The organism is Vibrio sp. 10N.261.52.C11, assembly GCF_041471405.1.
GTDB classification, from domain to species: Bacteria; Pseudomonadota; Gammaproteobacteria; order Enterobacterales; family Vibrionaceae; genus Vibrio; species Vibrio crassostreae_C.
Genome location: NZ_JBFROI010000028.1, coordinates 57,672 through 115,342 on the forward strand (window position 1 = coordinate 57,672; position 57,671 = coordinate 115,342).

The following is a 57,671-nucleotide window of genomic DNA, read 5'->3' on the forward strand; positions in this document are numbered from 1 at the left end:
GACGGTTACGAGCTCACACTGTACGTAATTGGCGTGAATTCCTCCTTGTTTAAGGGCGTAAAAAAAGTGCGTTGCAAGCGATGGGATTCTACTTTTTGTGATTATTAGGCGTACAAAAAAGCCCACGCTAGGTGGGCTCCATTATTCAAAGTATCGTGATGTTGGTTCAGGGATTAACTGGTCAGTAGTTTCTGAAGTTTATCTCTTAGCATCTCAATATGGGTTCTTTCTGGCGTCTGTTCTTTACAGTGTTCCAGTATGAATTCGATTGAGCTCAGTACCGTTCGCCAGCGAGGGGTTTTCGGTAGGGTTTCTACGCGTAGGTATTTGTCTAGCGTTCGAGTTTGCAGCGTACTGCGGTCTAAGTAGACGCGCCACAAGCCACTCTTCTCGGCGAAAGCGAACTTGGTTTCACCAGTCACCGATTCCCAGTAGATGATGGCATTCGTCATCGCATCGACCAGTACCTCGCGCATTAACTCTTGCTTGTTTTTACCTTCACCGGTTGCCTTGTCAGCAAGACGAGTAAATTCTCCGCCAAGCTCCTTCAACTGTTGCAACTTATCTTTGTCGCCTTCAAAGGCATAACTAGAGAGAGCTTCAACCGCCGTTTCAAGGTTATTGATTCGGTTTGAGTTAACACCACCACCTACATTGAAGATATACATGGTGTCGAGCCCTGAGCCTTCAGGCAGCTTAAGGATGTCACTTGGTATGCGCTGACGTGTATCGTCTATATAGATATCAATATCACCGCAGTAGTGGGCTTGTTCTACCTTAAGGTATTTAGGCGCAATGATCTCGTCGGCCATTGAGCGTTTAAGTTGTTCTTGTCCGCGTCTGAATAGCTTCGCCGCAGCTTCGTTAGCAAAGCGAATACGTTGGTCGTCACGAATACAGATGATGGCTTCAGGTGCCGATTCTAGTTGCTCTAATAAGCGGCCTTGAGTTTCTAACAAGTTAGCCTCAACCATCGCTCTATGTTTGAGCTCGAGTTGCAGTTGGTCGTTTTCAAGGCGTCTTTGTTCAGCTTTGCTTGCTGATAGATGTGCTGTAATTCGAGCCGCTAGTTCTTGTTTGTTGAACGGTTTAGACAAGTAGTCATTGGCGCCAGCTTCGAAACCTCGAACACGGTCTTCTGCTTGGTTGAGTGCCGTTAGCATGATGATTGGCAACTGAGCATGATCGTATTGCTTACGCAGTGCTTCACAAACCTGATAGCCGCTCATTCCTGGCATCATGATGTCGAGTAGAAGCAGCTCTGGCTTCTCTTTCTCAATCAGTTCAATGGTTTCAGGGCCATCACATGCAGTACGTACTCGATAACCTTCTAACTTCAAGAAGCTGTCTAATACTCGCAGGTTAACCGGCTCATCATCGGCGATAACCAATAACGGGCCATCTGGGTTTTCACTGATAACACTATTTTCTTGTTGGCTGTTATCAATTAAATCAGGCGCTTGGAAGTGCGAGTAGTGACCTGATTCGTTGTAACTGTCTAACTCATCTTGAGTAGCTAGGGGCAGGGTAAAGCTAAACGTAGTGCCGAGCATTGGTTGGCTACTAACGTACAGTGAACCGCCCATTAGCTCGATCAACTGACGACTGATCGATAATCCAAGCCCTGCACCTTGGCGGTAGTTACTCGCATCTTGGCCTGCTTGAATCAATGGCTCAAAGATGTGCTCAAGGTACTCGGCCGGTATACCTTGGCCAGTATCGACAACTTGTACACGAATGTTGTCATCGATAACGCTGGCAGAGATAACAATTTTACCTTCTGAGGTGTACTTGATGGCATTGCCGACCAAGTTATACATCACTTGCTCAAGTCGTTGAGGATCCGATGAAACCAGACCTAAATCACTTGGGACTTGGTTAATAATACGGATTGGCTTATTGCCCAATAGGTGATGAGACAACTCTAGGACCAAGCTGGTGGCTGCCGACAAATCAACGGCTGATTTCTTAATATCTAAGCTGCCATAGCGCATCTTGTGATAATCAAGCAGATCATCAACCAAGGTCGCCAATCTCTGACCGCTATTGATGATGATATCCAACTGATATTTCTGATTAGCAGGAATAGGGCCGTTAGCTCCAGATATCAACGCTTCAGCGATACCCACCATGCCATGCAGTGGTGTTCTCAATTCATGTGAAGTAGTCGCTAAGAACTCATCTTTGAGTTTATTTGCCAGTTGTAACTCTTCGTTTTGCTTTTGAATGGTCTTAAGGTTGTCCTCAAGCTCATCGTTTTGGCTTTTGATGAGCTGCATTTTTTCACGAATAGATCGCTGCATTCTTTCGAAGCTCACCGCGAGTCGGCCTATCTCATCTTTGCGCTCGGTATTGATCATGGTTTCATCGAGATCACCCGCCGATACTTTTTCGGCAGCCCACGTCAGTTTAAGCAGTGGGGATGTGATGAAGTTAGACAGATAGTGCGATGCAACGACTACCAGAATGATCGCCGTTAGCATCACGATCACGAAGATCTTTTCTAACTGATGAATACGGGCAAACGCCTCTTTCTCTGGCAGCTCTACGACAAGAGCCCATGTTGCGTATTTCAGTTCAATTGGCGTATATGCCGCGATGATCGCTTGATCTAGGGTGTTGTCGAAGGTGCCAACCGCTGTTTCGCCAGCCAATGCTTTATCGACAACATCAAGGCTCAAGTTGATAGATTCTTGTGAATGAGCAAGGCTACGCGGCAGGTGATCATCACCTACAAGCAGCGTTTGAATATTCGAACTCTTGTTGAGATCCGCAATCAACTTAGTAATGCCGTTGATTGGTAGCCTAAACATCGCGTAACTGTGTAGGTAGCCTTGTTGAACGATAGGTGCGCCTAGCCATGCGGTCTGTTTGCCATTCTCGTCTTTAAAGTCAGAAACGATAACCGGCGTGTAATCTTCGTTAGATTTGCGTCGGTCGGTTACGTCTTTGGCTAGTCGTTGAAAGGTAATACCTAGGTTGGAGTCCTTGTATTTTCCTGTCAGCAGATTGGTGCCGTAATCGTCATTTTTAAAGACGGAATAAGCGACGTTACCGTTGATATCAACTAAGAGAATATCGTCAAAATCAGAGCGTTTAAGCAGTTCTAGGTAAGCATTATGGTAGCGCTTGTGGAGCAGGCGATAACGCTCGCTGCCAATAAAGCTGCTGGATTCAGGGAGGATCGACGTTTTGATTTGATCGCCAGAGCCTTGAATATAGCGCTGCTGTGCATTACTGCGTGCCTCGTCAATATCTAACCCCAATCGTTGAAATGCATTGATCAAACCATAAAATCGCCCGCCACTGGCATTGGCCAATTCTGAGCGAACAAAGCCCATCACTTGGGATTCTTGAGCTTGTAGGTAATCGACAATTTGCTGCTGCTTAGTATCACGAACCGAAACAAGGTGTGAGGTGCTTTGTTCCTGGAGATCCTGACTGTGCGATTGGAGGAAAAATATCGCGATAAGTGTCACAGGGGTAATACTGAGGACAAGAAATGCCAGCATTAGGGTATTTTGAAGGCGCTTAAACTTCTGCTTACGATAGAATCTAAACATAAATTGGGTACTACTTTCCTTTGATGTACTGCTAAAAGGGGCGAAAACAAGTACAGAGAATAGAATTAACGGGTTCCAATTTAACGAAATTAACGAGTTTTTTTACTTTGACAAGTAAGTGGTATTTAAAGCGTGTGCAAAAGCTCATTTTTATAGAGTTTTGACAAAAATATGAACAGACAGCGCAGATAATGACCCTGCGCTGTGCTAGAGAGGTTATTTGTTTGCGTGATAGATCGCGAATTTAGTGGTCTTATTTAGAGTCGCGCATTTTCCAAACGCTTGTTCAATAATTGGAATGTATTTTAAGAAACTATTCGCAACAATAATCATCTCACCAGAACGCTTCAAATGCTTAGGAGCCTGAGAAAGTAAGGTCTCAGTCGCGCTGTAGCTAGTGTCTAAACCTGAATGGAATGGTGGGTTACTGATGATGAACTGATAGTCTTCTGCAGTATCAGAATAGACATCGGATGCGAAGACTTTACCCGTTAAACCATTCGCTTCTAGCGTTGCTTGGCTTGATGCCACGGCAAATGCACTGATGTCGCACATTTCTAGCTCGATATCTGGGTTACGAGATGCCATCACCGCGCCCAATACGCCTGCACCACAGCCAAAATCCAGTACCTTGCCTTTTAGTTTTGGCAGAGTATCCAACAGAAGTTGGCTACCGACATCGAATTGACCGTGACTGAAGACGCCAGGAAGGCTTTTTACCGTAAGTGATTGCTCACCAATGTTAACCGTGTAGGTCTTAAACCAGTCTTGCAGGTTGAACGCTTGTGGTTGCTCGAAGCATTGACCCCAGTAGAAAGAGCAACGACGCGCTGAATCGTATTTAACAACTTTGCCGTAAGGAGCAAACATCTTCTCGATGCTTTTCACGCCTGAACGGTTTTCACCAACCACGACGATCTCGGTATCTTTGCCTAGCTTGGCAAATAGCATCGCCAACAAAAATTCCGCTTCCGCTTTGGCTTTTGGCCAGTACAACATCACTAAGTCGGCTTTAGTCTCTTCGGTAAACTCCGCACCATAAAAACGTTGGATGGTGTTGTAGCCTTCTAATTGACGGTAGTAGCTGTAATTAGAAGTAAACACAGAGACAGATTCACAATGCTTCGCTAACTCAACAGGGAACAAGTCTTCTGCCTCACCGGCAACTAAAACATGTTTGCCTTCAAAGTAGGCGAGTTGGCGTTGAGCAATCTGGCTTGGTGCAATATAAGCTGACATAGGACACTCTGTTGAATCGTTAGCAAAAAATGAGGGCGGATTTTCGCATAATCCGCCCAAAGCTTGAAGTGTTTAATACGGGTTCGCCAATCAAGTTGACGTCAAGTTCGTTAACTCTTGTCTTGCTGGTTTAAAAAGTCCTTAAACTCTTCATCGTAGATGTTGAATAGGACAATGGTAATCGCAAAAATCAATGGTCCGTAGATAAGACCAATTAGGCCAAACAGTTGAATACCACCCAATAGTGAGAAGAAGATCATCAGGGTATTCATGCCTGCACTGCCTTGCATTAGCAGCGGACGCAGAAGGTTATCAATTGAACCAACAATCGCTACACAGTAAACCGTTAGGAAAATCGCCCACGTGGTATCACCAGTTAGGAACAAGTAGGTTGCTGCTGGAATCCAGATTAATGCGGTACCCACAACTGGGATGAAAGAGGCAAAGCCCATCATAGTACCCCAGAATAGACCTGGGAAACCGGCAATCCACATACCTAAACCGCCGGCAAAACCTTGCGCGATTGCGGTTAAGAATGAGCCCATTACTGCTGATTTAGATACTTGTTCTATCTCTGTTAGAAGTTTGTCTTCTTGGCTACGAGACAGCGGCAGAATATGACGAACCACACTGATGATTTTGTCATGATCTCTTAATAAGAAGAACAAAACGAACAGCATCAAGAAGAAATCCATCAAGAAATTGGTTGCGTCACCTAAGATTTTGGCACTGATACCAACTAGCTTAGAACCAAAGCTTGTCGCAAACTCACCGACTTTTTGTGCGATGGCTTGGGGCTCAATATTGTCGAAAGGCAGGTAGTTATTCACAAATGACAGCGCTTTGACCACTAACGGATGAGCAAACAGAGTCTGAATGCCGCCGTGTGTTACCCATTGGTAGGTATTCTGAGAGAACAGAGAACCTTGCTGAACAATTGCTGCGAATACTGCCAATAAAGGGATAACAATAATGAAGGTCAGTATGATACAAGACAGCAGAGAGACGATGTTTTCTTTATTCGGGAGCTTTTTTTCAAGCCACTCATGGATTGGGAACATCAATAGTGAAATGATAAAGGCCATCACGATAGAGTTAACGTATGGCTCGATAAGCAAGTAACAAGCATAAGCCGCCGCGAGTAGGGCAATGATGATCACCCAGTGGCTGGAATTGATTTTGAGTTTTTCTGACACGGTAATGGTCTCTATATTTGCGTTCTGAGTTTATAATGGCTGCAAAACAGAGAGTTAGCAATGAGGAGTTTTGATAATGGGATGCTGTAATAAAGATAAGAAATGCCAAGACGAAGAACAGCAAACAAAAAAAGAGATCCCTTGGTTCAGAATGTTCCTTGGTACCTTGATGTTGTTGGTTTTCCTTTTCTGGGAACGTTAATGCTTTTGGTTCAGCTTTAGCCTTAGTCGACGGCTAAATAAGCTGTCATATTTGTGGCTGGTGAGCGCGATATATAAAAAAGGGCTGCATTTAATGCAGCCCTAAATTCAATCGGTTAGCGACTTATAAAGTGCTTTCGATTATTTGCTTTCAGCAGCAATGATCGCAAGAGAGCGGTCAGCAGCTTCTAGTGTTGCATCAAGTTCTTTTGAACCATGAGCAAGAGAAGTAAAGCTTGCTTCGAATGCTGAAGGTGCAAGGTAAACACCGTGATCTAACATTAGGTGGAAGAAGCGCTTGAAGCGTTCTACATCACACTTAGTTACATCTTCGTAGCACGTCACAGTTTCTTGGTCAGTGAAGAAGAAACCAAACATACCGCCAACTTGATGAACTAGCATCGGGATGCCGTGCTTGTCAGCAAGTTGCTTGAAGCCTTTTGCCAACTGCTTAGTTTTTGAAGCTAGACGCTTTTCGTTGCCTTCTTCTCGTAGAAGGTTCAAACATGCGTAGCCAGCAGCCATTGCAACAGGGTTACCTGAAAGCGTACCCGCTTGGTAAACAGGGCCAGTTGGTGCGATGTATTGCATCACGTCTTTACGACCACCGAAAGCACCGACAGGCATGCCGCCGCCAATCACTTTACCAAGACACGTTAGGTCTGGCTTGATGTTGTAGTAAGCCTGAGCACAACCTTCAGCAACGCGGAAACCTGTCATTACTTCATCAAAGATTAGCAATGCACCTTCTTGATCACAGATTTCACGTAGACCTTCGTGGAAGCCTTCTACAGGAGGGATACAGTTCATGTTACCCGCTACTGGCTCAACGATGATACAAGCGATCTCGCCTTTGTTTGCTGCGAAGATTTCACGTACTGAATCTAGATTGTTGAAGGTTGCTGTTAGCGTTAGTTTCGCAAAATCAGCCGGTACGCCTGGAGAGCTTGGTTGACCTAAAGTCAGTGCGCCAGAACCAGCTTTTACAAGTAGGCTGTCTGCGTGGCCGTGGTAGCAGCCTTCAAACTTAAGAATTTTGTCACGACCAGTGAAGCCACGAGCTAGACGAATCGCGCTCATTGTTGCTTCTGTACCTGAGCTCACCATACGTAGCTGTTCCATTGATGGAACCATCTCAGATACAAGTTCAGCCATTTTGATTTCAGTTTCGGTTGGAGCACCGAAGCTAAGGCCGCGTTGAGCTGCTGCAATCACAGCATCACGAATAACAGCGTGGTTGTGACCAAGGATCATTGGCCCCCAAGAGCCAACGTAATCGATATACGCTTTACCATCAGCATCAAAAATAAGTGGGCCATCAGCGCGTTCAACGAAGATTGGAGAACCACCTACGCCATTGAATGCACGAACTGGAGAGTTTACGCCACCAGGAATAGTTTGCTGTGCTTTTTCGTACAGCTCTGCTGATTTGGTCATTGATATATCCTCTTTTGACTGTCGGACCAATTGGCACGCATTGTACCTATCCCTAATCCAACTAGGAATGCTTTCGCCCAGATAATCACCCGAATCTGGTTGTTTTGTGTGGTTACACGTTTTAATTGTTAGATATTGGTGAGTTTACAGCAGTAAAAGGACCGATCCTGTGGTGAATACTTGAACGTTTCAGTCAGGTATTAGATAATCACCGGAATATAAGAAAATACTCAACAACTATGGTCTCGAATTAGATTTGTATCATGTTGTTTTTGACACAGGTAAGAGAGGTTGTCGTGAGCGAAGTAAATATCCCATTGTCTTTTTCTGATGCAGCAGCTACCCGCGTACAAACGCTAATTGCTGAAGAAGAAAACCCAGAACTAAAACTGCGTGTATACATTACAGGTGGTGGTTGTAGCGGTTTCCAATACGGCTTCACATTTGATGAAAAAGTAAATGATGGCGACACTACAATTGTAAACAGCGGTGTAACGCTGGTTGTTGATCCAATGAGCCTACAATACCTAATGGGCGGCATGGTTGATTACACTGAAGGCCTAGAAGGCGCACGCTTCTTTGTGAACAACCCGAACGCTACAACAACATGTGGTTGTGGCGCATCATTCAGCGTATAGCATGAGTTGAAAATAGCTTGAGCTCAAAGCTGTATTAGATACATTTCAAACGCCGAACTTATGTTCGGCGTTTTTGTTTTTACTTAGTAACTTATTACTTTTCAAAGCATTCCTCTCATTTTTAGTACACGGCATATTTTTTAAACTGTCGATAGCGTCCAACTTCGTTGAGGATTGGTCTGTTAAGGTTACCTTTGTGCATAAGGAAGTTGCACATCACGCTATTAAGCCAACTAGCGCGCCTGAATGACATCGGACAAAAGGATTTGTTATGCCCACTCTATTTTCTAACTCACCACTTTTTCAGAAATTGAAGCAGCCGTGGCTGGTTTCTCTGACTCTAGTCGTGTTGTTGTCGATCTGGCTTGGTTTAGGCGTAGGGCAAGCAGAAGAGTCGCCTGAGAAAAAAGCAACAGAAATTCCGCTGGCTAAGGTTTCCTTTCAAACCTTCACCTCATCACCGACCTTTAAAACGATTGATCTCTATGGAAGAACGGCGCCCGATAGGCATGCTCGTCTAGGTGCAGAAGTCGCGGGTAAGATTGTCAGATTGAATGTTGTTAAGGGGGGGATGGTTAAAGCAGGACAAGCCATTGCCCAGATAGATAAGGGTGATTTAGAGATTCAACTAGAGCGAGCATCTGCGTTATATCGCTTGAAGCAGAAAGAGTTCAAAGCGGCGCAGTCACTGAAGAAAAGAGGACTGCAAGGTGAAATCGCCTACACCACAGCTGAGGCTTCATTAACAGAAGCAAAAGCCATGATGCGCAATGCGGAATTGGCGTTAAAGAATACTGTGATTACTTCACCTTTCTCGGGTGTGGTTCAAGATTTAATGGTCGAGCTCGGTGATTTTGTTGGTGTTGGCGATCCCGTTGCTAGTGTGATTGACCTCGACCCTCTGGTGATTGAAGCGGATGTCAGTGAGCGTCATATTCAGCATCTGTTAGTCAATCAAGAGGCATTGGTTCGTCTACTTGGCAGAGATGAAGTGGAAGGGCGATTGCGTTATGTGTCTCGAATCTCTTCAGCTTCTACTAATACCTTCCCAATCGAAATTGAAATCGATAACTCTGATGGCTTACTGCCTGCAGGTGTCAGCGCTGAAGTGAAGCTCAACCTCGAAACAAGGGATGCTATCAAAGTCACACCTGCGATGTTGGCTTTGGATGAGGCGGGTAACCTTGGGGTCAAAACGTTGGTTTCAGTCGATGACTCACCAGTTGTGAAATTTGTCGGTATTCAACTAGTGAAGGCAGAGCAAGATGGTGTGTGGCTCACAGGTTTAGGTCAACGGGTCGATATCATCACCGTCGGACAAGGGTTTGTACGTGATGGTGATTCGGTGATTGCGGTTGAGCAAGGTGCTGAACTCTCAAATACAGTAGCTGAGCAGGAGATAACTGATGTATTCAATTATTGATGCAGCCTTGTCTCGTGCTCGCACCATGCTTTCTCTGTTGGCGCTGATCTTGGTCGCAGGTGTTATTACTTATATCACGATACCTAAGGAGTCGAGCCCCGATATCACCATCCCGATTATCTATGTTTCAGTTGGGCATCAAGGGATCTCACCAACCGATGCCGAGCGTCTGTTAGTTCGACCTATAGAACAAGAGCTTAGATCCATTGAAGGCGTAAAAGAGATGACAGCAACCGCAGCAGAAGGGCATGCCTCTGTTGTGTTGGAGTTTAATGTTGGCGTCGATCTCACCAAAGCAATGGCCGATGTGCGTGACGCGGTTGATCTGGCTAAACCAAAACTACCAGAAGACAGTGACGAACCGACCGTAAATGAGGTGACGCTGGCTTCTGAGCAACCTGTTTTGTCTGTTGTGCTATTCGGTACCGTTCCTGAGCGCACCATAGTGCAAATTGCCCGAGAGCTTGGAGACAAATTAGAAAGCTATCGCCAAATCCTTGAAGTCGATATTGCGGGCGATCGCGCTGACATCGTCGAGATCATTGTCGATCCGTTATTGATGGAGAGCTACAGCTTAGATCAAGCGGATATCTATAATCTGATCGCTCTGAACAATCGAGTGGTGGCCGCAGGTTTTGTTGATACTGGCTACGGACGTTTTTCTGTCAAAGTCCCTTCGGTATTTAACTCCTTAAAAGACGTGCTTGAGTTGCCTATTAAAGTGGATGGCAAGCAGGTGGTCACTTTTGGCGATGTCGCTACGGTTCGTCGAGCGTTTCGAGATCCTGAAAGTTTTGCTCGTTTAGATGGCAAATCTGCGGTGGTGTTGGATATCAAGAAGCGTGCAGGTGAGAACATCATCGAAACCGTTGAGCTAGTCAAAGCGGTAATGGCTGGTGCTCAGCAGCAAGCGGAATGGCCAAATAACCTGTTGGTCAAATACACCTGGGATGAATCTAAAGATGTGAAGATCATGCTTAATGATCTGCAAAACAATATCTTATCCGCCATTATTCTGGTGGTGATCGTTATCATCGCGATTCTTGGTGTGCGTACCGCTTTGTTAGTGGGTATTTCCATTCCAGGCTCATTCCTAACCGGGTTATTGGTTCTTTCGGTGTTTGGCTTAACCGTCAACATCGTAGTGCTGTTCTCTCTGATTATGGCGGTGGGGATGCTAGTAGACGGTGCGATTGTGGTGACCGAATTTGCAGACAGGCGAATGCAAGAGGGTGAAGGGCGCAAAGCCGCTTACCGAGATGCAGCGAAACGGATGGCGTGGCCGATAACCGCATCGACTGCCACAACCTTAGCCGCATTTGCTCCGTTACTGTTTTGGCCTGATGTGACGGGCGAATTTATGAAGTTCTTACCACTAACTCTGATCGCGACTTTAACTGCATCATTGATCATGGCGTTGTTGTTTGTGCCCGTGCTGGGCGGTTTGATTGGCAAACCTCAATACGTATCGTCTAAAAGCCAAGCTCGAATGGTCGCACTGCATAATGGTGACTTTTCACAGGCTACTGGTTTAACCAAGGCTTACTACCACACGCTTTCTTTAGCGATTAAACACCCCTTTAAGATTTTGTTCAGTGCGGCACTGCTCGCGGTTGCAGTTGGTTTTACTTATTCAAAAGCGGGTCTAGGTGCAGAGTTCTTCCCAGAAGTTGATCCGCCATTCTTTAATGTCAAAGTTCGCTCGCATGGGGATCTGTCTATCCAAGAAAAGGATGACATCATGCGTGATATTGAACTGATGATGCTCAATCATGATGAGTTCGATACCGTTTACACGCGTACTGGTGGTGACGACCAGATTGGTTTGATCTCAATTACGCCTGTTGACTGGCAATATCGACGCAGCGTTAAGGCGATTATTGATGAGTTGAAGGTACAAACCGATCAATACGCTGGTGTTGAGATTGAATATAAGTTCCCTGATGCTGGGCCTCCGGTTGAAAATGACTTAGTGATTGAGCTGTCGGCAAGAACTCCAGAGCAGCTCAATCAGGCTGCAAAAATTGTGAGAGGTTGGGCTGATGGAAATAAAGCACTGACCAATATCAGCGATACTGCGAGTAAAGATGGCATCGATTGGAAGGTGGATATTCGCCGCGACGATGCTGCGCGCTTTGCAGCTGATGCGACCTTAGTGGGTAATACCGTTCAATTCGTGACTAATGGTCTCAAGATTGGTGATTATCTGCCCGATGACTCTTCAGAAGAGGTCGATATCTTGGTGCGCTACCCTAATGATAAGCGTGATATCGGGCGCTTCGACCAGCTTAGGGTGAAAACGCCAGCAGGTTTAGTACCTATTACTAATTTCGCTCAGATCGTTCCCGACCATAAGCAAGACACCATTAAACGCCTTGATGGCAAGCGTGTGGTGAACATCATGGCGGATATGGAAGAAGGGTATAACCTTGCTCTCGAACTACCAAAGATCGAACAAGCATTGAGTGAGCTAGGGCTGCCGAGTAGCGTGGAATTTCGCATCCGTGGTCAAAACGAAGAACAAGAAAACTCGTCAGCCTTTTTACAAAGTGCTTTCTTGGTTGCTTTGGCGGTAATGGCTTTGATTCTGATTACTCAGTTCAATAGCTTCTATCAAGCGTTTTTGATTCTTAGTGCGGTGCTGTTCTCAACGGTTGGCGTGTTCGTTGGCTTACTGATCTTCCAACGTCCGTTTGGCATTGTGATGTCGGGAATTGGGGTAATAGCGCTCGCCGGCATAGTCGTGAACAACAACATCGTGTTGATTGATACTTATAATCAGCTCATCAAAAGAGGCTTGGACAAGCGAGATGCGATTCTAAGAACCGGTGTTCAGCGTTTAAGGCCAGTAATGCTCACGACGGTTACGACTATCTTAGGTTTAATGCCGATGGTGTTAGAGATGAACATCGACCTGATTAATCAAAAGATAGAGTTTGGCGCGCCAAGTACACAATGGTGGTCACAGCTTGCGACCGCTATTGCTGGTGGTTTGGCGTTTGCCACGGTGCTGACTTTAGTATTAACCCCTTGTTTGTTAATGCTTGGACGGAACAACAAACCTGAAAAACAGTAGCTAGTTGTGGTATGTGAGCATAAAAAAGAGCGCCTTGATGGGCGCTCTTTGCATTTTTCTATTTTGCAGTGAAGCTACAAACGCCTAGTTAGTCGCTAGTAACTGACCGTATCGCTCAAGGTTTCTTAATCGAATCTCTGAGTTGGCAATAAAGGTTGCTTTTGCTTTACCAGTTAACGACTTGGATTGAGGCAATTTCACGGTACGCGCATTTTTATGTACGCCATTAACCAAGAATTCATAATGTAAGTGCGGGCCAGTCACACGGCCTGTACCGCCCAAAGTACCAATGGTTTGGCCTTGTTTTACGCGCTGACCGGTTTTCACCATACGTCGCTTCATGTGCAGGTACTTGGTGATGTAGGTGTTGCTGTGGCGGATGAACACGTAGTTACCATTGAATTGGTTGTAACCTGACTTCTGAACAATACCGTCACCGGCTGCCCAGATAGGCGTGCCAACAGGGGCTGCGTAGTCAGTACCGCGGTGAGCTCGAATCTTACCGGTTACTGGGTGTCTCCTGGTAGGGTTAAAGTTCGATGTTACGCGACGAAAATCAATTGGTGAGCGCAAGAACGCCTTCTTCATCGCACGACCATTTTCATCGAAGTAGTTGCCGCTTTTATCATCCAATACCGCGGTAAATGAATCGCCTTGGTTTTTGAATACGGCTGCCATGATCTTACCGCGACCAACTACTTCACCTTCAACCACTTTCTCTTGGTATAAGATTTTGAAGCTGTCGTTCTTACGAATATCTAACGCAAAGTCGATATCCCAACCGAAGATGCCGGCCAGTTCCATAATTTGGTTTGCGGTTAAACCTGCGCTGACGCCAGCGTTCCAGAAGTTAGAGGTGATGTTGGCTTCGGCATAATTGTATTGGTATACCACTTCTTTTTTGTCGAAACTTGATGAGAACGAATCGCCAGATTTAGTGATCTTGAAGCTTTCAAACGCACTAAGTTGTCGTTTTAACTGAATAAGGTCGTTGTTTTCATCAAAGCCGAACTGCAAGACATCACTAGGTCTTAGGTTAGACAGCTGCTTCTTAATATCATTATTGGTATTGAGTAGCGTGATCAGCAGACGGTATGAGAGGCCAATACGTTCAAATAAAACAGAGGTGCTTTCGCCAGAGCGAACGGTGTATTTCTCCCAATTGAGCACTGCCGTCGGTGGAGCGTCACTTGAGCTAATAAGTGCAGAGGCATTGATAGTCAGTGGGTAATGTTTTCCCACAACTAAAGCGCCCGAATCGTCACGCAAACTGTTGACGTCGGGGAGTAAGAAAATCGCGACGAAAATTATGGCACTAAAAAATGCGATAAAAGCCCGGTGCAAAATAGGAAGGCGTGCAAAAATAGACAACATGTTCCGGTTCGTTCTGTAAATATTATGAAAATCGACGACGGAATAGTGTAACTGGTTTCAAAATACATCGCTATTCAAGTAAGATGTCTAATTAATGTATTTTTGCCAAATCTGTGGGAGTGAACAAGAATGGCGAGTATTGAAGCTGCACTAGCCGAGATCAAACGTGGCGTAGAAGAACTGATTCCAGAAGACGAACTGATTGCTAAATTAAAAGAAGGTCGTCCTTTACGCATTAAGCTGGGTGCCGATCCAACAGCTCCAGATATCCACCTAGGCCATACGGTTATCTTTAACAAGCTTCGTGCTTTCCAAGAGCTTGGTCATGAAGTGACATTCCTTATCGGTGATTTCACTGCAATGGTTGGTGACCCATCAGGTAAAAACTCAACACGTCCACCGCTAAGCCGCGAAGACGTATTGAAGAATGCTGAAACTTACAAAGAGCAAGTATTCAAGATTCTAGATCCTGCGAAGACGCAAATTCGTTTCAACTCTGAATGGCTATCTGAGCTTGGCGCTGAAGGCATGATTCGTCTTGCTTCTAACCAAACTGTTGCTCGTATGCTTGAGCGTGATGACTTCAAAAAGCGTTACGCTGGTGGTCAACCGATCGCAATCCACGAATTCATGTACCCACTTCTACAAGGTCACGACTCTGTTGCACTAGAGAGCGACGTTGAGCTTGGCGGTACTGACCAGAAGTTTAACCTTCTAATGGGTCGTGAACTGCAAAAAGCAGCAGGTCAAAAACCACAAGCGGTACTGATGATGCCACTACTTGTTGGTCTAGACGGCGTTAAGAAGATGTCTAAGTCTGCGCATAACTACATCGGTATTAGCGAAGCACCAAGCGAGATGTTTGGTAAGATCATGTCTATCTCTGACGATCTAATGTGGAGCTACTACGAGCTGCTGTCTTTCCGTCCTCTTGAAGAAGTTGCGGAACTGAAAGCTGGCGTTGATGCAGGTAAGAACCCGCGTGACGTTAAAGTGCTTCTTGCTAAAGAGATCATCGCTCGTTTCCACAGTGAAGCAGATGCTGAAGCCGCTGAGCAAGAGTTCGTTAACCGTTTTGCTAAGAACCAAGTTCCTGATGAAATGCCGGAGTTTGAATTCGAAGCAGGCCTGCCAATTGCGAACGTTCTAAAAGAAGCGGGTCTTGTAAACTCGACTTCTGATGCGATGCGTATGATCAAGCAAGGCGCTGCTAAGCTTGAAGGCGAGAAGATTGAAGACAGCAAATTCGTGCCTGAAGCAGGTACTGCCGTTTACCAAGTAGGTAAGCGTAAGTTTGCTCGTATTACTATTAAGTAATAATGCACATCAATAATTGAACCAAAGGCATCCACGGATGCCTTTTTTATTGACTTAAAGTTGACGAAACTTTGAAACGCCTATTGCTACACTATGCGCGCTGTCAAATTGACAGTAATTCTGGAGATTTTTATGAACAATACCGACCATCCTCCTAGTTTGAATGGAGAAGAATAACCTGTCTCGGTATTGATCTATTGTCCTGCCGTTCAGGTAGGGTATCTTTGTTTTCCCCCGCATTCTTTTCCACACACTAGATTCTAACAAGTAGACACATCAGTAGCTTTCAGCTCTTGGTGCGCTTAGCTGTACGCTCTTGGTGTATTAGCTATAGGCTATTTGTTTTGATGGTCGTTACCTTTGCCAATCGGGAGATTCGCCATGACGGTAATGAACAACACTTTTTTATCTATTGAAGCTCTGTACTCAGAGCAAGACATCCAAGCTGTATCGAATGCATTTCAACAGTACGGACGTGAACAACAAATTAATCTTTTGAATCGAATGCCGCTCGAAGATGCGGTGCTAGTGCTGGGGCAATGCTCTTTGAGTACGATTCAGACTTTACTTAGTGAGCTAGAAGAGCAGGGCTTTGAGAAGCGCTCTCGACATCTAGCTCACCAACTAGGGCTGATCTACTCTGAGGTAGAACCTCAACAGGGTTACCTTTCGACTGGCGTCATGAGCCACGTCAGGCAGCGTATCGGTTGGATTATTGCGTTAGCACTCTTGGGAATCGTCTCAGGGCTTATCATTGCTCAGTATGAAGACATTCTCAGTCAGTTGGTACTTTTGGCAATCTACATGCCGGTAATTGCTGCTGCTGGTGGTAACACCGGAACACAAGCAGCGACTTTGGTGATCCGAGCCTTAGCCACAGGTGAGTTGAAAAAACGCCAATGGGCTAACGTTCTATGGAAAGAGTTTAGAGTTGCTATTTGTTTAGCTTTAGCGATTGCTGTAGTGATGATTGGACGTATTTTGCTCTTTAGTGAAAACCAAGCGACAGGTGGTTATGATATCAACATGATTGCGTTAGCTATTGCGGTAGCGCTGTTTATTCAGGTGACCATATCAACCGTGCTGGGTGGCGGATTGCCGATAGTTGCTAGGCTATTTAAGCTTGATCCAGCGGTGTTAGTGAGCCCAGTGCTTGCTTCCATAGTTGATATCTCAGGAATGTGGATCTACTTCACTGTGGTTAACTCATTCCTCGGTATCGCTTAGCTCCTATAAAAATAGGCACCTATAAAAATAGCTAAATACATCTGAGAAACAAAAATGGCGCTGAAGATTTAAGGTCTTCAGCGCCATTTTTATTGTTTGAGTAGAAGTTTACACAAAGCTAAGCATTACTTAGATTTGCTTTGTGTTTGACTGAACTCGACCACATCTTTGTAGAAAGCACGCTCAAACTGGGTGATAGGTGCTTCCACTGGTTTGTCTGGATCTTGTTCTTCAGGGAAGTAATCACGAACAAACTGCACAAACAGAGAGTTTGGTTTTCCCGCTTTATCTAATCCGTATCCCGCCATGTTGTAACTGCCGTATAGAGAACCACTCTTGGCTGTGATGTTGCCCTGAATCGGTGCTTTTCTCATGCTTGGACGGTACTTGAGCGTTCCATTTACACCTGATGTAGGCATAGCCTCAATTAGGTTGAGCTGTTGATCGTTTTCCCAGATATAACGAAGCACTTGAGTCATGGTCTGTGACCTCATTCGGTTATTTCTAGATAGCCCTGAACCATCGACGAGCTGCGCTTTACTGAGGTCAATATTAGCCTTGGTCAGCAATATCTGCTTTATCGCTTCAGTACCGTTATTGAAACTGCCTGGTTGAACATAAAATGTGGCTCCTAGCGTTTTAGTTAGATTATCTGCGATAAGGTTATCCGACTTCTTGAGCATGATATCGAGCAGTTCAGGAAGCTTTTCTGAATGGTGGCTCGCGACTAACGTGGTTTTGTTTGCTTGCGCTTTTTTACCAACAATTACATCGCCTTGAACTTGGATTTTCAGTTCTTCAAGAAGCGATGTCACGACTTGATAGGTATAAAGCTCGGGGTTTTGAATCGCAAACTTGAGTGGTAGTGGCTTCTTACGCTCGACTAAGCAACCAGAGAGCTTGTAAGCGTTGTCTGGAGTGGTAATGAGCTCTAAGTCGCATTGTGTCGCCTTCTGCCCTGATCGAGTTACGGTGGCTGCGGTGGTTGTCACGTCTATCGGATAGTGAGCAGGAATATAGACACGAGTGCTGCCGTTATCTTTTGTATAAATAGAGGCTTGTGCGCAGTTGCTGTCTAAGGTCATCGCACTCGAAGGTGCGCTGTAACAAACCCCTAGAATGTCCCAAGGCCAACCCACCGCTCGCTGATAGCCCGTAAAAGTCGAGTTATCTAGGTATAAGTTGCCCTTGATGGTTCTGGATTGAGATTTTGCGTATTGACCCAAAAGGCTTTTAAGCTGTTCTCGTTGTAGGGTCGGGTCGCCACTAAATGAAATGATTGAGTCATTCCCAGAACGGGCAATGCTGGTCGTGTAGTGAAAGTCATCCCCTAACTCCAACTTAGCCGCTAAAGCTGTCACCAGCTTTAAAGTACTGGCGGGCGGGTAGAAGCCATCACTGTTGGAATTCATTTTGTTTGAATCGCCTCTCAGGGATTCCAAAATTACACTTGTGCTACTGCCATCAGGCAATTTATCTAGAGGGGGGTAAGAGAAAGCGTTAACTGAGAAAGCGCTAATGGAAAAACTACATACAAGTAGTGTGGATAGAAGGCGCATAGAAGATTTCTTGGATGGCAGATGTTTTCAGTATACAGATATAAAAAAAGCCCGCTAGATAGCGGGCGTTTTGATTCTCAATTAACTAATTAATCAATTAGATAATCAGAATTAGAAGTCGTAACGTAGACCGATAGCTAGCTCGTCTTCAGCATCTGCTTTAGATGCTTTACCTGTAGTTAACTTCGTAGTATCACCAAACTGATCGCCTTCAGAGATTAGGTTGAAGTTGTACGAGATGTACGTGCGGAAGTTCGGCTTGAAGTAGTAAGTAGCATCGATTGCAACATTATCCGCAGCAGTTTCGCTGTCGAACTCAGCGTTGTTGTACGTTAGAGTGAACGCAGCTTTATCTAGCGTGTACGCAGTTGCGAATTCGTAACCTGTGTAGTCGCCGTCTTTTTTCGCTAGTTCACCATCTGTGAATGTACCAGCAAAGTATAGAGCTTCAGTACGGAAAGATGCCGCTAGCATGTACTCGTTTTGCTCGTCTTGGTCAGCGTAACCTGCACCTAGCTTAAAGCCAGAGTCGCCGATTGCGTAGATACCAGATAGAGAGTAGCCGTCTGCTTCGTTGTCAACGAACTCACCAGCAGCGTTTTCTGAACGGTCAGCAAAACGGTAGCTTGCTTTAACCGCTAGGTCTTGGAACTCACCTTTGTAAGAAAGCATGTTGTCAGTACGGTCAGCAGCTGCAATTTTATATGCCGCTGAGTTACCGTGGTAAGACATGATATCGGTAAAGTCTGTGATAACACCTAGCGCACCGTCGTTCTTACCGTAAGTTACTTCACCAAATGTACCGCCGATACCAGCGTAAGTGTAACGGTGGTCAATAGAGTCGCTGTTAGTTGCGCTGCTATCGTTAGCTTCGTATTCGCCTTCGTAGAAACCAACACCGTATAGGCCGTCTTGGATTTCAACTTTACCTAGGAAGTTAAGACGTACACGTGTTTTGTCTTCAGCTTTGCCATCTTTTAGAGATAGACGAGCTTCCGCACGACCACCGATTTCTAGAGAAGTGCCGTTTGAGCTGTATACAGAAGTGCCGTCGATACCACCAGCTTGTTTGCCGTCCGCTGCTACTGCGTTAGTAGCAAGAGCTGCAGCCGATACAGCAAGCGCGATCATAGTCTTGTTCATGTTATTAATTCCTAATTACTGTCCATAGAAGTTTTATCAAGGATTTGAACCCTTTTGTGTATTGCCTGTATTAATCAGGCTTCATAATCATGATTAGAACAGAAGTCTGAAAAATGCCAGTGCAATCCATGGGTTACTTTTTACCTCTAAAGTTCCATAGTCAGTTAGTAAAATGATATAAAACTAAAAAATGAACACTGTTTTATTATATCTCTTGTTGTTTAAGTGTATGTTTTAAAGTGTTTTTTATAAAAGTGTGATCTGTGTTTATTTTGTTTGTTTTTTGTTTTTTTAGGTATTTAACTCTCTACTTATTGATGGGGGGGTTATTATTCATTTTTGTGATGTCTGTAATTTAGACCTAGATAAAGCTTTTATAACGCAAAGTGGAATAAAGGTGATTTAGCCATAAAGTTTGTTTACACTAAGCCAAATCGTTTTGTTTCTATCACCCAATAAATGCGTTGGGTGTATTTATGTTGGCCAAAGAAAGCTTTGGCATAGAGGTAAAAAATGGAAAAGGTTCCAATGACAGTACGTGGCGCTCAGCAGCTACGTGACGAATTAGATCGCCTACTTAAGCTACGCCCTGTTATCTCAGCAGCTATTGGTGAAGCACGTGAACTAGGTGACCTGAAAGAGAATGCTGAATACCACGCCGCTCGTGAAGAGCAGGGTATTTGTGAAGCTCAGATCCGTGATATTGAATATAAGCTATCACTGGCTCAGATCATCGATGTAACGCAAATGGATAATACGGGCAAGATTATCTTTGGTACGACAGTGACACTGATTGATGTGGATACCGATGATGAGTTCCGCTACCAAATCGTTTCAGAAGACGAAGCAGACATCAAAACGGGTCGCATTTCTGTGAAATCGCCAATTGCTCGCGGTCTTATCGGTAAAATGGAAGGCGACGAAGTCATGATCTCTACCCCTGGTGGTGACAAAGACTTCGAAATCGACAAAGTAGAATATATCTAATTGAATTTTCTTTGTTTCTGATAAGTAAAAAGGTCGCTAAATGCGACCTTTTTCGTTTCTCACGCTACACTAAAAGATAAGCGCTGTGGCTTCCTATTAGTGAAGTTAGCTTATATCAAACTCGCTTATTTACGTGGAATCTCGATTTTACGTGCTTCTGACTGGCGGAACAGTACTAGAACTTTACCGATAGTCTGTACTTTCTCAGCTTTAGTTTCACGTACAATTGCATCGATAATCAGTTGCTTAGTCTCACGGTCTTCTGATGCAACTTTAATCTTGATCAGTTCGTGGTGGTCTAGAGCTAATTCGATTTCCGCTAGAACAGCTTCAGTAAGTCCATTTGCGCCCATTAGCACAACAGGTTTTAAACTGTGAGCTAGGCCCTTTAGATGCTGCTTTTGTTTGGTACTTAGGTTCATTACGCGGCCAATTTTCTTTACTATTAGGGTTGAAAAAACCTATTTTAACGCCATCTAAAGCTGAAGACTATAATTTATTCAGCAATTAGTACTTTCCTCCAATTTAGGTATCCAATGAGCAAACAGAAACACTCGGCCAGTTCAGGCCGTTGGTTGAAGGAACACTTCGACGACAAGTACGCAAATGAAGCAAGAAAGAAAGGCTATCGTTCACGTGCTTATTTCAAAATGGAAGAGATTCAAACGAAAGATAAATTGCTGTCTCCTGGGATGACCATTGTGGATTTGGGTGCAGCACCTGGCGGTTGGTCTCAATATGCTGCTAAGATTGTTGGAGACAACGGACAAATCATTGCGTGTGACTTGTTACCAATGGATCCGATTGCTGGTGTTAGCTTTTTACAAGGCGATTTCCGCGAAGAAGCTGTGCTAGATGCCTTGTTGGAACGTATACAACCAAACATGGTTGATGTCGTGATGTCAGATATGGCACCTAATATAGCAGGCAACAATTCTGTGGATCAGCCAAGAGCTATGTATTTAGTTGAATTAGCTTTGGATATGTGTCGACAAGTTCTAGCTACCAATGGTAGTTTTGTTGTAAAAGTATTCCAAGGCGAAGGGTTTGACCAATACGTTAAGGACGTCCGTGAGATGTTTAAAACAGTAAAAGTTAGAAAACCCGACTCTTCTCGAGCTCGATCTCGTGAAGTGTTTATCGTAGCCACTGGTTACAAAGGTTAACGATTCTCTTCCAAGAGTGAGAGTTAACAACATGGCTACAGGTTACAAACTGTAGTACCCTACCTTTAATTACAATTAGTTATCGAGAGGCTTACACCTTGAGTGACATGGCAAAAAATTTAATTCTGTGGCTTGTTATCGCGGTAGTGTTGATGTCGGTATTCCAGAGCTTCGGCCCTGGGGAAAGTAACGGCAGAGCAGTAGATTACACCACGTTTGTACAGGAAGTTGGCCAAGGCCAGATTCAAGACGCACAGTTCAATAACAGCGAAATCACTTTCACACGTCGTGGTGGTGGTTCTAAGTATGTAACTTACATGCCTGTTTATGATCAAAAGCTACTTGATGACTTAATTAATCAAAACGTAAAAGTTCAGGGTACACCACCTGAAGAGCAGAGCCTGCTTGGCACTATCTTCATCTCATGGTTCCCAATGATCTTACTGATTGGTGTATGGATTTTCTTCATGCGTCAAATGCAAGGCGGCGGCGGCGGTAAAGGCGCGATGTCTTTCGGTAAGAGTAAAGCTCGAATGATGAGCGAAGAACAAATCAAAACCATGTTTGCTGATGTTGCTGGTTGTGACGAAGCAAAAGAAGACGTGAAAGAGCTTGTGGACTACCTTCGTGACCCAAGCCGCTTCCAAAAGCTAGGTGGTAAGATCCCGACAGGTATCCTGTTGGTTGGTCCTCCTGGTACGGGGAAAACATTGCTTGCAAAAGCGATTGCCGGTGAAGCGAAAGTACCGTTCTTTACTATCTCTGGTTCTGACTTCGTTGAAATGTTTGTTGGTGTTGGTGCATCTCGTGTGCGTGACATGTTCGAACAAGCGAAGAAAGCGGCACCTTGTATCATCTTTATCGATGAAATTGATGCTGTAGGTCGTCAACGTGGCGCTGGTGTTGGTGGTGGTCACGATGAACGTGAACAAACACTGAACCAAATGTTGGTTGAGATGGATGGTTTCGAAGGTAACGAAGGTATTATCGTTATCGCTGCGACTAACCGTCCAGACGTACTAGACCCTGCATTACTTCGTCCTGGTCGTTTTGACCGTCAAGTTGTGGTTGGTCTACCGGATGTACGTGGTCGTGAACAGATTCTTAAAGTACACATGCGTAAAGTGCCACTATCAGGTGATGTTGAACCGTCGCTGATCGCTCGTGGTACTCCAGGCTTCTCTGGTGCAGATCTTGCGAACCTTGTGAACGAAGCGGCGCTATTTGCTGCTCGTGGTAACAAGCGCAATGTATCTATGGTTGAGTTTGAACTTGCGAAAGACAAAATTATGATGGGTGCAGAGCGCCGTTCAATGGTTATGTCTGAAGAAGTGAAAGAGTCAACGGCTTACCACGAAGCGGGTCACGCAATTGTTGGTCGTTTGGTACCTGAACACGATCCAGTGTACAAGGTGTCAATCATTCCACGTGGTCGTGCGCTTGGTGTAACTATGTACCTACCTGAGCAAGACCGCGTAAGCATGTCTCGCCAACATCTAGAATCAATGATCTCTAGTTTGTACGGTGGTCGTCTTGCTGAAGAACTTATTTACGGTAAAGACAAAGTGTCAACTGGTGCGTCTAACGATATCGAACGTGCAACTGATATTGCTCGTAAGATGGTTACGCAGTGGGGCTTCTCTGAGAAATTGGGTCCTCTTCTTTACGCAGAAGAAGAAGGTGAAGTTTTCCTAGGTCGCGGCATGAGCCAAGCTAAGCACGTTTCTGATGACACGACTAAGCTTATCGATGAAGAGATTCGTATCCTTATCGACCGTAACTACGATAGAGCTAAGAAGATTCTTGAAGATAACATGGATATCATGCATTCGATGAAAGACGCTCTAATGAAGTTTGAAACGATTGATGCAGGTCAAATTGATGACTTGATGGAGCGTAAGCAAGAGATTCGTGATCCAGCTGGTTGGGGTGATCAGGTAAAAGCTGAACCTACAAAGGAAGAAGCAAAACCTGAAGCTAAGGCAGAAGAAGCTAAAGCGGAACCTAAAGCTGAAGAGTCAAAAGTTGAAGAAGTTAAATCTGAATCAGATGATGCTCAAAACAAAGATTCTTAATCGCTAAACTATCAATTAAAACCCTGAGTACGCTCAGGGTTTTTCTGTTTATAGCCTATGGTGTTTTTCCCTTTAAGACCGGCCTTCCATGATATTAAAAGCAAAGAATAAAACTCTCGTGTTAGATCGCCCACATGTGATGGGCATCCTCAATGTCACCCCTGACTCTTTCTCTGACGGTGGGAAATTTAACTCACTTGATAATGCCTTACAGCAAGCTGAACGCATGGTTCAAGCGGGCGTTAGCATTATCGATATTGGTGGTGAGTCAACTCGACCTGGCGCTCCTGATGTTTCGTTAGAAGAGGAGCTTGCCCGTGTCATTCCTGCTATTAAAGCCATTCGTGCCAAGTTTGATGTGTGGATCTCGATAGATACCAGTAAAGCGGAAGTGATGCGCCAAGCTGTTGAAGCGGGCGCTGATTTGATCAATGATGTGCGCGCTTTGCAAGAGCCTGGAGCATTACAAGTCGCCGCTGATGCTAATGTTCCGATTTGTCTGATGCACATGAAAGGTCAGCCGAGAACCATGCAAGCTAACCCAAGTTATGATGATGTTCTTCAGGATGTAGAAGCATTCTTGCAAGAAAGGGTAGAAGCGTGTGAGGCGGTGGGTATTTCAAAAGATCAGCTGATCCTTGACCCTGGCTTTGGCTTTGGGAAAACCATCGAACACAATTATCACCTACTAGCGCATCTTGAAAAGTTTCATTCGTTAGGCTTACCTGTTTTAGCGGGGATGTCGAGAAAATCGATGATCTTTAAATTGCTAGACAAGGTTCCGGCCGACTGCATGGTCGCAAGCGTCACTTGCGCGACGATTGCCGCGATGAAAGGCGCACAAATTATTCGCGTTCATGATGTCGAGGAGACACTGGAAGCGATGAAAATAATCGAAGTGATGAACAACAATCACTAAATATAATTAAGGAAAATCACTATGTCTGATAAAAGACGTTATTTCGGCACAGATGGTGTGCGTGGCAAAGTAGGCCAGTACCCGATTACACCTGATTTTGTTCTGAAGCTTGGCTGGGCTGCGGGTCGTGTTCTTGCGAAGCAAGGCACAAAGAAAGTCATCATTGGTAAAGATACTCGTATCTCTGGTTACATGCTTGAGTCAGCGCTAGAAGCTGGCCTTGCTGCTGCTGGTCTTCAGGCTACGTTTACTGGCCCAATGCCAACACCTGCTGTGGCTTACCTAACTCAAACCTTCCGCGCTGAAGCCGGTATTGTTATCTCTGCATCACACAACCCATACTACGATAACGGTATCAAGTTCTTCTCTTCTGAGGGAACAAAACTGCCGGACGATATCGAGTTGGCAATTGAAGCAGAGTTGGATAAAGACATCGAATGTGTTGATTCTTCAGAGCTAGGTAAAGCAGTACGTTTGAACGATGCGGCTGGCCGTTACATCGAGTTCTGTAAAAGTACGTTCCCACATAAAATGACATTAGCTGGCATGAAGATCGTTATCGATTGTGCACATGGTGCGACTTACCACATTGCGCCTGCTGTATTTAAAGAACTGGGTGCTGAGGTCGTTGCGATTGGTGTTGATCCAAACGGTACTAACATCAACCACGAAGTCGGTGCGACGGATGTACGTGCTCTGCAAGCAAAAGTGCTTGAAGAAAAAGCGGCATTAGGTCTTGGCTTTGATGGTGATGGTGACCGTATCATCATGGTTGACGAGCTAGGCAACAAAGTTGATGGCGACCAAATCGCTTACATTATTGCTCGTGATGCACTGCGTCGCGGTGAGTTGAAAGGCGGCGTTGTTGGTACACTAATGACCAACCTGGGTATGGAAAACGGCCTTAAGCAGTTAGGTATTCCGTTTGTACGTGCTGCTGTTGGTGACCGTTACGTAATGGAACAGCTTCTTGCTAAAGGCTGGAAGATCGGCGCTGAAAACTCGGGGCACGTTATCCTACTAGATAAAGTGACGACGGGTGATGCTATCGTTGCTGCTCTGCAAGTTTTGGCTTCAGTTGTTGATAGCGAAATGACACTGAATGAGTTGTCTCAGGGCATGACGTTGTACCCTCAAGTTCTAGAAAACGTTCGTTTCAGCGGAGATTCAAACCCACTAGAAGCCGAAGCGGTAAAAGCAGCGGTTGTTGAAGTAGAAGCAGAGCTTGGCGAGAAAGGCCGTGTACTATTACGCAAGTCTGGTACCGAGCCACTACTGCGTGTCATGGTTGAAGGCGAAGATGCAGAGCTTGTTCAAGCATCAGCGCTTAAGATTGCAGATGCAGTAAAAGCAAACTGCTAATTTAACCTTTTACTTAGCTGGCGCAGCGAATAGCGCTTGTGATTAGAAGTGGTTGACTTATATCACGGTCAAAAGATATAACGGTCAAAAGAGACATAAATGAGTTTTGTGTCGCTTTTGACCTTTTTTTGACCATTCACTTGGTAAAGGCTTATTTTTTAGCAAATTCTCCTTGTCAGCCATCGTCGCATTCGCTAGTATTGCTCGGCCTTCAGTTAGGAGGTCGCTAGCCTTGTTCTTAAAAATAGTTTTTTGAACGGCGCTGGCTCAACAATTAGGAACATAGGTGGAAAAATGTTTACAGTTCTACTTGTGATTTACCTGTTGGCAGCGCTTGGTGTAATTGGCCTAGTGTTGATTCAACAAGGTAAAGGCGCAGATATGGGAGCCTCTTTCGGTGCTGGCGCTTCAAACACTGTGTTTGGTGCTGGTGGCTCAGGAAATTTCCTTACCCGAATGACTGCAATTTTTGCAACTACATTTTTTATCCTTAGCTTAGTGCTTGGTAATATGTCTACACATAAAACTGAGTCACAATGGATTGACCCGACCCAAGGTCAGGTGATTCAACAAGCTGATGATGCAGTGAGTGAAGTTCCGGCGCAAGGCGACGAAATTCCACAATAATCTGTAAAGATTTGATGCCGAGATGGTGAAATTGGTAGACACGCTAGCATGAGGTGCTAGTGCCTTAGGGTGTGAGGGTTCGAGTCCCTCTCTCGGCACCATGTTTACAAACTTGTAAAACATCTTGTTGGGCGTATAATGCTCGCAAGTCGGACGCGGGATGGAGCAGTTTGGTAGCTCGTCGGGCTCATAACCCGAAGGTCGTCGGTTCAAATCCGGCTCCCGCAACCAATTTCAATGCTATTATATAGCTTGTATTGGTAGCAAGTTTGCACAGTGTGAACCTCACTGTGAGTTAGGTGCGATATCGAATGTGATGGCACTTAACATATAAGGGTCCAGCAACAAAAACCCCGGCTTATACGGGGTTTTTTGTTATCTAAGCATTTGTAAATGTATTTAGATAATGTTTGCTTGGAATTTAAATTGGGCTTTGAGCCCTTTTTTTGTTTCTGGAGTGGTTAAATGACTGGTTTAGAAAGACAACTTACTGAAATGCTTGACGCTCCAGTAGCAGCATCAGGTTATGAGTTAGTTGGATTAGAATTTATTCGTGCTGGTGAGCACTCAACGCTACGTATTTACATCGATTCACCAAACGGTATCAATGTAGATGATTGCGCTGAAGTTAGCCACCAAGTAAGTGCCGTAATGGACGTTGAAGATCCAATTTCAGTGGCTTATAACCTTGAAGTGTCTTCACCAGGTTTAGAGAGACCACTGTTCAAAGCAGAGCATTACCAACAATTTATTGGTCACGAGGTAAGCATCGTTTTGAAAATGGCTGTCGGCAACCGTCGTAAATGGAAAGGTGATATCCAATCTATCGAAGGCGAGACAGTGAAAGTATTGGTTGAAGGACAAGAAGAAGAATTCGTCCTGAGCAATATTGCGAAAGCTAACCTGATCCCTAAATTTTAGTTCTCCTAGAGAGAAGAGCTTAAGAGGCTAGATTAATGAACAAAGAAATTTTGGCGGTAGTAGAAGCTGTTTCAAATGAGAAAGCAGTTCCTCGTGAGCGTATTTTTGAAGCGCTTGAAATCGCGCTTGCAACGGCAACAAAAAAGAAAAGCGAACTAGAAATTGAAGTTCGTGTTGAAATTGACCGTAAAACGGGTGATTTCGAAACTTTCCGTCGTTGGGAAGCTGTTGAGGAAGTTGAATTCCCAACAAAAGAAATCTCTATTGAAGCTGCAAAGTACGATGACCCAGAGATCGAACTTGGCGGTTTCATTGAAGATGATATCGAATCAGTAACGTTTGACCGTATTACGACTCAAACGGCTAAGCAAGTTATCGTACAGAAAGTACGTGAAGCTGAACGCGCTCAAATCGTTGAGCAGTTCATCGATAACGAAGGCGAGCTAGTAACTGGCGCAGTTAAGAAAGTTAACCGTGACACTATTATTCTAGACCTAGGTAACAACGCTGAAGCGGTAATCCTTCGTGATGACCAACTTCCTCGTGAAAACTTCCGTCCAGGTGACCGTGTTCGTGGTCTTCTTTACGCAGTTAAACCAGAAGCTCGTGGTTTCCAGCTTTTCGTTACTCGTTCGAAGCCAGAAATGCTAGCTGAACTATTCCGTGTTGAAGTGCCTGAGATTGGTGAAGAGCTAATTGAACTTAAAGGTGCTGCACGTGACGCTGGTTCTCGTGCTAAAATCGCTGTGAAAACAAACGACAAACGTATTGACCCAGTTGGTGCGTGTGTTGGTATGCGTGGCGCACGTGTACAAGCTGTTTCTAACGATCTTGGTGGTGAACGTATCGATATCGTTCTTTGGGATGATAACCCGGCTCAATTCGTAATCAACGCAATGGCTCCTGCTGATGTTGCTTCAATCATCGTTGATGAAGACGCACACTCTATGGATATCGCTGTTGAAGCGGATAACCTAGCACAAGCGATTGGCCGTAGCGGTCAAAACGTACGTCTAGCGTCTCAACTTACTGGTTGGGAACTGAACGTAATGACTGTTGCTGATCTTGAGAAGAAGCACCAAGAAGAAGCAGTTGCTTCTATTGAAAACTTCATGAAGCACCTAGACATTGAAGAAGACTTTGCTCAAATGCTTGTTGAAGAAGGCTTCTCTACGCTTGAAGAAGTAGCATACGTTCCTGTGAACGAGCTTCTTGAAGTAGACGGTCTAGACGAAGGTATCGTTGAAGAACTACGTAACCGCGCAAAAGACGCACTGACTACTCTAGCGCTAGCGAAAGAAGAAACTTTCGACGGTGTTGAGCCTGCTGAAGACTTACTTGCACTTGAAGGTCTTGAGCGTGAAATGGCTTACAAGCTAGCAGCAAAAGGCGTTGCGACACTGGAAGACCTAGCTGACCAAGGCGTTGATGAACTAGAAGGCATCGAAGACCTAACTGCAGAGCGTGCAGGCGAGCTAATTATGGCTGCGCGTAACATCTGTTGGTTCGGCGACGAAGAATAATTCAGCAAGGAGAGAAAGCGGTATGACACAATTAACAGTTAAAGCACTGAGTGAAGAGATTGGTACGCCAGTTGACCGCTTAATTGAACAACTTGCTGATGCAGGCATGAAGAAAGCAGGGTCGGATCAAGTGACTGATTCAGAGAAGCAAACATTGCTAACGCACCTTAAAAAGGAGCACGGCGATACTTCAGGCGAAACAGAACCGACTCGTTTAACTCTTCAACGCAAGACCCGCAGCACGCTAAGTGTTGCCGCTGGAGGCGGTAAGAGTAAGGATGTTCAAGTAGAGGTACGTAAAAAGCGTACTTACGTGAAGCGCAGCACTATTGAAGATGAAGCGAAACGTGAAGCTGAGGAAGTAGCTAATCGTGAAGCGGAAGAGAAAGCACAACGCGATGCTGAAGAGCAAGCGAAACGTGATGCTGCAGAGAAAGCACAGCGCGAAGCCGAAGAAAAAGTAACACGTGAAGCGGATGCAAAACGTGAAGCTGAAGAGAAGGCTCAACGCGCACAAGCTGAAAAGGCTAAAAAAGACATGAATTCAAAAAATGCAGACGCTAACGCACAAGCGAAAAAAGAAGCGGATGAACTTAAAGCTCGTCAAGAGCTAGAAGCAACTCGTAAAGCAGAAGCTGAAGCAGCTAAGCTTGTTGAAGAAGCTCGTAAGTTAGCAGAAGAGAACCAAGAACGTTGGTCTGAAGAAGAGAAGAAGAAGAAAGAGCAAGAGAAATCTGCGGATTACCATGTGACTACTTCTACTTACGCTCGTGAAGCTGAAGATGCGGCAGATAAGAAAGATGAGAAAGCACCTCGTCGTCGCAAGAAGAAAGCAGCTCCTGCTAACCAACCTGCAAACAACCGTGGTGGTCGTAACCAACGTGGTCGTGGCGGTAAAGGTAAGCTTGCTAAACCAACTTCAATGCAGCAAGGCTTCGATAAGTCAGCAACTGTTGCTAAATCTGACGTTGCTATCGGCGAAACTATCGTTGTTTCTGAACTGGCTAGCAAAATGTCAGTTAAAGCAACTGAAGTTATCAAAGTAATGATGAAGATGGGCGCTATGGCGACTATCAACCAAGTGATCGACCAAGAAACAGCACAACTTGTTGCTGAAGAAATGGGTCACAAGGTAATCCTACGTAAAGAAAACGAACTTGAAGAAGCAGTACTAGCTGACCGTGATAGCGATGCTATCGCTGAAGGTCGTGCTCCTGTTGTTACTATCATGGGTCACGTTGACCACGGTAAAACTTCAACACTTGATTACATTCGTAAAGCACACGTTGCTTCTGGCGAAGCTGGCGGTATCACGCAGCACATTGGTGCTTACCACGTAGATACTGACAACGGTATGATCACTTTCCTTGATACTCCTGGACACGCGGCGTTTACAGCTATGCGTGCTCGTGGTGCTCAAGCGACAGATATCGTTGTACTTGTAGTTGCAGCAGACGATGGCGTAATGCCACAAACAATCGAAGCAATCCAGCACGCGAAAGCGGCAGGCGTTCCTCTGATTGTTGCTGTGAACAAGATCGATAAAGAGGGTGCAAACCCAGACAACGTTAAGAATGAGCTAGCTCAATACGACGTTATCCCTGAAGAATGGGGTGGTGAGAACATCTTCGTTCACATCTCTGCTAAACAGGGTACAAACATCGATGGTCTTCTAGAAGCTATCCTTCTTCAGTCTGAAGTTCTTGAACTTACAGCGGTTAAAGAAGGCATGGCGTCTGGTGTTGTTGTTGAATCTCGTCTTGATAAAGGTCGTGGTCCAGTTGCAACAGTACTAGTACAGTCTGGTACTCTAAACAAAGGCGATATCGTTCTTTGTGGTCAAGAGTACGGCCGTGTTCGTGCAATGCGTGATGAAAACGGTAAAGACATCGAAACTGCAGGTCCATCTATTCCTGTAGAAATTCTAGGTCTTTCTGGTGTTCCTTCGTCAGGCGATGAAGCGACTGTTGTACGTGATGAGCGTAAAGCACGTGAAGTTGCGAACTACCGTCAAGGTAAATTCCGTGATGTTAAACTAGCTCGCCAACAAAAAGCGAAACTAGAGAACATGTTCGCGAACATGACGGCTGGCGAAGTTGCTGAGCTTAACGTGGTACTTAAAGCTGACGTTCAAGGTTCTGTAGAAGCGATTGCTGACTCTCTACTGAAACTGTCAACTGACGAAGTGAAAGTGAACATCGTAGGTTCTGGTGTTGGTGGTATTACTGAAACTGATGCAACGCTTGCTGCAGCTTCTAACGCTATCATCCTTGGTTTCAACGTTCGTGCTGACGCAACTGCGCGTAACACGGTTCAGAACGAAAACCTAGATCTACGTTACTACTCAATCATTTACCAACTAATTGACGAAGTTAAACAGGCGATGGGCGGTATGCTTGCTCCTGAATTCCGTCAAGAGATCATTGGTCTTGCACAAGTTCGTGACGTATTTAAGTCGCCTAAACTTGGTGCAATCGCTGGTTGTATCGTGACTGAAGGTACGATTAAGCGTAGCAACCCAATCCGCGTACTTCGTGAAAACGTTGTTATCTACGAAGGTGAACTAGAGTCACTTCGTCGCTTTAAAGATGACGTACAAGAAGTTAAGAACGGTTACGAGTGTGGTGTCGGCGTTAAGAACTACAACGACGTTCGCGTTGGTGACCAGATCGAAGTATTCGAAATCGTTGAGGTTAAACGTACTCTAGACTAATCAGTCTGTACGACTCGACATATTGACTAAGGTTACTAACATTACTAGTAAAGGTAATAAGTAATCGGTTGTTGAATACACCATGGGGGGCTGGTAATTACCAAGCCCCCCATCTTTCTAAGTGAGAAAAGAAAATGTCAAAAGAATTTAGCCGCACACAACGTGTGTCTCAGCAGCTTCAAAAAGAGCTTGCTCTTATCCTACAACGTGAAGTTCGTGACTCACGTATTGGTATGGTAACTATCTCAGACGTAGAAGTGTCTCGTGACCTTGCTTACGCAAAAGTGTTCGTGACTTTCCTGTGTGTTGGTGAGCAAACTCCTGAATCATGCCTTAAAGCTCTTAAAGAGCATGAAGTGCCAGTTCGTATGGCTCTTGGTAAGCGTATTCGCCACCGTCTAACGCCTGAAGTTCGTTTTACTTACGACAACACACTAGTAGAAGGCATGCGTATGTCTAACCTAGTAAGTGAAGTTCTGAACGATGATAAGCGTAAGCAAGAAGAAGCTGGCCGCACTGACGAAGCTCAGTCTGAGGGCGAAGAGTAATGGCTCGCCGTCGTAAAGGTCGCCCTATCAACGGGGTAATTCTATTAGATAAGCCGACTGGCATTTCGTCTAATGATGCACTGCAAAAAGTAAAGCGTATTTACTTTGCAGAGAAGGCAGGGCACACCGGTGCTCTGGATCCTCTTGCGACTGGCATGCTGCCAATTTGTCTTGGTGAAGCAACGAAGTTCTCTCAGTTTCTTCTAGATTCTGATAAGCGCTACGTTGTTATCGCTAAGCTTGGTGAGCGTACCAATACCTCTGACTCTGATGGTGAAGTGGTAGAGACACGTGATGTTAACGTGACTCAAGAACAGCTTGAACGTTGCATTGCGAGCTTCAAGGGTGAAACCGATCAGATACCATCAATGTTTTCGGCATTGAAGTATCAAGGTAAGCCTTTGTACGAATACGCACGTGCAGGTATCGAGGTTCCTCGTGAGTCTCGTAAGATCACTGTGTACTCTATTGAACTGCTTCGCTTTGAAGGTGATGAAGTTGAAATGGAAGTGCATTGTTCGAAAGGCACATACATCCGCACAATTACCGACGACCTTGGTGAAATGCTAGGTTGTGGTGCTCACGTGACCATGCTTCGTCGTACAGGTGTCGCAAAGTACCCATACGAGCGTATGGTGACTTTGGAGCAGTTAAACGAGATCCTAGAGCAAGCACAGGCGCAAGAAATTGCACCGAAAGAGCTGCTTGATCCACTGCTGATGCCAATGGACACTGCCGTTGAAGACTTACCAGAAGTAAACCTGAACGCGGAACTGACTGACCTAGTTCAGCACGGTATGCCAGTTCAGGTTGCTGGTGCGCCAACTGAAGGCACGGTTCGTATGACAAGTGGCGAAGAGAAGCTGTTTGTCGGCGTAGCTCAGATTGCTGAAGATGGCCGAGTTGCACCGAAGCGTTTGGTTGTTTTCAGAGATGAAGAGCCACAAGCGTAGCGCTTACATCGGATCTTAGCGCTGAGTCGTGAAAAGTGAGCAAATAAGATAGAAAGCGAACGCCTAATTTAGGTGGTTCGCTTTTTTCGTTTTTAATGGGTTCGATTGTTATTGCACCAACTGACAAACTTCCCTATAATCCTCGGCTCGCGTAGCGGCTGAATCAGAGATTGGCTGCTACAAATATAAACTTACTCTTATCAGGAGAGAATTATGTCTCTGAATGCAGAAACTAAAGCAGCAATCGTTGCAGAATACGCACAATCTGAAGGCGACACAGGTTCACCAGAAGTACAAGTAGCACTACTTACTGCTTCTATCAACCACCTACAAGGTCACTTCAAAGCGCACAAACACGATCACCACAGCCGTCGTGGTCTACTACGTATGGTTTCTAGCCGTCGTAAGCTTCTTGATTACTTGAAAGGCAAAAACCTTGCTCGTTACCAAGACCTAATCAAGCGTCTAGGCCTACGTCGCTAATAGCGATGTCTGCAAAGACAGTTTGAAGAAAAGGAGCATTTATGCTCCTTTTTTTGTGCCTGTAAGAAAATGCTAGGCTGGATGCTCAGAATATCATCTGGCTTTTTCTGATAGGAAATATATCTCCTAATAAAAATAGTTTATACTACGCCCGCCTATAGCGTTTTCAGCGTTTGGCAATCAACCTCTCAAGAGATTACAGTCACAGATGTCGGCCAATAGGTCGCGACTATTCAAAGGCGGATTTGGTCTTAATTCGGCGTATGAACACATACAAAGAGTCACCATCCTAAGTCCCTTTTCACTAGTCGCGATTGGTAATGTCTTGAGTCATTATTCACTTAATCTAAAGTCTGACTTTAGAGCTAAGGATATACAATGTTTGAAAAACCAGTTGTAAAATCGTTCCAGTACGGTAACCACACCGTTACTCTAGAAACGGGCGTAATTGCACGTCAAGCTACTGCTGCTGTAATGGCGACTATGGACGATACTTCAGTATTCGTTTCTGTTGTTGCTAAGAAAGAAGCAGTTGCAGGTCAAGACTTCTTCCCACTAACAGTAAACTACCAAGAGCGTACATACGCTGCGGGTAAAATCCCTGGTGGTTTCTTCAAGCGTGAAGGTCGTCCATCTGAAGGCGAAACACTAACAGCTCGTCTGATTGACCGTCCAATTCGTCCACTTTTCCCAAGTGCGTTTAAAAACGAAGTTCAAGTTATCGCTACGGTTGTTTCTATCAACCCTGACGTAAACCCAGACATGATCACTATGATCGCAACATCTGCTGCGCTTGCTATCTCTGGTGCTCCATTCAATGGTCCTATCGGTGCTGCACGTGTTGGTCACATCGACGGCGAACTTGTTCTTAACCCATCAAATACTGAGCTTGAAAACTCTAAACTAGACCTAGTTGTGTCTGGTACAGAAGGCGCAGTACTTATGGTTGAATCTGAAGCAGATAACCTATCTGAAGAAGAAATGCTTTCAGCTGTTGTTTACGGTCACGACCAACAACAAGTTGTAATCAAAGCAATCAACGAGTTTGCTGCTGAAGTTGCAACTCCATCTTGGAACTGGGAAGCACCAGCAGTTAACACTGAGCTTAAAGCTCAAGTTGCTGAACTTGCTGAAACTCGTCTATCTGACGCGTACCAGATCACTGAGAAAATGGCTCGTTACGAGCAAGTTGGCGTAATCAAGAACGACGTTGTTGAAGCTCTAATTGCACAAGACGAAAACCTAGATGAGCGCGAAATCCGCGGCATGCTTGGTTCTCTAGAGAAAAACGTAGTACGTAGCCGCATCATCGCTGGCAACCCACGTATCGATGGCCGTGAAAAAGACATGGTTCGTGCGCTAGACGTACGTACTGGTGTTCTTCCACGTACACACGGTTCTTCTCTATTCACTCGTGGTGAAACTCAAGCACTTGTTACTGCAACGCTTGGCACACAACGTGATGCTCAAATCATCGACAGCCTGATGGGTGAGAAGAAAGACAACTTCCTTCTACACTACAACTTCCCTCCATACTGTGTAGGTGAAACTGGTTTCGTTGGTTCTCCTAAGCGTCGTGAAATTGGTCACGGTAAGCTTGCTAAACGTGGTATCCAAGCAGTAATGCCTTCTGTTGAAGAATTCCCATACACAGTTCGTGTTGTATCGGAAATCACAGAATCTAACGGTTCTTCTTCAATGGCTTCTGTATGTGGTACATCTCTAGCTCTTATGGATGCTGGTGTTCCAATCAAAGCTTCTGTTGCGGGTATCGCAATGGGTCTTGTTAAAGAAGGCGACGATTTCGTTGTTCTTTCTGACATCCTTGGCGACGAAGATCACCTAGGTGACATGGACTTTAAAGTAGCAGGTACTAACGCTGGTATCACTGCACTTCAAATGGACATCAAGATCGAAGGTATCACTAAAGAGATCATGCAAATTGCACTTAACCAAGCGCAAGGTGCACGTAAGCACATCCTTTCTGTAATGGATGAAGCTATCTCTGGTGCTCGTGAAGATATCTCTGAATTCGCTCCACGTATCCACACAATGAAAATCAGCTCTGATAAGATCAAAGATGTTATCGGTAAAGGCGGCGCAGTTATCCGTGCTCTTTGTGAAGAAACTGGTACTACAATCGAAATCGAAGACGATGGCACAATCAAGATTGCTGCTACTGAAGGCGCAGCTGCTAAAGAAGCTATCCGTCGTATCGAAGAGATCACAGCTGAAGTTGAAGTTGGCCGCATTTACCAAGGTAAAGTTGCTCGTCTAGCTGACTTCGGTGCATTCGTTACTATCCTTCCAGGTAAAGATGGTCTAGTACACATCTCTCAAATCGCTGACAAGCGCGTTGAGAAAGTGTCTGACTACCTAACTGAAGGTCAAGAAGTTCCTGTTAAGGTTCTTGAAATTGACCGTCAAGGCCGTGTACGTCTAAGCATGAAAGAAGCAGTTGAAACGCCAGCTGAAGGCGAAGCACCTGCTGCTGAGTAATTCTCAGTGTGTCGATGGTGATATCGCTTTTTAGTGATTTCTAACCTATCGTCAACAAAGCATGTTATAAAGGGGAGCATATCGCTCCCCTTTTTTATTGCGGTCATAACAGGAGTAATTATTTGTGAAATGGTTTCAAACCGCGAGTATGTGTTTACTGCTTGTACTAACAGGTTGTGCGACAACATCAGATAACACCTCAAGTTGGGTTTATCCACCGATGGCTGTGCCACTGCAACCAAGCGTTCAGCAAGAAGTTCAAATTGCACGTCTTAGTCAGTTATTACAGCGCCCAGATTTGAACGATGAAGTTCGAGCTAAGATGCTGTTTGAACGTGGTAACTACTACGACAGTGTTGGCCTGCGTGATCTCGCGCGTCTCGACTTCAACCAATCTCTTTCATTGAACCCTGCTCAACCTGATATCTTCAATCTTTTGGGTGTTTACTTTACGCAGGTAGGGGAGTTTGATGCGGCTTATGAATCTTTTGATTCTACGTTAGAGCTTGATCCTGCAAACTCTTACGCAGAAAGGAACCGCTCTATCGCGCTTTACTATGGCGAGCGTTACGACTTAGCCAATGAAGAGATGATGAAGCACTATGCCGACGATCCTAGCGATCCGTTTCGCGCTCTGTGGTTGTACATCATTCAGCATGAGCTGACGCCAGAGCAGGCTAAGCTTGATTTGCAAAAACGTTACGAGAGCCGTGATGAGCAGTGGGGTTGGGTATTAGTCGCGATTATGCTTGATGACATTACTGAAGAGCAGGCTTTCAAGGCGATCTTAACCGGTACTCGTGACAACACGTTACTTGCGCAGCGTCTAACAGAGACGTACTTCTACCTTGCTAAGCGTTACCATATGAATGGTGATTACGCGAATGCTATCTCTTTGTACAAGTTAGCGGTTTCTTTTAACGTGTATGAATACGTAGAACATCGTTACTCTTTCTTAGAGTTAAGCCGTATCTTCACCACACTTAAAGCTGAGCACTTAGCGCAAGTTAAGCTGGCTGAGGCCGAAGAAGAAGCCAACGCTAAGTAAGCAACACATTTTGATTCCGAAAAGCCGCTGTCTGTCAGCGGTTTTTTTATGCTCCTTTTTTATGATCTTCATCTCGTTTTGATTGCTTTTTATTTAAATAACACTAAAATAGTTAGCCTTGCTAACTAAATGCTATTCTTTGATTAGGTGAGTATGCTGAACCAGAATTTAGAAAAGATTGAGCGCTTCGCCTCTAAGATATGGCGCACTCAGGTAAATGAAGATCCTATTTGCCAATTGAGCTTCAATGAATATGACTATTTGAAGGTCATTCAAGCCTCTCCTGAACCGATCCGATTGACAGATCTGGCGATTGAAATGCAAGTAACCAAGCCTTCAGCAACTACTATGGTTCAAAGGTTAGAGAGAAAAGGTCTCGTTGAGCGTAAAGCTTCGCTCGAAGATGCGAGGTCTAAGTTGGTCGTACTGACCAGCAAAGCGGAAGTCGGCTTGGAAGAAGAAAGTAAGATCTATCAGGTCATGGCACAGATACTGGAAAGCCGTTTGTCTGAGCAAGAATCTCAGCAGTTAAACCTATTATTAAATAAAGCTTTAAAGTAAATAATTTAGATATTTAGTTAGCCTTGTTAACTAATTTTTCGAGTCATATCTTGTTGATATGCGACTCACAAATGAAAGTAGAGTAAGAAATGAGTAACTCAATTAGTCGTCAATTTTGGCGATACACAATCCCTACCGTGGCGGCCATGTTGGTTAATGGCCTGTACCAAGTGGTGGATGGCATCTTCATTGGCCGCTATGTGGGGGCTGATGGACTTGCAGGTATCAATGTTGCGTGGCCTGTGATTGGTTCGATTCTTGGTATTGGTATGTTGGTGGGTGTGGGCACAGGTGCGCTTGTCTCGATTCGCCAAGGTGAAAAAGATACTCAAGGCGCTAAGCAGATCTTAGCAACGGGCTTAACCTTGTTGTTAGCGATAACGCCTATTGTCTCTGCATTGCTGTTCTTGTTTGCTGATAACTTCTTGCTTTGGCAGGGCGCTGAAGGGCGAGTGTATGAACTTGGTCTGCAGTACTTACACATTCTGATTGGTGCTAGTGTCTTCACGCTAGGTTCGATCGCGATGCCGTTTCTACTGCGTAACGATGACAGTCCGAACTTAGCGACGATACTGATGATCGTTGGTGCGGTGATTAATATCGTGCTCGATTACCTGTTTATCGCTCTCTATGGCTGGGAGTTGATGGGTGCAGCATTAGCAACAGCGATTGCCCAGTTTGTAGTAACGGCTCTCGGCTTGGCTTACTTCTTCTCGCGTCGAGCAAACCTACGTTTACGTTGGAATGAGTTGAGATTGAAGCTGGATGTGATTCCACAAATCTTCGCCATTGGTACATCAAGCTTCTTTATGTACGCTTATGGTTCGATGATGGTGGCGTTGCACAATGCGTTGTTCTCTCAATATGGCGACCAGTTGATGATCGGTGCTTACGCGATTTTGGGCTACATCGTGACGGTTTATTATCTCACGGCTGAAGGTATCGCCAACGGCATGCAACCATTGGTGAGCTACAACCATGGTGCGCGTAACCAAGCAAACATCCGCAAGCTACTTAAGATTGCGATGATGAGTTCGGTATTGATTGGTGTGGCGTTCGTGCTGCTTCTCAATGCGTTCCCACGTGAGTTTGTATCAGTATTTAACTCAGACGAACCTCAGTTGGTTGAGTACACCGTGTTGGGTATTCGCCTTCACATGTTTGCACTGGCGCTGGATGGCTTCTTGGTAGTCGCAGCTGCTTACTATCAAGCGGTGAACAAGGGCAGCAAGGCGATGTTTGTGACTATAGGTAATATGCTTATCCAACTACCGTTCTTGTACATTATGCCTAAGTTGTATGGTGTGCCGGGGATCTGGATTGCGTACCCACTGTCTAACATCGCGCTAAGTGTGGTGGTGATGGTGATGCTCTACAAAGATATAAAGAAGCTCGATGCCTCACCGATGGAAACAGCGACGGCATAGGCCGTGTTTCTTAAGTCGCATTAAAAAGGTCTAGCGAACGCTAGACCTTTTTTGTATCTGTTGCTGGTTAGTCCAATGCGAGGAACTAGATGTTCTTAACGTCTAAACCTGCAAGCTGATGCCAGTAACCATTACATTGGCGGCTTTCAATCTTCATCGGTTTTTGACCTTGCTCGTTCGCTCTGAAGTTATTGATTTCAGAGAAGGTATCGATGCCGAGTGGGCTTAAACGAACCACATCAACCAAGTCGTGCATATTTGGCAAATCGTTGACTAGGTTGTAGCAGTAGCCTGATTGCGTCTGAATACCGTTAAGGTTGAAGACTGATTGGCCCTCTTGGCTTTCTACTTGTAGCCCTGTTGGGTACTTGATACAGCAGGTTTCGCAATCGTCTTTAGCTTTGTTTTCAGCGCGAGCGGTAAAGCAGCGTGCTGAGTAAGCAAGCGGCAGGTAGCCGTGGCTAAACACTTCAACTTCGAACTTGTTACGAATATTTAGCTCTTCGCACTGGGTCATTACGTTGCTTAGCCATTCGCGAGAAAGCTCAACCGGCATACACCAACGCGTCATACCTTGTTTCAAGAACAGGTTCAGGGTGCGTGCGTTGTAGGTGTTTACTGCCGGGCCAACCACGAAAGGTACTTTGCTTTCGCTGGCCAGTTGAATAGCAGACACATCATTGGCTTCGATCGCAAAGTCACCGTTATCGATGTACTTCTTCATGATGTTGACTTCGCTTGGTGCTTCTAGCAATGCCATGGTGGAAAGTACGACTTGCTTACCTGAAGCCGACAGCTCTTTAGCAATGTCCATCCAGTGTTTCGCTTTCATCTCACGACGCTTTGAACACACCGCTTCACCTAGGTAGATGATATCGGCTGAGCTTGATTTCGCTTGCTCATAGAAGCTTTCAACGTCTTGTTTTGGCCAAAAATAAAGTAGAGGGCCTAATGCGTATTTCATTGAGTTCTCCATTTGGCTCTATTGCCATTTACGGTGATAAGCGCCAAGCGTGGTTTGTGTACCTTCAGATACATTCGCCAGTGTCGCATTCCAAGCTTGTTCCACTTGGTATTGTTCTGGGTTCACTAAGTAGCGATCGATAGCTGCACGCCACGTACGAGTGACTTGTTCAACATAAGCCGGGCTGCGTTGGCGACCTTCAATCTTCACTGAGGCAACGTTCGCCGCGAAAAGCTCAGGCAACATGGATAGCGTGTTGAGGCTGGTTGGCTCTTCAAGTGCGTGATAGCGCTTACGTTCACCATCGATATCTGCTTCAAAGCGGCCTTTACACAGCGTTGGGTAACCTGCGTTTTCACCTGCTTCATATTTATCGATAAGGATTTCGTTCAAGCGAGATTCGAGGCCAGTTTCTGTTTCTTGCCAGCGAACGTATTTCGCCGGAGAACAAGCACCAACAGTATTTGGTGATTCGCCTGTCATGTATGAAGAGAGGTAGCAACGGCCTTCTGCCATGATGCACAAGCTACCAAAAGCGAATACTTCAAGGTCAACGTCAGAAGTGATGTTACGAGAAAGCTGTTTGACCTGATGAATCGACAACACACGCGGTAGTACGACACGCTTAACGTTGAAGTTTTTATGGTAGAAGTCGATAGCCGCCGCATTGGTCGCAGATGCTTGCACTGATAGGTGCAGTTCGAGATCTGGATACTTATTTGCTGCGTACTCAAGCACCGCGATGTCTGCGATGATCAGCGCATCAACACCCAGAGCAGCGGCGTTGTCTACGGCATTAGTCCAACGGTCGAAGCCATTTGGGTGAGCAAACGTATTTAGGGCAACATGAATTTTCTTGTTGTGGTCATGCACATACTGCACAGCACGATCGAGCTTTTTACCCGCAAAGTTTAGGCCTGCAAAGTGTCGGGCATTGGTATCGTCTTTGAATCCGATATAGACAGCATCCGCACCACAATCAATAGCGGTTTTCAAAGCAGGTAAGTTACCCGCTGGGCATAAGAGTTCCATTTGCTCACTACCAGTAGAATTAAGTTGAAGCGAGCATTTTATGAAGAATTGTGAATGACGGAATTGATGTAAGGCAGGTTTAGATGGATAAATCTGCTTTTACTCCGTTTGAGGTACTGACGAGTGACCGTTTTACATGTTGGCTTGGTTTAAATATGAGGTACTTGATTAGTTCTTATGACGGCGGTTTTGGGCAAACAACTCTTCGACATCTTGTTTTGGTTGCGGACGGTAGAAGTGGAAGCCTTGAATCGAACTACAGTTGAGGTTCGATAGCAGAGTTGCTTGCTCACTGGTTTCGACACCTTCAGCAACCACGGTCAAATCGAGAGATTTACCTAGGTTGATGATGTTTTCAATTACGGTGATTTGCTTTGGTAGGGTATCGATATCAGAGATGAAAGCACGGTCTATCTTAAGCTCATCAATTGGGAAGCGAGCAAGGTAAGACAGTGAAGAGTAACCTGTACCAAAATCATCAATGGAGAGAGCAAAGCCAAGTTTCTTGATGGCGTTAAGCATTTGGAGTGTGTGTTCACTATCACTCATCACCGCACTTTCCGTTAGCTCGAACGTAATCGCACTTGGATCAAGCTCGGTCGAACGCAGTAGCTTTTCCATGTAATCAATCAGTTTCGGGTTACCAAACTGTTCTGGTGAAAGGTTGATAGCCACTCGACCTGGAAGGATACCTTGCATCTTCCAGCGCTTAACCGTAGCAAATACTTCACGCATTACCACTCGGCCAAGTTGTTCAATAAGCCCTGCTCGTTCCGCCACAGGAATGAACGCGGCCGGACTGATATAACCTTCGACAGGATGCTTCCAACGTACCAGAGCTTCAGCGCCGTTGATGGTGAAATCACGGGCATTCACTTTCGGTTGATACCAAACCTCAAGTCCATTTTGTTGCAGTGCTTTTTGGAGCTCTATCTCAAGCCACAGTCGCATACGCGCTTCTTTATTCATCTGTTCGTTGAACTTGATCAGACGATTACGACCACGATCTTTCGCTTCATACATTGCTGTGTCTGCATTTTGCAGCAAGATACGAGCATCAGTACCATCTTGAGGAAAGCTCACACTACCAATAGAGCAGGCTAAGCGCTTGCTAAAGTGGTGAAGATCGAAGGGTTGATTGATCAGGGAAATGATCTTTTCAGCGAGCATTTCAGGTGTTCGCTGATGTTCAGGTTCTGGAAGGATAATACCAAACTCATCCCCGCCTAAATGTCCAATCACGGCCTTACGAGGCAGTAAGCGTTTAAGACGCGAAGCGACCTCTTTAATCACCTTGTCACCGATGTGATGACCAAGTGAGTCATTGATATTTTTAAAGTTATCAATGTCTAAGTAGAGCATCACCACCGGCGTATCGTTGTGAATGAACTGCTCAAGACGCTTAGTAAACCCAACTCGATTGTAGAGTTTGGTCAGTGCATCTATGTAGGCATCTTCACTGTTTGCTGGTGTGTATTGTTTTGCGGTTTCTTGTGCGTCTTGAATAAGCACCAGCTGAGTGTTGCTTCCAAGAACGGTGGTGGAGTCGATGTTGAGCTGGACCTTACGTTCAAAGCCGCATCGCGCACCCGTTAAGCAAACCAAACCAGACTCAGAAATAATAGAGCTGAGGTTATTATTGAAGACTGTTTTGGTTTGTTCATCGATAAATAGGCGTCCCAGCTGTTCGCCAATTAACTCTGTGGTTGAGTTAAAGCCAAGCAGGCGCGCTGCCGCTGGGTTGGATGACAAGATATAGTCACTTTCAACGAGCAGTAATCCGTCAGGGAGTAGTTGAGATAGTTTGTGGAATTTGGCTTCGGATTCTTCTAAAGAACGGACAAGTACTTGGTTTTCTGATGTGTCGAAGGCGTGAAAGACGATGTAGTCGGTTTTGTTGCCATTGGTAAGCGGAGATAGGCTGAAATGAAGGCTGGTATCGAGGTCTGTTTCGTTGAGGGTGACTTCGGCCTCAATCGTTTCGCCACTGAATGCACGCTCATAGTAAGGCTTGAGATGTTGGTAGAACTGTTCGCCCAATGTTTGGCGATCATTCATGCCTGCAAGCTCTGTTTGACTCAAACCAGCAATATCGCAGTAACGCTCATTCACCATAAAATAGTTATGTTGAGCATCAAGTACTGCAAAAAAGAACGGACTATTTGCAGTTAGCTGGGTAAACCAATGTTGTAGTTGTTGGGGAGGCATCAAAGTACTACCAATTCTCCAAGAGCTTGAATATTCACTATCGATAAATATTTATTACTTTTTGTGTGGCTATCGATATTTACCTGTGAGTGCAGCGATCCGCTGTAATTCTCATTACCTGAGTTACTATAACTGTGATTTTCAGGATATTAAAGGTCGAGTATCAAACAGAAGTTAATTTGATACATAACAGTAACTGAGATCTCAACATCATCTATGATGCATTCCATATTATTGACAAAGTTACGGATAAGTCACGTGATAAACAAGATTCGCACTCAACTAGTTCAAAATGCCGCATCAATTTTGCGATCTCCAGTCCAGTTATTGCCTAAAACAGTACAAAAAAGAGCCTTATTGGAGGCGCTTAAGAATGTATTCAAGGAAGCTTTAGAGGACGGTGACTTTGAGTTTTTAGAAGACAAATGGCTGAAAGTCTCAATAAAAGACATGGGGTTAAGTTGGTGTATTAGCTACAAAAATGAGCAACTGGTTGTAGCTGATAAAGAGGTGGTTGAAGATGTAAGCTTTAGCGGCAATCTTAACGATCTTGTGTTGATTGCGGGGCGTAAAGAAGACCCAGATACGCTTTTCTTCCAACGTAGACTGTCTATTGAAGGCGATACCGAGCTCGGTTTAGAAGTTAAAAACTTGATGGATAGCGTAGATTTGGACTTATTGCCGACTCCTATGAAAACTTTGTTAAATCAATTAGCTGATTTTGTGCAGAAGGGAGTACAATCCCCAGATACACAAAGTGAGGTAATGAATGCTTATTCGAACTGAAGCACCGGCAGATATACTTGTCATTGATCGTTTATTGAAATCTGTTTTTGAAACAGATGCAGAAGCTAACTTGGTTATGAGCTTGCGTGAGAATAGCCATTTAACGCTATCGCTGGTGGCTTGTTCTGATGAAGGCGAGGTGGTTGGTCACCTGATGTTTAGCCCAATTACCCTTAAAGGTGACGATCACAACTGGCAGGGGCTTGCACCACTTGCTGTGAAAGAAGAGTTCCGCAACCAAGGCATTGCTAAATCACTGGTTGAAGATGCTTTCTCTACTTTGGTTGATTTTGGTTACCCAGCCTGTGTCGTGCTTGGTGATCCTGCCTATTACGGTCGCTTTGGTTTCAAGGCTGCGAGTGAATTTGGTTTGAGCTGCACTTGGGATGTACCTGAAGGAGCTTTCCAAGCTATCGAGTTAGTTGAAGGTGCGCTTGCAGGGCATTCTGGTGAGATTGCTTACAGTCCTGAGTTCAACGACTTATAAGCTGATTTATCACGCAACAAGATACAAACTGATTTAGTCTAAATAAAGGAGCTTGATGCTCCTTTATTTTTTGTTAGTATCAGCCCTGCTCTAATAAGCGCTCTTTCAATAGAGGCAGCTTTCACAAAACTAGTTCTAACAAACTTCTGGTTTCAATAAACTTTGGCTCCAATAAACTTTGGCTCCAATAAACTTAAGGTTACTACAGCTAGATATGTCACAAACACACGCGCAATACCTACATGAGATGGGCATTAGCCAATGGGAACTAAGTCACCCAGAGCATTTAGCAGGTTATGAATCTGAATTGACTCCGCTCTCGAGCGATTGCAAGTTACTGTTGGTTTCGCCTGAAAAACCTCAGGAAGATCTCGCCGTGATGTTTGAGCGAGTACTCAAAAGTATCAAGCTCGACTTATCTCAGGCTTTACACCTTCAACCGCAACACTTGTCTACTGTGGATTTAGGTTCGGTTGAGTGGATATGGTTTGCTGGTTGTGAGTCGGCTCAAGAGCTGAAGGCTAAAACACTTCAATCGCCATTACTGTCTGACATTAACGGTAACAACCAACACCGCCGCGACTTATGGCAACAAATTTGTGCTTATGACTAATCAATTTTTACCGACTTCACAACAACACCTAGACGCCATTTGGAAGATAGAGCAGGCCGCGCATTCTCACCCTTGGTCTGAAAATATGATCCGAGATCTTGATAGCCGAGGCGCTTGTCATCATGTCCTTGAAGTTGATGGACAAGTGGTGGGCTATTTCTTCGCGCAAAACATCGTTGGCGAAGTCACATTGCTTAATATCGCGGTAGACCCAAGCCAGCAAGGCAAAGGGTATGGAAAAGCGTTAACGGAACATTTCCTTGATATGTGTGAGCAAGCTGACGCGGAAAGTGCTTGGCTGGAAGTTCGCGAAAGTAATGTGAACGCGTTTAATCTTTACGAAAAGGCAGGCTTCAACGAAGTTGATCGCCGTCGTAATTACTATCCAACTAAACAAGGCAACGAAGATGCCATCATTATGAGCTATCTTTTTATGTCTTTTAGCTAGTCATGTTACGTCTTTTCGCTAACTAGATAGCTAATCACAAAATTAGCCAAAAAATAGGGTGTAAACTGACCCTTTAGAAAGTGATACGCTTTCTGTATAATCCGCACACAGAATTCAAGGGCAAGTATTATCTACTTGCCCTTTTTACGCTTTAGATCAGCAAAGGGCGACTATGTCTTTCCAACAAGAAGTGAGCAAACGTAGAACGTTTGCGATTATCTCTCACCCGGATGCGGGTAAAACCACGATTACTGAAAAAGTTCTTTTATTCGGAAACGCGATTCAAAAAGCGGGTACCGTAAAAGGCCGTGGCTCTAACCAGCACGCTAAATCTGACTGGATGGAGATGGAAAAAGAACGTGGTATCTCGGTAACTACGTCGGTAATGCAATTCCCATACAATGATTGCCTAGTAAACCTACTCGATACTCCAGGACACGAAGATTTCTCGGAAGATACGTACCGTACGCTAACAGCGGTTGATTCTTGTTTGATGGTTATCGATGCTGCTAAAGGTGTCGAAGACCGTACTCGTAAGCTGATGGAAGTAACACGTCTTCGTGATACTCCAATCGTAACGTTTATGAACAAACTTGACCGTGATGTTCGTGACCCGATGGAAGTGCTTGATGAAGTGGAAAGCGAGCTAGGTATGGCCTGTGCTCCAATCTCATGGCCAATCGGTTGTGGTAAAGAGTTTAAAGGTGTTTACCATATTCACCGTGACGAAACGATCTTGTACGAATCTGGCCACGGTCATGAGATTCAAGAAGTTCGCATCATTAAAGGTTTGGACAACCCTGAGCTAGATGAAGCGGTAGGTGCTGATCTTGCGGAAAGCGTACGTGAAGAACTAGAGCTTGTTATTGGTGCTTGTCCGGAGTTTGATCACGAACTGTTCCTTGCTGGTGAGCTAACGCCGGTTTACTTCGGTACTGCATTGGGTAACTTTGGTGTGGACCACATGCTTGATGGTCTAACGAAGTGGGCTCCTGCACCTCAAACGCGCCAAGCGAATGAGCGTGATGTAGAAGCGACAGAAGAGAAATTCTCTGGTTTCGTCTTCAAGATCCAAGCAAACATGGACCCTAAACACCGTGACCGTATCGCATTCATGCGTATCGTTTCGGGTACTTACAACCAAGGTATGAAGATGAACCATGTTCGTACAGGCAAGAGTGTAAGTATCTCTGATGCGGTAACCTTTATGGCGGGTGACCGTGCACGTGCTGAAAAAGCATACGCGGGTGATATTATCGGTCTACATAACCACGGTACTATCCAGATTGGTGATACCTTTACTCAAGGTGAGAGCCTTAAGTTCGCTGGTATTCCTAACTTCGCACCTGAGCTATTCCGTCGTATCCGTCTACGCGATCCACTGAAGCAGAAGCAACTTCTAAAAGGATTAGTTCAGCTTTCAGAAGAGGGCGCAGTACAAGTATTCCGTCCTATGCAGAACAACGATCTGATCGTTGGTGCGGTTGGTGTACTTCAGTTCGACGTGGTTGTAGCGCGCTTGAAAGCGGAATACAACGTAGAAGCTATCTACGAAGGTGTTAACGTTGCAACAGCTCGCTGGGTTGAGTGTGACGACGCTAAGAAACTGGAAGAGTTCAAACGTAAGAACCAATCTAACCTAGCGCTAGATGGCGGTGACAACCTGTCTTACATCGCACCAACTATGGTGAACTTGAACCTAGCTTCTGAACGTTTCCCTGAAGTTCAATTCCGAGCGACGCGCGAGCACTAATTTCTCCGCGATCTATTAGAGTTAAACAAAAACGTCTATTGTTCTGCAATAGGCGTTTTTTAATGCGTTTTATTTGAGGTTTAAAGGCTGAGGTTAGAGGCAGTTATGTTGGGTTGGATAAAAACTTGGGTTAAAAGATACGATAAGTGGTGTGAAGAGCTTGGGTTAACGCCTGAGAACAAGCGCAGTTGTGTTGCTTATCGCCGTGATCCTCAAGGGAAACAAACAGAGAGTAGGGAAGATGACACAGCAAATAAGTGACTTTCCGCTGTTTGATACTCATTGCCACGCGGATTTTGAGGCGTTTGAGCAAGGTTTTACACCTGATCAAACTATTGATGGCTATCTTAAAGAAGCGAAACAAGCGCAAGTCGAGAAGTTAATCATCCCTTCTATCGGCCAACGTAACTGGAGGAAGCTCGATGAAATCGCTCAATCTCACCCCAATATTTACTATGCATTAGGCTTCCATCCTTACTTTTTAGAACCGGCCAATGACGAACAATTTTCGGAACTTCGCCAATTACTCGCTTCAAAAAACAGCCAATGTGTCGCGATAGGTGAGTGCGGGCTCGACTTTTTTGTGGACGTTGAACGAGAGAAACAAGAGCGCTTTTTCATCCAACAAATGGAGCTTGCGAAGGAGTTTGACCTGCCTTTAATCATCCATGAGAGGAAGTCTTACAACCGACTTATCGAGCTAATAAAGCAGCATAAGTTCACCTTAGGTGGTGTGATTCACGGTTTTTCTGGGAGTGAACAGCAAGCTTTGGCGTGGATCAAGCTCGGTTTCTATATTGGCGTCGGTGGAACGATAACTTACCCAAGAGCGCAAAAAACACGCACAACCATCGCAAAATTGCCCCTTGAATGTCTGGTATTGGAAACGGATGCTCCGGACATGCCCATGTATGGAAACCAAGGAAATGTTAATCATTCCAAATATTTAGTTACGATCTTAAATGAACTTTTTTTGCTTAGAAAAGAGCCAAAGCAATCGATTGCAGCGCAAATTTGGCAAAATAGCCATCGCGCATTCGGTATATGTGAATAAAATCGAAGGTTTTTGTTTATCGTTTGCGTAAATTGCACTGAGCTTGTGATTTGGGTCACATTTGCGTGTGAATGGTACATGAATCTTCTACGAAAGTGTGAGGACGGCATTACTTTATTAGTGGTCGCATGAGTATAATTGCCTCCGCTTTATAGCCCCATTTTGTAACACGCCAATAAATAACTAATAAGGAAGTCATAAACTATGAGCCTGTTTATGAGCCTAGTCGGAATGGTTGCACTGATCGCAATCGCAGTACTACTATCTGACAACCGCAAAGCTATTAATCTAAGAACAGTGGGTGGCGCTTTCGCTATCCAATTCGCACTTGGTGCATTCGTACTTTACATCCCTTGGGGTCGTGATCTACTTGCAGGTTTCTCTGCTGGTGTAGCAAACGTGATCGACTACGGTAAAGACGGTACTGGTTTCCTATTCGGCAGCCTAGTTAACTTTTCAGTTGACGGTATCGGTTTCATCTTTGCTTTCCAAGTACTACCAACTCTGATTTTCTTCTCTGCACTTATCTCTGTACTTTACTACATTGGTGTTATGCAAATTGTAATCAAAGTTCTTGGTGGTGGTCTTCAGAAAGCTCTAGGTACTTCTCGCGCCGAGTCTATGTCTGCAGCAGCAAACATCTTCGTTGGTCAAACTGAAGCACCTCTAGTTGTTCGTCCATTTGTTCCTAAAATGACTAACTCTGAACTATTCGCAGTAATGTGTGGTGGTTTGGCTTCTGTAGCTGGTGGTGTACTAGCAGGTTACGCATCTATGGGTGTACCTCTAGAGTACCTAGTTGCAGCATCATTCATGGCAGCACCTGGTGGTCTACTATTCGCTAAAATCATCAAGCCTGAAACAGATACGCCAGACGACAACATCGCTGACGAAATGGACGGTGGCGATGACAAACCAGCTAACGTTATCGACGCAGCAGCAGGTGGCGCATCAGTTGGTCTACAACTAGCACTTAACGTTGGTGCAATGCTACTAGCATTCATCGGTCTAATTGCTCTAATCAACGGTATCCTAGGTGGCATCGGTGGTTGGTTCGGTATGGAAAACCTAACTCTAGAACTTCTTCTAGGTTGGATCTTCGCACCGCTAGCATTCATCATTGGTGTTCCATGGGAAGAAGCAACTATCGCTGGTTCTTTCATTGGTCAGAAGACAGTTGTTAACGAATTCGTTGCATACCTAAACTTCGTACCATACGTTGGTGAAAACGCTCAAGTTGTTGCAGCAACTGGTCAAGTGATGTCTGAGAAGACTCAAGCTATCATCGCATTCGCACTATGTGGTTTCGCAAACCTTTCTTCAATTGCGATTCTTCTAGGTGGTCTAGGTGGTATTGCACCAAGCCGTCGCCACGACATCGCACGTATGGGTGTTAAAGCGGTAATTGCTGGTACTCTATCTAACCTGATGGCAGCAACAATTGCTGGCTTCTTCCTGTCTTTCTAATTAGTTAGAAATCGATATATAGACGCCATAATAATATCGCCCCGTAGCAAGAAATTGCTGCGGGGCTTTTTTGTTTTTAGGTCTAGTGATTCTTTGAGATGAGCATAAGCATCAGCTTGAAGTCGATAATGGGTCTAGAATGTTTTTTTGAGATACAAACCGTTTGCGTTCTAAGGAGCACTACAATTTATTGATGGATACCTATAATGTATAAGCTAAAGGGATAGGATGTCTCTGTTGGCAAGAAAGTAACCTCGAAATCAACTCGAACGTTATTCTTCTGGGATTAAGCCAAAATTAGCGATACGCTATAGATGTTAGACACAACATGACTGATTTGTTGTGCCATAGACCAAACTGGTACTGTGCGGTGACAAGGATTGCAATTGGTAGCGAAAGTTATCAAGTCTTCAGGGAACCAAGTCCGTTCATTTGTGGCTACTGAGCATTACTAAAATATCCATCTATACTGGATGGAGGGCGAAGTAGTTAACTATTTGAATATATTGATCGGAGATAGAAATGAGCGATTTAAAAGCAGCAGCTCTACGTGCACTTAAACTTATGGACCTAACTACGCTAAATGACGATGACACTACAGAAAAAGTAGTGGCGCTTTGTCATGACGCGAAGACTGCAGTAGGCAACACCGCTGCAATCTGTATTTACCCTCGCTTTATCCCAGCAGCTAAGAAAGCGTTGCGTGAGCAAGGTACTCCAGAAGTACGCATTGCGACTGTAACTAACTTCCCTCATGGTAATGACGACATCGAAATTGCTGTTGCAGAAACAAAAGCAGCGGTAGCGTACGGCGCAGACGAAGTTGACGTAGTATTCCCATACCGTGCTCTTATTGCTGGCAACGAAGAAGTTGGCTTTGAGCTAGTTAAACAGTGTAAAGCAGCTTGTGGTGACATCACGCTTAAAGTGATCATCGAAACAGGTGAACTGAAAGAAGAAGCACTGATCAAGAAAGCTTCTCAAATCTGTATCGAAGCAGGTGCAGACTTCATCAAAACTTCAACAGGTAAAGTGCCAGTAAACGCGACTCCAGAGTACGCGCGCATGATGCTTGAAGTTATTCGTGACATGGGCGTTGCTAAAACAGTTGGTTTCAAACCAGCTGGTGGCGTACGTACTGCTGAAGATGCAGCACTATACCTAGCAATGGCTGATGAGCTATTAGGCGCTGAGTGGGCAGACAACATGCACTACCGTTTTGGTGCTTCAAGCCTACTAACTAACCTTCTTAATACATTAGAAGTGACAGACCAGACTGCTGATCCAGCAGCATACTAATATCCCAATCGGGTGTAACAAGATTTAGTCTGTTTGATGGAGTGGCGTTAAGTCACTCCACATTACCTCTTTCCCTACAAACCATACTCACTAGAGTTTGGGAGGCACTAATGTATCTACCTCAAGAAATTATTCGCAGAAAACGTGACGGTGAAGTCCTAACAGCTGAAGAGATTAACTTCTTCATTCAAGGCGTAGCTAAGAACACGGTTTCTGAAGGCCAAATTGCAGCATTCGCAATGGCTATCTTCTTTAATGAAATGACAATGCCAGAGCGTATCGCACTAACGTGTGCAATGCGTGACTCAGGCATGGTGATTGACTGGAGCCACATGAACTTTGATGGCCCAATCGTTGATAAACACTCTACTGGTGGTGTTGGTGACGTAACTTCTCTGATGCTTGGCCCTATGGTGGCAGCATGTGGCGGTTTCGTTCCAATGATCTCTGGTCGTGGTTTAGGCCACACTGGCGGTACGCTAGACAAGCTTGAATCTATCCCTGGCTACAACATTACACCAACCAATGATGTGTTCGGTGCAGTAACGAAAGATGCTGGTGTAGCGATCATCGGTCAAACAGGCGATCTAGCACCTGCTGATAAGCGTGTTTACGCGACTCGCGATATCACAGCAACAGTCGATAATATCTCGCTAATCACGGCTTCAATCCTATCTAAGAAACTGGCCGCTGGCCTTGATTCTCTAGTTATGGACGTAAAAGTAGGTTCAGGCGCATTCATGCCGACTTATGAAGCATCTGAAGAGCTAGCGAAGTCTATCGTTGCAGTAGCAAACGGTGCGGGTACGAAAACAACAGCAATCCTAACGGACATGAACCAAGTACTGGCTTCTTCAGCGGGTAACGCAGTAGAAGTTCGTGAAGCGGTTCAATTCTTAACAGGCGAATACCGTAATCCACGCTTGTTAGAGATCACGCTAGCATCGTGTGCTGAAATGTTGGTGCTGGGTAACCTAGCTAAAGATTCAGACGAAGCGCGCGAAAAACTGATGGCAGTACTGGATAACGGTAAAGCAGCAGAGTGCTTTGGTAAGATGGTAGCGGGTCTTGGTGGTCCAGCTGATTTCGTAACGAACTACGATAACTACCTAGAAAAAGCAGACATTATTAAGCCAGTGTACGCGCTAGAAAGCGGTGTGGTATCAGCAATGGATACTCGTGCAATTGGTATGGCTGTGGTTGGTATGGGCGGTGGTCGTCGCGTAGCAACTGACAGCATTGATTACGCCGTCGGTTTTGATCACTTCATTCGCCTAGGTGAAGTAGCAAGTGAAGATAAGCCATTAGCAATGATTCATGCTCGCAACGAACAACAGTGGCAAGAAGCTGCAACAGCATTACAAAATGCAATCACTGTGGGCGGAGAATATACAGCAACGCCAGATGTTTACCGTCAGATTCGTTCTGAAGACGTGTAAATAACAGGTATCGGTATACCTCGTGTATACCGATAAACAGAGTTCTGGTGCAAAGAGCAATAAGTTGGTGAAGAAAATGAAAAGAGCATTTATTTTAGTTTTAGATTCATTCGGTATCGGTGAAACAGCGGATGCTGACACATTCGGCGATGTAGGTTCGGATACAATGGGTCACATTGCTGACCATTGTGATCAAGGCCTTGCAGACAACGCGGATCGTAAAGGTCCACTAACGCTGCCAAACCTGTCTAAGCTAGGTTTAGCGATGGCTCACAAAGAGTCGACAGGTCGCTTTGCTCCTGGTATGGACGCAGACGCTGAGATCATTGGCGCTTACGGTCACGCTGCTGAGCTGTCTTCTGGTAAAGACACGCCATCAGGTCACTGGGAAATCGCAGGTGTTCCTGTACTGTTTGACTGGGGCTACTTCACCGACAAAGAGAACAGCTTCCCAAAAGAACTGACTGACCGCATCCTTGAGCGTGCAGGCCTGTCTGGTTTCTTGGGTAACTGCCACTCATCTGGTACGGAAATCCTAGATAACCTAGGTGAAGAGCATATGAAGACTGGCTTGCCTATCTTCTATACTTCTGCAGATTCTGTTTTCCAGATCGCTTGTCACGAAGAGACATTCGGCCTGCAAAACCTATTAGACCTTTGTCAGATTGCTCGTGAAGAGCTAGAAGACTACAACATTGGTCGTGTTATCGCTCGTCCGTTCATTGGCCCAGGTAAAGGTCAATTCGAACGTACTGGTAACCGTCGTGATCTTTCTGTTGAGCCACCTGCAGCCACCATTCTTCAGAAGTTGGTTGATGAGAAGGGCGGTAACGTTCACTCAATCGGCAAGATCTCTGATATCTACGCGGGTTGTGGCATCACTCAGAAAACCAAAGCAACAGGTATTCCTGCGCTATTTGAAGCAACCAAAGAAGCGATCAATGAAGCAGGCGACAACACTATCGTGTTCACTAACTTCGTTGATTTCGACTCAGCTTACGGCCACCGCCGTGATGTTGCTGGTTATGCAGCGGCACTTGAGTACTTCGATGGTCGCATCAATGAAATCATCGATATGATGAAAGAAGATGATGTGCTTATCCTAACGGCTGACCACGGTTGTGATCCGACATGGCCAGGTACAGACCATACTCGTGAGCACATCCCTGTGATTGTTTACGGTCAGAAGGTTCCAGCCGGTTCTTTAGGCCGTCGCGATACGTTCGCTGATATCGGTCAAAGCTTAGCGTCATACTTTGGTACATCGCCAATGGGACACGGTACAAGCTTTCTATAATAGTTAACGAAGAGAGAGGGAAACCTCTCTCTTCTTTTTTTGTTTTGAGATTAAGGATATTTTCAATGGCTACTCCACATATTAATGCTGAAATGGGTGATTTCGCTGACGTAGTTTTAATGCCAGGTGACCCGCTACGTGCTAAATACATCGCTGAAACCTTCTTAGAAGAAGTGGTTCAAGTGTGCGACGTTCGCAACATGTTTGGTTACACCGGTACTTACAAAGGTCGTAAGGTTTCGGTAATGGGACACGGTATGGGCATTCCATCTTGTTCTATTTACGCGACTGAGCTGATCAAAGACTTTGGTGTGAAGAAGATCATTCGTGTAGGTAGTTGTGGTGCAGTGAGCGAAGATATCAAAGTGCGTGATGTGGTGATCGGCATGGGCGCATGTACTGACTCTAAAGTGAACCGTATTCGCTTTAAAGATCATGACTTTGCGGCGATTGCGGATTACAAAATGGTGCGCGCGGCAGAAGATGCAGCCAAAGCTCTCGGTGTCGGCGTAAAAGTCGGTAACCTGTTCTCGGCTGAGCTGTTCTACACGCCAGATCCAGAGATGTTCGAAGTAATGGACAAATACGGCATTGTTGGCGTAGAGATGGAAGCGGCTGGCATCTATGGTGTATGTGCTGAATACGGCGCAAAAGCTCTAACGATCTGTACTGTTTCTGACCACATCAAGACTGGTGAGCAAACGACATCAGATGAACGTCAAACGACTTTCAACGACATGATGGTTATCGCACTAGACTCAGTGTTGCTTGGTGACCAAGAATAATCTTGATTTGTCTTAGCTTGATAAGTTAACAGATAACAAAAAGCCCCGTTGCTGCCTGAGCGTCGGGGCTTTTTATTGGATTGCTGTACTTATTCTGAGTCTAGTATTTATTGTCAGCCTAGTGTGTTTATGAGCTTACATTTTTCAATAGTAAGTTCTCACCAGACTTAGTTGGTCTTCTGCGAATCAGCATGATGAACAACACGCCACTCACAAACCCCATCAACACCATACCGATCATGTAGCGATCACTTTTGCGGTAGTGGTGATCAGAAATCGCCGTCATCTTACCGGTTTCAAAAGTCACTCGAATAAAGCCGATGATCGTTTTCTCTGGAGAATAAATAGGTTCAACTAACTGTTGTCTGCCGATACTTGCTGTTGAAAGTGGTGTATCTAAGCCAAGAACCTCACGTACCGAGAGGGCTTTTTCGCTCGAAGCCAGTCGAATACCCTCTGCATCATAGATGGTGGTATCGAACACCAGTCGGTCTTGAGATAGCTGGTTAGTCAGATCAAGCAATCGCTCTTGGTCTTGTTGCGTGATCATCTTGCTGGCTGAAAGTGATGCCTGAGAGATAAGCAGCTTGGTAAGAGTTTCCAACTGTTTTGCTTGGATCTTCTCGTTACCTTTACTGATCACGACCGTATTTTTAATCGTTACAACGAACATGGTAGCCAACAAAATGAGGGCTAGCATTCGTAAAGCGTTACGTATTGAGAACAATGATTCATTCATGTTTCACGAAGCCTGAAATAAACAAATGTTATGATTAAGACATATTGAGACTTGCGTTTTCAAATTGCAATAGGTTAACGTTTAGCATAGTTAATTAGGAATCATACACATGGACGCTCAGAAATATCTGCCGATAAAAAGGCATACGACATTATTAACTCGACTCCCCGAGACTCGTTTCGCTTCTCAACTCGCTAAATCCAAGGCCAATTGGATTGTGTTTGGTGAGTACCTATCTCCACAATCTTTCGATGACATCGACTTTTTCACTGGCACTTACAACACCATCCTCGATACGTGGAAGGTTGGGCATTATGAAGTGGCTTTGATGTCAGGCAATCTAACGCCAGCACACGAAGAAATCCTCCAAGCGCTAAAGCTTGATTATGCTTGCCTTAGCGAGGTCCCAGACTTATCTAAGCCAGGTTTGATCGTGATGGATATGGATTCCACAGCGATTCAAATTGAATGCATCGATGAGATTGCCAAGCTAGCTGGAGTGGGAGAGTTAGTCTCTGAAATCACAGAACGAGCAATGCAAGGCGAGCTCGACTTTGAACAGAGCCTACGCCAGCGAGTAGGAGCACTGAAAGGTGCGGATGAATCGATATTAGAGCAAGTGCGTCAGTCATTGCCATTCATGCCAGACTTGGTCGGGCTGGTGAATACTCTAAATAAGCTTGGCTGGAAAACGGCGATTGCATCAGGCGGTTTTACTTACTTCTCTGACTACCTGAAAGATACCCTTGATCTAGACCATGCTCAATCAAACACGCTTGAGATCGTCAACGGTAAGTTGACGGGTGAAGTCTTAGGCGATGTTGTTTCGGCGCAGACCAAAGCGGATATCTTGGTAGAGTTGGCTGAAGAGTACGAATTGGAACTACATAATACCGTTGCCGTTGGTGATGGTGCCAATGACTTGGTGATGATGGGCTCTGCAGGTTTAGGCATTGCCTACCACGCAAAACCAAAAGTAGAGCAGCAAGCTCAAACTGCTGTTCGTTACGCAGGTTTAGGCGGTGTGCTGTGTATCTTGTCGGGTGTATTGGCTAAGCAACAGAAGATCAGCTGGCAAGCGAAACCTTAGGGGCTCTACCTAAGTGCTATTGGCTATGTATCTTATTTAGCAATAGTGGCTCAGACACAAAAAAAGCAGGCTATCAGCCTGCTTTTTCAATTTTCATGCTTAAGTTAATACGCCACTCGAGGCTAGCGTGTTAGCTCCAATCGAATCAGCACTTCATCGGTAATGTCCTCTATCTCGCCATAACCGATAAACGCCGTCACCTCATTCTCTAGCTTCTTAGCTTGATGCATACTGATGCGTGAAAGCTCTTCTAAATCCGACTGGAATAAACTCGTTAGCGGATTAAAGATAGGTGCCGTGGTGACTCGCAATACATACACATCACCTAAGTGCTGCGCTTTCTTGATGAATAAGATGCGTTCCTTTGCTGAGGCGAAGTCTTTGACCAACTTGGTGTGTACCGACTGGATTTTGTCGCCAAACTTCACTGCAGCAATGTACACGTCATGATGCTTAGGCTCCGCACCTTCAATTCTTTTTAGTGGCTCAGCCAACAGTGAGTTGGTGTGACCCTTGAAGATTGGCTCGAGTGAGAACTTTTGGTTGTGACCAAGTTTAGCAAGTAACGTTAGATGCTTATTCAGTGGGAAATTCACACCAATGATCTTACAGCGCAGCGTTGAACTTGGCTTATCAATGAATATTGGGTTACTGACCATCTTGCTCAACAAAATGTTGTGCAGTGATTCGAGTAGCGAATGTGTTGGCAGTATCTCTTGTTTCTTAATCAGCTTACTTTGGTTTTGATCGATAAGCCCATTAAGGAAAGCGATGGTACGCATTGTCTTGGCGTTCTCGGCAATAACCAACTGCACGTTGCGACCATTCGGACTCACTCGAATTACGTGGTAAGGCACTGTGCTCAGTGGCAGGTTCTTGTCATAGAGCTGCAGTTCATTGAAGTTCACTAATACCGGATCATTAATCTTGAGTACCATTGGGTGTTCAAGGCTAATGCTCAGTCCACGTTTCGAGATATCTAAGGTGTGTCCGTTCGCCGCTGCG

Annotated in this window: 48 protein-coding genes and 2 tRNA genes (1 of these 50 only partly in view); 37 read left to right on the plus strand and 13 right to left on the minus strand. The window is 45.0% G+C overall.

Annotation, left to right across the window (positions count from 1 at the left end; all coding sequences use genetic code 11):
* Window positions 1-173: 173 nt before the first annotated feature.
* From AB4323_RS11690 to AB4323_RS11700, 3 genes are all read right to left on the minus strand, one after another.
* The gene (locus tag AB4323_RS11690) at window positions 174-3,563 is read right to left on the minus strand and encodes a response regulator (protein ID WP_017063266.1); all 3,390 of its coding nucleotides are present in this window, start codon (window positions 3,561-3,563) and stop codon (window positions 174-176) included.
* 216 nt (window positions 3,564-3,779) lie between these two features.
* A complete protein-coding gene (gene rsmC, locus AB4323_RS11695) occupies window positions 3,780-4,802 on the minus strand; it encodes a 16S rRNA (guanine(1207)-N(2))-methyltransferase RsmC (RefSeq protein ID WP_017066801.1) in 1,023 nt (340 codons plus the stop codon).
* A gap of 110 nt (window positions 4,803-4,912) precedes the next feature.
* Entirely contained in the window at window positions 4,913-5,998 is a 1,086-nt protein-coding gene (locus AB4323_RS11700; RefSeq protein WP_017059406.1) for an AI-2E family transporter, read from the minus strand.
* Between the two features lie 76 nt (window positions 5,999-6,074).
* Between AB4323_RS11700 and AB4323_RS11705 the strand changes: the two genes are divergently transcribed.
* A complete protein-coding gene (locus tag AB4323_RS11705) occupies window positions 6,075-6,200 on the plus strand; it encodes a hypothetical protein (protein WP_004734537.1) in 126 nt (41 codons plus the stop codon).
* A 140-nt stretch (window positions 6,201-6,340) separates the two neighbouring features.
* Here AB4323_RS11705 and hemL read toward each other — a convergent pair whose 3' ends face one another.
* Entirely contained in the window at window positions 6,341-7,636 is a 1,296-nt protein-coding gene (hemL, locus tag AB4323_RS11710) for a glutamate-1-semialdehyde 2,1-aminomutase (protein WP_010436060.1), read from the minus strand.
* A 296-nt stretch (window positions 7,637-7,932) separates the two neighbouring features.
* On the opposite strand from hemL, the gene erpA reads away from it, so the two are divergent.
* From erpA to AB4323_RS11725, 3 genes are all read left to right on the plus strand, one after another.
* The gene (gene erpA, locus AB4323_RS11715; protein ID WP_004734539.1) at window positions 7,933-8,274 is read left to right on the plus strand and encodes an iron-sulfur cluster insertion protein ErpA; all 342 of its coding nucleotides are present in this window, start codon (window positions 7,933-7,935) and stop codon (window positions 8,272-8,274) included.
* A gap of 271 nt (window positions 8,275-8,545) precedes the next feature.
* Window positions 8,546-9,697: an efflux RND transporter periplasmic adaptor subunit gene (locus tag AB4323_RS11720; RefSeq protein WP_372152530.1), complete on the plus strand. Its 1,152-nt coding sequence runs from the start codon at window positions 8,546-8,548 to the stop codon at window positions 9,695-9,697.
* Window positions 9,681-12,773, plus strand: coding sequence for an efflux RND transporter permease subunit (locus tag AB4323_RS11725; RefSeq protein ID WP_229647639.1), 3,093 nt, complete (start codon window positions 9,681-9,683; stop codon window positions 12,771-12,773). The genes AB4323_RS11720 and AB4323_RS11725 overlap by 17 nt, the downstream gene beginning before the upstream one ends.
* Window positions 12,774-12,857: 84 nt before the next feature.
* Here the strand turns inward: AB4323_RS11725 and AB4323_RS11730 are convergent, their stop codons facing one another.
* A complete protein-coding gene (locus AB4323_RS11730; protein ID WP_372152533.1) occupies window positions 12,858-14,147 on the minus strand; it encodes a peptidoglycan DD-metalloendopeptidase family protein in 1,290 nt (429 codons plus the stop codon).
* A gap of 129 nt (window positions 14,148-14,276) precedes the next feature.
* Between AB4323_RS11730 and tyrS the strand changes: the two genes are divergently transcribed.
* Together tyrS and AB4323_RS11740 are read left to right on the plus strand one after the other, a co-directional pair.
* A complete protein-coding gene (gene tyrS / locus AB4323_RS11735; RefSeq protein WP_017059402.1) occupies window positions 14,277-15,464 on the plus strand; it encodes a tyrosine--tRNA ligase in 1,188 nt (395 codons plus the stop codon).
* Between the two features lie 381 nt (window positions 15,465-15,845).
* Complete coding sequence (locus AB4323_RS11740; RefSeq protein WP_102428941.1) at window positions 15,846-16,691, plus strand: magnesium transporter; 846 nt, start codon at window positions 15,846-15,848, stop codon at window positions 16,689-16,691.
* A 125-nt stretch (window positions 16,692-16,816) separates the two neighbouring features.
* Here AB4323_RS11740 and dacB read toward each other — a convergent pair whose 3' ends face one another.
* Together dacB and AB4323_RS11750 are read right to left on the minus strand one after the other, a co-directional pair.
* Entirely contained in the window at window positions 16,817-18,250 is a 1,434-nt protein-coding gene (gene dacB / locus AB4323_RS11745) for a serine-type D-Ala-D-Ala carboxypeptidase (RefSeq protein ID WP_372152535.1), read from the minus strand.
* 111 nt (window positions 18,251-18,361) lie between these two features.
* Window positions 18,362-19,393: a porin gene (locus AB4323_RS11750; RefSeq protein WP_102498657.1), complete on the minus strand. Its 1,032-nt coding sequence runs from the start codon at window positions 19,391-19,393 to the stop codon at window positions 18,362-18,364.
* Window positions 19,394-19,906: 513 nt separating this feature from the next.
* On the opposite strand from AB4323_RS11750, the gene greA reads away from it, so the two are divergent.
* Window positions 19,907-20,380, plus strand: coding sequence for a transcription elongation factor GreA (gene greA / locus AB4323_RS11755; RefSeq protein WP_017059397.1), 474 nt, complete (start codon window positions 19,907-19,909; stop codon window positions 20,378-20,380).
* Between the two features lie 125 nt (window positions 20,381-20,505).
* Here the strand turns inward: greA and yhbY are convergent, their stop codons facing one another.
* Window positions 20,506-20,802: a ribosome assembly RNA-binding protein YhbY gene (gene yhbY / locus AB4323_RS11760; RefSeq protein ID WP_004738252.1), complete on the minus strand. Its 297-nt coding sequence runs from the start codon at window positions 20,800-20,802 to the stop codon at window positions 20,506-20,508.
* A 114-nt stretch (window positions 20,803-20,916) separates the two neighbouring features.
* On the opposite strand from yhbY, the gene rlmE reads away from it, so the two are divergent.
* The 17 genes from rlmE (at window position 20,917) to AB4323_RS11845 (ending at window position 39,205) form a co-directional block, all read left to right on the plus strand.
* Window positions 20,917-21,546, plus strand: a complete 630-nt coding sequence (gene rlmE, locus AB4323_RS11765; RefSeq protein ID WP_017059396.1) for a 23S rRNA (uridine(2552)-2'-O)-methyltransferase RlmE — start codon at window positions 20,917-20,919, stop codon at window positions 21,544-21,546.
* 107 nt (window positions 21,547-21,653) lie between these two features.
* Window positions 21,654-23,621, plus strand: coding sequence for an ATP-dependent zinc metalloprotease FtsH (ftsH, locus tag AB4323_RS11770; RefSeq protein ID WP_017059395.1), 1,968 nt, complete (start codon window positions 21,654-21,656; stop codon window positions 23,619-23,621).
* A gap of 88 nt (window positions 23,622-23,709) precedes the next feature.
* Window positions 23,710-24,540 (plus strand): dihydropteroate synthase, encoded by an 831-nt coding sequence (gene folP / locus AB4323_RS11775; protein ID WP_017063276.1) that lies wholly within the window; start codon window positions 23,710-23,712, stop codon window positions 24,538-24,540.
* Between the two features lie 21 nt (window positions 24,541-24,561).
* Window positions 24,562-25,902 (plus strand): phosphoglucosamine mutase, encoded by a 1,341-nt coding sequence (gene glmM / locus AB4323_RS11780; RefSeq protein WP_372152538.1) that lies wholly within the window; start codon window positions 24,562-24,564, stop codon window positions 25,900-25,902.
* 294 nt (window positions 25,903-26,196) lie between these two features.
* Window positions 26,197-26,529: a preprotein translocase subunit SecG gene (secG, locus tag AB4323_RS11785; RefSeq protein ID WP_017059392.1), complete on the plus strand. Its 333-nt coding sequence runs from the start codon at window positions 26,197-26,199 to the stop codon at window positions 26,527-26,529.
* 16 nt (window positions 26,530-26,545) lie between these two features.
* A tRNA-Leu gene (locus tag AB4323_RS11790) sits at window positions 26,546-26,630 on the plus strand.
* Between the two features lie 53 nt (window positions 26,631-26,683).
* Window positions 26,684-26,760, plus strand: a tRNA-Met gene (locus AB4323_RS11795).
* Between the two features lie 234 nt (window positions 26,761-26,994).
* A complete protein-coding gene (rimP, locus tag AB4323_RS11800; protein WP_004738265.1) occupies window positions 26,995-27,450 on the plus strand; it encodes a ribosome maturation factor RimP in 456 nt (151 codons plus the stop codon).
* Between the two features lie 35 nt (window positions 27,451-27,485).
* Window positions 27,486-28,973: a transcription termination factor NusA gene (gene nusA, locus AB4323_RS11805; protein ID WP_017059230.1), complete on the plus strand. Its 1,488-nt coding sequence runs from the start codon at window positions 27,486-27,488 to the stop codon at window positions 28,971-28,973.
* 22 nt (window positions 28,974-28,995) lie between these two features.
* Window positions 28,996-31,686, plus strand: coding sequence for a translation initiation factor IF-2 (gene infB, locus AB4323_RS11810; RefSeq protein ID WP_017059231.1), 2,691 nt, complete (start codon window positions 28,996-28,998; stop codon window positions 31,684-31,686).
* Between the two features lie 134 nt (window positions 31,687-31,820).
* Window positions 31,821-32,234, plus strand: a complete 414-nt coding sequence (gene rbfA / locus AB4323_RS11815) for a 30S ribosome-binding factor RbfA (RefSeq protein WP_372152541.1) — start codon at window positions 31,821-31,823, stop codon at window positions 32,232-32,234.
* On the plus strand, window positions 32,234-33,187 hold the full coding sequence (truB, locus tag AB4323_RS11820) for a tRNA pseudouridine(55) synthase TruB (protein ID WP_017059233.1): 954 nt from the start codon (window positions 32,234-32,236) through the stop codon (window positions 33,185-33,187). The genes rbfA and truB overlap by 1 nt, the downstream gene beginning before the upstream one ends.
* 213 nt (window positions 33,188-33,400) lie before the next feature.
* Entirely contained in the window at window positions 33,401-33,670 is a 270-nt protein-coding gene (gene rpsO / locus AB4323_RS11825) for a 30S ribosomal protein S15 (protein ID WP_010436144.1), read from the plus strand.
* A 378-nt stretch (window positions 33,671-34,048) separates the two neighbouring features.
* Window positions 34,049-36,169, plus strand: a complete 2,121-nt coding sequence (gene pnp / locus AB4323_RS11830) for a polyribonucleotide nucleotidyltransferase (protein ID WP_017059234.1) — start codon at window positions 34,049-34,051, stop codon at window positions 36,167-36,169.
* Between the two features lie 124 nt (window positions 36,170-36,293).
* On the plus strand, window positions 36,294-37,217 hold the full coding sequence (nlpI, locus tag AB4323_RS11835) for a lipoprotein NlpI (RefSeq protein WP_017059235.1): 924 nt from the start codon (window positions 36,294-36,296) through the stop codon (window positions 37,215-37,217).
* Window positions 37,218-37,370: 153 nt separating this feature from the next.
* The gene (locus AB4323_RS11840; RefSeq protein WP_017056675.1) at window positions 37,371-37,778 is read left to right on the plus strand and encodes a MarR family winged helix-turn-helix transcriptional regulator; all 408 of its coding nucleotides are present in this window, start codon (window positions 37,371-37,373) and stop codon (window positions 37,776-37,778) included.
* A gap of 89 nt (window positions 37,779-37,867) precedes the next feature.
* Window positions 37,868-39,205 carry an MATE family efflux transporter gene (locus tag AB4323_RS11845; protein WP_372152543.1) on the plus strand — a complete coding sequence of 446 codons (1,338 nt, stop codon included), beginning with the start codon at window positions 37,868-37,870 and terminating at the stop codon, window positions 39,203-39,205.
* Window positions 39,206-39,290: 85 nt separating this feature from the next.
* Here the strand turns inward: AB4323_RS11845 and AB4323_RS11850 are convergent, their stop codons facing one another.
* The 3 genes from AB4323_RS11850 to AB4323_RS11865 all read right to left on the minus strand — a co-directional run bounded on the left by AB4323_RS11850 (window position 39,291) and on the right by AB4323_RS11865 (window position 43,409).
* Window positions 39,291-40,169, minus strand: coding sequence for a U32 family peptidase (locus tag AB4323_RS11850; protein WP_017059237.1), 879 nt, complete (start codon window positions 40,167-40,169; stop codon window positions 39,291-39,293).
* 18 nt (window positions 40,170-40,187) lie between these two features.
* Window positions 40,188-41,201, minus strand: coding sequence for a peptidase U32 family protein (locus AB4323_RS11855; protein ID WP_408063678.1), 1,014 nt, complete (start codon window positions 41,199-41,201; stop codon window positions 40,188-40,190).
* A gap of 168 nt (window positions 41,202-41,369) precedes the next feature.
* On the minus strand, window positions 41,370-43,409 hold the full coding sequence (locus AB4323_RS11865; RefSeq protein ID WP_017059239.1) for a bifunctional diguanylate cyclase/phosphodiesterase: 2,040 nt from the start codon (window positions 43,407-43,409) through the stop codon (window positions 41,370-41,372).
* Window positions 43,410-43,667: 258 nt separating this feature from the next.
* On the opposite strand from AB4323_RS11865, the gene AB4323_RS11870 reads away from it, so the two are divergent.
* The 12 genes from AB4323_RS11870 (at window position 43,668) to deoD (ending at window position 54,837) form a co-directional block, all read left to right on the plus strand.
* On the plus strand, window positions 43,668-44,195 hold the full coding sequence (locus AB4323_RS11870) for an SCP2 domain-containing protein (protein ID WP_029235120.1): 528 nt from the start codon (window positions 43,668-43,670) through the stop codon (window positions 44,193-44,195).
* Window positions 44,179-44,682, plus strand: coding sequence for a GNAT family N-acetyltransferase (locus tag AB4323_RS11875; protein WP_017059241.1), 504 nt, complete (start codon window positions 44,179-44,181; stop codon window positions 44,680-44,682). The genes AB4323_RS11870 and AB4323_RS11875 overlap by 17 nt, the downstream gene beginning before the upstream one ends.
* 214 nt (window positions 44,683-44,896) lie before the next feature.
* Entirely contained in the window at window positions 44,897-45,295 is a 399-nt protein-coding gene (locus tag AB4323_RS11880) for a DNA polymerase III subunit psi (RefSeq protein ID WP_372152545.1), read from the plus strand.
* Window positions 45,288-45,743: a ribosomal protein S18-alanine N-acetyltransferase gene (gene rimI / locus AB4323_RS11885; protein ID WP_017063281.1), complete on the plus strand. Its 456-nt coding sequence runs from the start codon at window positions 45,288-45,290 to the stop codon at window positions 45,741-45,743. The genes AB4323_RS11880 and rimI overlap by 8 nt, the downstream gene beginning before the upstream one ends.
* Window positions 45,744-45,915: 172 nt before the next feature.
* On the plus strand, window positions 45,916-47,496 hold the full coding sequence (gene prfC / locus AB4323_RS11890) for a peptide chain release factor 3 (protein ID WP_017059244.1): 1,581 nt from the start codon (window positions 45,916-45,918) through the stop codon (window positions 47,494-47,496).
* A gap of 105 nt (window positions 47,497-47,601) precedes the next feature.
* A complete protein-coding gene (locus tag AB4323_RS11895; protein WP_157938685.1) occupies window positions 47,602-47,757 on the plus strand; it encodes a DUF5363 family protein in 156 nt (51 codons plus the stop codon).
* The gene (locus tag AB4323_RS11900) at window positions 47,738-48,550 is read left to right on the plus strand and encodes a TatD family hydrolase (RefSeq protein ID WP_102319908.1); all 813 of its coding nucleotides are present in this window, start codon (window positions 47,738-47,740) and stop codon (window positions 48,548-48,550) included. Before AB4323_RS11895 ends, AB4323_RS11900 begins: the two co-directional genes overlap by 20 nt.
* Before the next feature lie 204 nt (window positions 48,551-48,754).
* The gene (locus AB4323_RS11905) at window positions 48,755-50,017 is read left to right on the plus strand and encodes a NupC/NupG family nucleoside CNT transporter (protein WP_017058833.1); all 1,263 of its coding nucleotides are present in this window, start codon (window positions 48,755-48,757) and stop codon (window positions 50,015-50,017) included.
* Between the two features lie 522 nt (window positions 50,018-50,539).
* Window positions 50,540-51,316 carry a deoxyribose-phosphate aldolase gene (gene deoC / locus AB4323_RS11910; protein ID WP_010436196.1) on the plus strand — a complete coding sequence of 259 codons (777 nt, stop codon included), beginning with the start codon at window positions 50,540-50,542 and terminating at the stop codon, window positions 51,314-51,316.
* A 110-nt stretch (window positions 51,317-51,426) separates the two neighbouring features.
* On the plus strand, window positions 51,427-52,755 hold the full coding sequence (deoA, locus tag AB4323_RS11915; RefSeq protein WP_029405256.1) for a thymidine phosphorylase: 1,329 nt from the start codon (window positions 51,427-51,429) through the stop codon (window positions 52,753-52,755).
* A gap of 76 nt (window positions 52,756-52,831) precedes the next feature.
* Window positions 52,832-54,052 (plus strand): phosphopentomutase, encoded by a 1,221-nt coding sequence (locus AB4323_RS11920; RefSeq protein ID WP_372116589.1) that lies wholly within the window; start codon window positions 52,832-52,834, stop codon window positions 54,050-54,052.
* Between the two features lie 65 nt (window positions 54,053-54,117).
* Entirely contained in the window at window positions 54,118-54,837 is a 720-nt protein-coding gene (gene deoD, locus AB4323_RS11925) for a purine-nucleoside phosphorylase (protein ID WP_017063285.1), read from the plus strand.
* Between the two features lie 127 nt (window positions 54,838-54,964).
* Here deoD and AB4323_RS11930 read toward each other — a convergent pair whose 3' ends face one another.
* Window positions 54,965-55,576, minus strand: coding sequence for a YtjB family periplasmic protein (locus tag AB4323_RS11930; RefSeq protein WP_076655999.1), 612 nt, complete (start codon window positions 55,574-55,576; stop codon window positions 54,965-54,967).
* A 109-nt stretch (window positions 55,577-55,685) separates the two neighbouring features.
* Between AB4323_RS11930 and serB the strand changes: the two genes are divergently transcribed.
* Window positions 55,686-56,666, plus strand: coding sequence for a phosphoserine phosphatase (gene serB, locus AB4323_RS11935; RefSeq protein ID WP_017058828.1), 981 nt, complete (start codon window positions 55,686-55,688; stop codon window positions 56,664-56,666).
* Window positions 56,667-56,788: 122 nt separating this feature from the next.
* On the opposite strand, the gene AB4323_RS11940 is transcribed toward serB, so the two are convergent.
* Window positions 56,789-57,671: the 3' end of a PilZ domain-containing protein gene (locus tag AB4323_RS11940; RefSeq protein WP_171732465.1), read on the minus strand. It continues 1,463 nt past the right edge of the window; the window shows 883 of its 2,346 coding nt (coding positions 1,464-2,346); its start codon lies off the right edge, out of view; it ends in the stop codon at window positions 56,789-56,791.

What these genes read in the sequence shown, in the direction of transcription:
- rbfA (WP_372152541.1), top strand. Translation starts at nt 31,821, where the DNA reads ATGTCAAAAGAATTTAGCCGCACACAACGTGTGTCTCAGCAGCTTCAA.
- AB4323_RS11895 (WP_157938685.1), top strand. Translation starts at nt 47,602, where the DNA reads ATGTTGGGTTGGATAAAAACTTGGGTTAAAAGATACGATAAGTGGTGT.
- AB4323_RS11840 (WP_017056675.1), top strand. Translation starts at nt 37,371, where the DNA reads ATGCTGAACCAGAATTTAGAAAAGATTGAGCGCTTCGCCTCTAAGATA.
- glmM (WP_372152538.1), top strand. Translation starts at nt 24,562, where the DNA reads ATGTCTGATAAAAGACGTTATTTCGGCACAGATGGTGTGCGTGGCAAA.
- AB4323_RS11855 (WP_408063678.1), bottom strand. Translation starts at nt 41,201, where the DNA reads ATGGAACTCTTATGCCCAGCGGGTAACTTACCTGCTTTGAAAACCGCT.
- AB4323_RS11905 (WP_017058833.1), top strand. Translation starts at nt 48,755, where the DNA reads ATGAGCCTGTTTATGAGCCTAGTCGGAATGGTTGCACTGATCGCAATC.
- AB4323_RS11730 (WP_372152533.1), bottom strand. Translation starts at nt 14,147, where the DNA reads ATGTTGTCTATTTTTGCACGCCTTCCTATTTTGCACCGGGCTTTTATC.
- prfC (WP_017059244.1), top strand. Translation starts at nt 45,916, where the DNA reads ATGTCTTTCCAACAAGAAGTGAGCAAACGTAGAACGTTTGCGATTATC.
- hemL (WP_010436060.1), bottom strand. Translation starts at nt 7,636, where the DNA reads ATGACCAAATCAGCAGAGCTGTACGAAAAAGCACAGCAAACTATTCCT.
- rpsO (WP_010436144.1), top strand. Translation starts at nt 33,401, where the DNA reads ATGTCTCTGAATGCAGAAACTAAAGCAGCAATCGTTGCAGAATACGCA.
- greA (WP_017059397.1), top strand. Translation starts at nt 19,907, where the DNA reads ATGGAAAAGGTTCCAATGACAGTACGTGGCGCTCAGCAGCTACGTGAC.
- AB4323_RS11720 (WP_372152530.1), top strand. Translation starts at nt 8,546, where the DNA reads ATGCCCACTCTATTTTCTAACTCACCACTTTTTCAGAAATTGAAGCAG.
- dacB (WP_372152535.1), bottom strand. Translation starts at nt 18,250, where the DNA reads ATGCGCCTTCTATCCACACTACTTGTATGTAGTTTTTCCATTAGCGCT.
- nusA (WP_017059230.1), top strand. Translation starts at nt 27,486, where the DNA reads ATGAACAAAGAAATTTTGGCGGTAGTAGAAGCTGTTTCAAATGAGAAA.
- AB4323_RS11690 (WP_017063266.1), bottom strand. Translation starts at nt 3,563, where the DNA reads ATGTTTAGATTCTATCGTAAGCAGAAGTTTAAGCGCCTTCAAAATACC.
- rimI (WP_017063281.1), top strand. Translation starts at nt 45,288, where the DNA reads ATGACTAATCAATTTTTACCGACTTCACAACAACACCTAGACGCCATT.
- AB4323_RS11750 (WP_102498657.1), bottom strand. Translation starts at nt 19,393, where the DNA reads ATGAACAAGACTATGATCGCGCTTGCTGTATCGGCTGCAGCTCTTGCT.
- ftsH (WP_017059395.1), top strand. Translation starts at nt 21,654, where the DNA reads ATGGCAAAAAATTTAATTCTGTGGCTTGTTATCGCGGTAGTGTTGATG.
- deoC (WP_010436196.1), top strand. Translation starts at nt 50,540, where the DNA reads ATGAGCGATTTAAAAGCAGCAGCTCTACGTGCACTTAAACTTATGGAC.
- AB4323_RS11865 (WP_017059239.1), bottom strand. Translation starts at nt 43,409, where the DNA reads ATGCCTCCCCAACAACTACAACATTGGTTTACCCAGCTAACTGCAAAT.
- AB4323_RS11920 (WP_372116589.1), top strand. Translation starts at nt 52,832, where the DNA reads ATGAAAAGAGCATTTATTTTAGTTTTAGATTCATTCGGTATCGGTGAA.
- rimP (WP_004738265.1), top strand. Translation starts at nt 26,995, where the DNA reads ATGACTGGTTTAGAAAGACAACTTACTGAAATGCTTGACGCTCCAGTA.
- rsmC (WP_017066801.1), bottom strand. Translation starts at nt 4,802, where the DNA reads ATGTCAGCTTATATTGCACCAAGCCAGATTGCTCAACGCCAACTCGCC.
- infB (WP_017059231.1), top strand. Translation starts at nt 28,996, where the DNA reads ATGACACAATTAACAGTTAAAGCACTGAGTGAAGAGATTGGTACGCCA.
- pnp (WP_017059234.1), top strand. Translation starts at nt 34,049, where the DNA reads ATGTTTGAAAAACCAGTTGTAAAATCGTTCCAGTACGGTAACCACACC.
- AB4323_RS11880 (WP_372152545.1), top strand. Translation starts at nt 44,897, where the DNA reads ATGTCACAAACACACGCGCAATACCTACATGAGATGGGCATTAGCCAA.
- AB4323_RS11845 (WP_372152543.1), top strand. Translation starts at nt 37,868, where the DNA reads ATGAGTAACTCAATTAGTCGTCAATTTTGGCGATACACAATCCCTACC.
- deoD (WP_017063285.1), top strand. Translation starts at nt 54,118, where the DNA reads ATGGCTACTCCACATATTAATGCTGAAATGGGTGATTTCGCTGACGTA.
- tyrS (WP_017059402.1), top strand. Translation starts at nt 14,277, where the DNA reads ATGGCGAGTATTGAAGCTGCACTAGCCGAGATCAAACGTGGCGTAGAA.
- yhbY (WP_004738252.1), bottom strand. Translation starts at nt 20,802, where the DNA reads ATGAACCTAAGTACCAAACAAAAGCAGCATCTAAAGGGCCTAGCTCAC.
- AB4323_RS11725 (WP_229647639.1), top strand. Translation starts at nt 9,681, where the DNA reads ATGTATTCAATTATTGATGCAGCCTTGTCTCGTGCTCGCACCATGCTT.
- AB4323_RS11875 (WP_017059241.1), top strand. Translation starts at nt 44,179, where the DNA reads ATGCTTATTCGAACTGAAGCACCGGCAGATATACTTGTCATTGATCGT.
- AB4323_RS11850 (WP_017059237.1), bottom strand. Translation starts at nt 40,169, where the DNA reads ATGAAATACGCATTAGGCCCTCTACTTTATTTTTGGCCAAAACAAGAC.
- AB4323_RS11705 (WP_004734537.1), top strand. Translation starts at nt 6,075, where the DNA reads ATGGGATGCTGTAATAAAGATAAGAAATGCCAAGACGAAGAACAGCAA.
- secG (WP_017059392.1), top strand. Translation starts at nt 26,197, where the DNA reads ATGTTTACAGTTCTACTTGTGATTTACCTGTTGGCAGCGCTTGGTGTA.
- truB (WP_017059233.1), top strand. Translation starts at nt 32,234, where the DNA reads ATGGCTCGCCGTCGTAAAGGTCGCCCTATCAACGGGGTAATTCTATTA.
- AB4323_RS11900 (WP_102319908.1), top strand. Translation starts at nt 47,738, where the DNA reads ATGACACAGCAAATAAGTGACTTTCCGCTGTTTGATACTCATTGCCAC.
- serB (WP_017058828.1), top strand. Translation starts at nt 55,686, where the DNA reads ATGGACGCTCAGAAATATCTGCCGATAAAAAGGCATACGACATTATTA.
- deoA (WP_029405256.1), top strand. Translation starts at nt 51,427, where the DNA reads ATGTATCTACCTCAAGAAATTATTCGCAGAAAACGTGACGGTGAAGTC.
- AB4323_RS11740 (WP_102428941.1), top strand. Translation starts at nt 15,846, where the DNA reads ATGACGGTAATGAACAACACTTTTTTATCTATTGAAGCTCTGTACTCA.
- AB4323_RS11930 (WP_076655999.1), bottom strand. Translation starts at nt 55,576, where the DNA reads ATGAATGAATCATTGTTCTCAATACGTAACGCTTTACGAATGCTAGCC.
- folP (WP_017063276.1), top strand. Translation starts at nt 23,710, where the DNA reads ATGATATTAAAAGCAAAGAATAAAACTCTCGTGTTAGATCGCCCACAT.
- rlmE (WP_017059396.1), top strand. Translation starts at nt 20,917, where the DNA reads ATGAGCAAACAGAAACACTCGGCCAGTTCAGGCCGTTGGTTGAAGGAA.